This is a genomic window from Streptomyces sp. 1222.5, assembly GCF_900105245.1.
In the GTDB taxonomy this organism is placed as follows: Bacteria; Actinomycetota; Actinomycetes; order Streptomycetales; family Streptomycetaceae; genus Streptomyces; species Streptomyces albidocamelliae.
The window spans coordinates 1-56,318 of sequence record NZ_FNSZ01000002.1; the positions used below are offsets into that span (position 1 = coordinate 1).

Below are 56,318 nucleotides of genomic sequence, written 5' to 3' on the forward strand. Positions count from 1 at the left end.
CCTGGCGCCACTGCTTCTCGCTGCTGCCCATGCTGCCCACGAACAGCCGGATCTTGGGCCAGCTGTTCTGCTTGCCGGACCGTGATCAACGGCTTAGCGAGAACTACCGGGACCCCTCACCGAGTGGAGGATTCGACCACGGGTTCTCGCGTTCACCAGGTGCTGCCGCCGGCGGGGACCTCGCCCCCGGCGACCATCCACTCGTGCCACTTCAGGTGGACGTCGCCGAAGCGTTGGCCGTTGCTGCGGGAGACATACACGTCGGCCGTGTCGCCCCTGGTGAAGGCGGCGATGTCGTCCTTGCCGTCCCCGTTGAAGTCGCCGACACCCGGGATCTCGTTGAAGGCGGCGAAATCGTTGTTCCACACTGCCGCGGTGCCGAGGAACGATGAGCCGTTGCTCAGCGCCACGAACACATCGGCCTGGCCGCCCCGGGTCAAGGTGGCGATGTCGGCTTTGCGGTCGCCGTTGAAGTCGCCGACGGCTGGGATCTCGGAACCGAAGCAGAAGTCGCCGTGCCAGCGCTGCGGCGCCCCGAACCGCGTCGCGGTGCTCAGCGCCACCCACACGTCACCCTTGCTGCCGCGAGTGGAGTCGTTGCCGCGATTGAAGGTGATCACGTCAGCGCGGCCGTCGCCGTTGACGTCGGCGAGGGCCGGGATCTCGTTGGACTTAGCGATTCCGTTTCCCCAGAATGTTGCCGCGCCGAAGGCCGTACCGTTACTCAGTGCCACCCAGGCGTCGCCCGCGGATCCGCGAGGGAAGGCAACGATGTCGTCCTTGCCGTCGCCGTTGACGTCGCCGACAGCCGGGATCTCGTCGTTCGGGGTGAACCAGGTGTGCCAGACCCGTTGTGGCCCGAACCCGGTTCCGGTGCTCAGTGCGACGCTGGCGGTGCGTACGTTGCCGCGGGTGAAGACGGCGATGTCGTCCCGTCGATCGCCGTTGAAGTCTCCCACCAGTGGGAAGTCGCTGGTGTCGGCCAAGGATGACGCCCATTTCGTGGCCGCGCCGAACGGCCCGGCACCGGACGGGTTGCTCAACGCCACCCACGCCGAGTAGTTGTCGGGGCTGCCGGATTTCACGACGCCGCGGACGAAGGCGGCGATGTCGTCCTTGCCGTCGCCGTTGAAGTCACCACTGCGGCTCATCCAGCCGTCGTTGGCCAGCGTGGGGACCTGCTCGATGATCCAGCGGGACAGGGGCCCCTCGCCGACACGGGCGAAGCCGCTGCCGGTGACCGCCAGCCCGCACGGCTTCAGGATGAAGCTCGTGACTCCGATCAGCCTGGGGCTTCCCTGCACGAACGTGAGCAACGGCCCGCCGGAGTCGCCGTGGCAGGTGCCGCTGCCTGCCTCGGGCACGCCGGCGGTGAGCATCGTCTCGGCACGGTAGAAGGGATAGGTGCGCCGAGCGGCCGCGTCGTCGGCGATGTCGAGTCCGCGAACCTGCAGGTCGTCGGGGAAGCCGCCGGGGGAACCGGACACTGCGCCGCCGACCCAGGTGGTCGCACCCCAGCCGAGGGTCGTGACGCCGCTGCCGGGAAGCCAGGTGTTGCGGTTGCTCGTGAATGCCATGCGGACCGGGGTGATGGCCGACGGCGTCGACAGCTTGAGCAACGCGATGTCGTAGTCGGACGTGTTGTTCCAGGTGGGGGTGAACTGGGGATGGCGGACGATGCTCGTGACCCTGCGAACCTCCCCTGCGGAGCTGGTGAGGCGGGTCCGCCCGATGATCACGGTGATCTGCTGGGGTGTCAGATCTTTGGTGCAGTGCGCGGCGGTGAGGATCCAGCTACGTTCGATCAGCGATCCACCACAGAACTGGGTGTCATGGGCGTCACCGGCATGGTCCGCGCGCGTCAGCGCGGCCATGAACGGAAATTCTCCCTCGGCGGCCGGTAAGCCATTGAAGATCGCGTGGGCGGGAGCGGTCGGCATCAGGAGGGCCGCCGCCGCGACCAGGGCCAACGCCACCCGTCGCAGGATGGTGAGCATGGTCAATCCCTTCATCGAATTGCGGGGCGTATGAGGAACTCGTGCAGGGATGAGGCCGACTCGCCCGGGGAATGCGGTCGCGCGTCCCTTGGGCTCGCGGATGCCGGCGAGCTCAGGGAGCGGTTCTCGGCGCCCCGTCTGAGCAGCTTCAGAGCTGGCGCAGCACGTACTCGTAGCCGATCTGCGGTTCGGGTGACTTCCAGTGACGGTGGGCGCCTCCGGCGGGACAGGTGCCGTCGGAGCCGTTGCCGGTGAAGAAGAGACCGGAGCACCTGATGCACAGGAACCACCGCCGCTGGCCGCCGGGGCCGTTGATGCCGTCGGGCAGCGCCTCGATCTTGTACGTGCCCGAGCCGGACCAGTTATGCCACCGCAACGGCTGACTGCTGTTGGGGCAGTACGTGGTCGTGCGTCCGCTGTCCGACCACCCCTTCGACCACAGGGCCGCGCAGTCGCGGCACCACCGCCAGTGGCTGTCTCCGACGCCGGGGTCGGTGTCGTAGCGGAGCACGTAGTCGCCGCTGCCCGAGCTCTGGTGCCCATGGTCCCAGCCGAAGATGCCGCTCCCGACAGGGCAGTAGCCGCTGCCGTTGCCGGAGAACCAGAGTTGGCTGCACTGGTAACACCACGTCCAAAGGTGCTGCGCGGCCCGGGCGGGGGTGGCGGTTGCCAAGGTCGCGGTGGCGCTGGCGGCCATCGTGAGCCCGCTTCCGGCCGCTGCGGTGAGCAGGGTGCGACGGGAGATCGAGGGAGTGCGGGTAGTCGGCATAGAGTTCTGCCTCACTCTGTCCGGCCGATGGTGGGTGTCGCTGGCGGGGTCTAGCCTGCGTGGAAGGAGAGGGTGAAGTTGCTGTAGCCGCCGCTGTCGGTGACGCGGGGGAGGGGGCGTAGACGTCTACGATGATCTCGGCGCTCTCGGAGCGCGCCGCGGACGCCCTTTTCGTCAGGGTCCGGCGTTGTCCCGGCCAGGTGAGGATGTAGGCGGTGGGGTCGGCGGAGTTGCGATCCCCGGTCTGCACCTCCAGGAGGCCAGGTTCCTCTATCTGTGTGCGTTCGTGTACGGGGAATGAGTTGACCCCAGCTTGGCGGGGCGGGCCGGGACGTGTCGAAGTCCGCTTTCCTATCGGAGATAAGCGGGAATTATGAGCCGGTCGCCTGCACCGTCTGCTGCGCGGTGAGCCTCGCCAACGCGGCGAACCGCCGCGGCAGCTCCCGCCGGTCGTCACGCCGACGGGCTGCCACGGTCACCGCCGGCGGCAGATCGCACAGTTCCGTGATCCGGACCCCGGCCGGCAGCGGAAAGCTCCGGACGGCGTAGGGCCCTGGGCAGACCACCCGGTTCAACCTGACCGACAGCAGCACCTCCTGGGGCGTTCCAGCAGGCGCACCGACGAACGGTGGCGGAGTGTCGTTCCGGTGGGAGTACAACTGCCAGTACTCCCGCATGCGCTGCCACACCCCCGAATGGACCTGCGGCAACGACTCCTCGATCACGTGCGCGAGCCCTATCCGGTCGGCGTCCCACAGCGGATGGCCGGCCGGAACCGCGAGACCGGGCGGTTCCTCGACCAGTGGCTCCCAGACCAGCAGCTCCGGGTCGATGGGCAGCCGTATCAGTGCCACGTCGACTTCCCCCGTGATCAGCGGCTGCTCGCACTCGGCGAATCCGATCTCCCGCCAGGTCAGTCGTACATGCGGATACGCCTCGGCAAATGCGGTCAGTACGGGGACGTGGATCTCCATAGCCATGGGAAAGGCGAGCCCGACCCGCAGAGTGAGGTGGTCGCGTGCGGTGCGTCTGGCGGCGTGGGCGGCGGCGTCCACCTCCGTGAGCACCTTGCGGATGCGCTCGCAGAAGACCTCGCCCGCCGGAGTGAGCACCGAGCCGCCGGGGCCCCGGACCAGGAGCTCCACCCCGAGTTCGCGCTCCAGGTCACGGATCTGCTGACTGAGTGCCGGCTGCGACACATGCAGACGTGCGGCAGCTCTGGTGAAGCTGTGGTGTTCCGCGACGGCCACAAAATATCTGAAATGGCGTAGCTCCACGACCGCCCCCCTCTGCCGCGATGACGCCCCCCATCATTCCGGCCGGGGTGCCCCGCCACGCGGGAGATGAGGTGAATCGCGCACGGTCGCCGCCCTGCTATGTAGCGGTCGTCGTAGGGCGAGTACCAAGAGCCCCCGATCAGGGAGCAGCGGTTGATCTGCTCGGGCGCGATGACGGTCTCAGCCTTGAGGACCTCGCCACGGGTGTTGCAGCCGTCCTTGTCGGCATCCACCAGTGCTTGAACGCGGTGCGGACGTAGCCAGTGCGGTCCTCGAGGCGGACCGGGAGCTGGGCGAGGGCGTCCTGCGCGGACAGGGTCACAGTGTCCCCGGGCGCGACGGCCGGGGCGGCATGGGCCGGGGTGGCATGGGCGGTTGCCGGGGCGAGAAGAGTGGCGAGGGCGGCGGCCAGGACGGCGGTGCGGGCAAAGCGCACGAGCGGGGGTCTCCCGAAGATCACAAACACGGTCGTGATCTTCGTGGCGGCCCCAGCGCGCGACGCGCCAGGCAACCGGCACAGCACCACCCGATGGAGCGGCGGTACATGACGCGCGCAGGTGATGTCGGGAGCGGTCGCTCGCCGGAGTTACCCGCGTCGCGGCCGTGTCGGTATTCCTCCTCGGTGCGCCGGGAGAGGATCCTGCCGTGAATCAGCGCCTGCCGCAGTTGCCGAAGCCCGAGTTCGTCCTTCTTACTCTCGAGCCGCCCCATGAGGTGCCTACACAGATCGCTGTCGCTCTTAGCGAGACCGGCGTCCCTGGCGGGTCGATCGGATACGAGTACCGGCCCCTGAGCGAACCGGCGCTCTTCGGGGCGTTCGGTGAACGGGGGCCGGTCGCCATCGCGACGAGTGGCCTGTGCGCACGCATCGCCGTCGACGTGGCCAGTGGCCGCCTGGTGCAGCTTTCTGATGTCGCGTCATCGACGACCCATCATGTGAACCGCGACCTCGACTCGTTCATCAGTTGCGTCGCGGCTGTGGTCGCCCGCTTCCCGTTCTACGCGGAGGGCGACGAGGGGTGTGAGGAGGTGGCGGAAGAGCTGCGCCGGCTCATCTCCGAAATCGACGAGACCGCTCAGGCGGGCGACGGATTCTGGCAGACCTTCTGCGACGACGTAGCCATCGGAGACTACGCGGACGCAGATGCGTGAGACGGGGCCGGCCCCCGACGCTAGCCCCCGACGCCGGCCAACCGCCCAGGCCCGGAGCGGCCCCGCGGACAGGAGGAGCAGGGTTCCACTGCTGGGCCCGCGGGGCCGCTGTATGACTCACGTACCCTGCGGTGCGCCCGATACGCCCGATCCCTCCCAACCACCCGGGCAGGCGCCCTTTTCACGCCAGTGGGCCCGGCCATGTCGGCCGGGCCCACTCCCGCACACACGTGAAACGCTTCTCGCGCCGGCTTTTCGTCTACCAGCGGTACCAACGGCCCTTGCGGCCGCCGCTGTCCGCCGTACGGACGACGAAGCCCAGCAGCCACACGACGAGCACGATCACCGCGATCCACCACAGCGCCTTCAGCGCGAAACCCGCACCGAACAGGATCAGAGCCAGCAGAAGAACCAGAAGCAGGGGAACCATAGCTATCAACCTCCTGGCCACCAGGTGCCCTTACCTCACAACTACAAGCCCACAAAAGGTGAGTTACTTTCACAAAGTACGGGGCATATGCGCGCCGCCGCGCCACGCAGGGTTCCCCAGCCCAACCCCCTCACGCCTGATCGCGCTCTCGGCGGTTCAGGTGTCGGCGCCGGAGCGCCAGGCCTCGGCAAGGGGGACCACGTGGTCGATGGTGGCCTAGGCGACCTCGGTGACGGTCGGTGTCGTCGTAGACGGAGTACCAGGATCCGGTGCGTGTCTTTGCCTCCACGCTCACACCGACCACGTCTCCACGCACGCCAGCCGGCAGGCCGGGCACCCGAACGGGCCCCGACCGCCAGGGGGCGCCGTGACCTTCCTGCCGGCCCGGCGTTGCAGTAGGCGACGCGTACGCCGTCAAACCCCCCTTGGACGACGTACGCAGGCAAGGGGCCCAAACGGCGCGCCGGCCTCGGGCCCCGCCAACCCGGGCGGAACAGCGGTGCGCCGGAGCAGCGGCTGGTCCCGCACTGCGGGGGGCGGGCGGACCCCGCCCCCAGCGACCCCGGCTCCCCGGCACCGCCAGGCGGTGTAGCGGTGCCGCCTGCTCTCGGACGCGAGGCAGCGGGCCCGGGAGACTCGGGCGGGCCCGCTGCTTGGGTCCAGGGTGGGACTCCTGGACCGCTTTGGCGCACGGCGCCGCCGTCGGTCGTCGCCGTGCCCCGTCGTGGCACCCGTTCCACTGCCTCCCAGCGTCCCCCACACGGCCGAACCGTGCAGTACGACAGGCCTGCCATGACCACGCATCGCGCCGAGCCGGGCCTTCACCTCCCTCTCTCCCATGTGACCAGGCAAGACTTGGGGGAGGTATGTTCCGCGCAGCTACGACCGCTCACAAAGCCGCAGGGTGTGGGGATGCGGGGGTGTTGCGGCTGGGCGGGTCGCCGCGGTGAGCCTCGTCCTGGAGGAGCAGGGAGAGCAGGGAAGCCACTGTCAGGCCCAGATCGGCCTCGGTGGGATGGCGGAGCCCCCTCGTGGGTTCGATCCGGTAGGTGTTGCCGCGTCCCTCTCGCGTGTGGGAGAGGTAACCGTCCTGCTCGAGGTCGGCGATGATCTTCTGCACCGCGCGCTCGGTGAGCCGGCAGTGCGCGGCGATGTCTCGGATCCGCGCGCTCTGGTTCTCCGCGATGGCGGCAAGTACGCGGGCGTGGTTCGTCAAGAAGGTCCAACCGGTGTGGGACTCGGGCACTCCAACCATGCCCCGAGTTTATCCGACCCCTCTTTCACGCATCCAGACACACGTACTATCGTTCATGCATTGTGGTTGGCGTATCTCCGATCAGGGGAACGTTGCGACAGACGATCGGCAACCAGACGCGGGAGTGAACCATGCATGCCCCTGCCCACGGCGGCCAGCCCTCCACGGCGCCGGGCCCCCTCAGCCCGAACAGCAGAAACAACGCATCCCCGCTCGTGCCGCCAACCCTGGCGATGGCAGCGTACGAACGGCGTGGGAGCAGGATCCGCGTGACCGTTCGCGGCGAACTGGACCTCGACTCCGCCCACGCACTACGACCAGACCTGTTCCAGGCACTCGCCGACTCCACCACCGGTCTCGACCTGGACCTTGGCGGTGTCGACTTCTGCGACTGCGCCGGCCTCGGCGTCCTGCTGGAACTCCGGCCACGCGCCCTGAGCCAGGGCAAGACCCTCGCCCTCCACGCTGCCAGCCCGGCCGTCGACAGACTGCTCTTCCTCCTGGGCGTCCAGGATCTGTTCACCAGGCCGAATCCACGCCTTGTCGCAGCCCTGCCCCACCCAGCACCCGCCGCCTCAGCAACAAACGCGACCGCCACATGCGCGAGACGCCAACTCGCCACCCAGTAGAGTGTCTGGTCGGCGTGCGGTCGTCCGGCGGGATCCGCGCGTCAGGTGCTGTCGGTTCTCCGCTCACCGCCGCTCCAGGGGCGCCTGGGCTCTGGCCTCTACCGCGGTAGCGACGGTGACGAGCCCAGTCAGTCCTCTGGTTATCGTGGTGGGAAGCGGTCGGGGATCGATCTGTGGTGGGTCAGGGTCGCAAAGCGCCGCTCTCCGCTCGCCCACTGGTCGGTGATGCTGAGGGCGAGATCCTTGGCGATCGAGCCGAGCGCGCGGGGAGAAGACTGTTCGCCCCTGTAACCCGGCAGCTGCTACTGGATGGCGGAGACAAGCAGCGTCTGCCGGGGTTCCCGCAGGGGCGCGAAGGCGCTCCTCGATGCCGGCCGTGCGTTCGATGAGGTCTGTGCCTGGAGAGGACGGAGGTCGGGCGCGATGTCCTCCCGGCGGACGGCCAGGCGCACACTCCGTGAGGTCGCCCGCCGGGTGTGCGAACCGGGCGGCCTGTAGCCGCCATGCCCCCACAAGGGTCCCTGGCGCCGCACCGGCCGTAAGACCCGCGGTTTCCCACTGCCCGACAATCGACACGCAAACCGGGCATGGCCAGCGGTTGCGTGGCTGGCGTGTGCAGTGGGTCAGGTGTTGGAGCCGCCGCTGGTGCGCCGTTGCCCGGAGCAGCTGCTACGCCAGTCCAGCACCAGGGTGGTGGCGTCGTCCGCCAAAGATCCCCGACACGCGGTGAGGACCGCTGCCGTCAGGGCCCGAACCACTTCGCGCGGGTGCTCCTCGCGGGTCTCGCGGATCAGAGCCGGCAGGTCGACCGCGGCCGCGCCGCGCTCCCGCATCCCGTCGGTGAGCAGCACCAGACGGTCACCCGGCTCCAGACGCAGCCGCTGCACCTCGTAGGCAACCGGGGCGGGCACGCCGAACGGCAGGTTCACCTTCACCGGCAGTTCCTCCACCCGGCTACCTCGCACGCGCAGGGGCCAGGGATGGCCGGCGTTGACCAGCTCGCAGACACCGGTGTCCAGCTCGATGCGCAGCAGTTGCCCGGTGGTCATGCCCCGGGCGTGGCGGGTGAGCGCCCGGTGCGCGGCGTTGGCCTGATCGAGGATGCTGAGGCCGGCACGGCGGGCGCCGCGCAGGGCATTCACGGTCAGCGTGGCCAGCAACGCGGAGGCGGTGTCATGACCCATCGCGTCCGTGATCGACAGATGGAGGGTGTCCTCGTCGAGGGCGTAGTCGTAGGTGTCGCCGCCGATGTCGTCGGCCGGGGCCAGGCCGCCGGCCAGAGTGAAGTGCGCTCCCTCGCAGCAGGACGCCGAGGGCAGCAGCTGGTGCTGGATCTCCGCGGCCAGACTCATGGGGGTCGTGCGCCGGCCCCAGTGATAGAGATCGGTGAAGCGGCGGTCGGTCACCACTATGTAGGCCAGCGCGTGCGCGGCCTGCCCGACTGCCTTGCGCGCCGCATCGTCCGCGTACGGCACTATCAGTTCCAGGACGCCGATGCAGTCACCGCGGTTCGTCACCGGCACCACCAGCCGGCAACCGCCCTCGACGTCCTCCTGGTGCAGCCGCTGGGAGCGAAGCACCTGCTCGTAGACGCTGCCCGTCAGCGCGATCCGCTCCGCATCACCCCGCGCCTGCCCGGCCGTGCCGACTCGGGGCAGGCGGACGGCCTCACGCCCGAGCATGTCGACGAACCAGAACGACACCTCCGAAGCGGAGAACCGCTTCTCCAGGTTCCGTGCGACCACATCCACCGACTCCACCGGCGCGGCATCCTCCGCCGCACCCAACACCTCATCCAGGTCCAAGCCGACATCACCGGCCACAGCCACCTCCCAATCCACGCGGTCCACCCGATTCGCCTTCCCCGGCAGACGGGAAACCGGATGCACCGGATGCACGAGATTGCGAGAACCCCAGGGTGGACCGCGGTCATTCTTCTCCCGAGATGGGGGGCCGAAGACGGCTCCGGGGGCGTCGGCCAGCGCGACGCGGGCGGTGATCCACCTACCGACCGGCTCCCGTCACGCGTTCCCCACGATTCGGATGGCGCTGCGCGAGACCACCCCGGCCCGGCCGTCACCTCCGCAGCACGACGCCAGCCGACGCGCCAGCTGCGACAGGAAGCAGCGGGCCCGGGAGACTTGGGCGGGCCCGCTGCGGCTGGTCCAGGGTGGCCTCCTGGAAACTTGGGGCATGGCGCGTGCGCTTTCCCCCCAACGAGTTCCTGACCGCGATGGAGGGCTACAGGCAGCGTGACCCGGAATTGGCGCTCGTTTTGGGCGCCGTCAAGATGACCGTCAAGGGTGGCATCGGCAAGTTGCGGGAGAAGGCACGCGGTGGAGGCTGGCGGCCGGGACAGGGCTGGCCCGCCCCCGCCCGGCCGACATGGCGTCCGGACATCCGCGCGGTCGTGATCTCCCGGGCCCGGATCAGCATGCATCGCAAGATGCTCCGCCTGGCCGCGGCCACCGGCCGGTACCCGGTCGCGGTTCTGTCGGACTGCGCCGTGTACGCCGCCGACGGGCCCGGCCCGCTGGACGTCCTGCCCTACGACACCGACGGCAAGACCGTGCCCGGCAGTTTCCGGCTCGGCGTCTCCCTCGGCATGGTCAAGCACGAGGGCACCCAGACCGTGCTGTGGGGCGCCAACGTCCTCGAACCGGAGAAGCAGCCAACGCGGCCTGCGCGAGATAGACGACCAGGACCATTCCGTACAGCTGCACGCGTGACAGGGGGCCCTACGATGTCCGACCCTGCGATCGCCTGCCTTCAGCAGCCCGCCGACGTCGTCATGCGACGGATACGCGGGCGCTCGCCTATCCCAAGCGCGGCCGCATACGAACGATCCTTGCACCTGAACCCTGCGCAGCACAGATGCGACCTGATCGCCCCACCATCTGACTGACAAGACCCCAGGCCAGGCCCCTGATCAGCACACCGCCCACAACCACTGCGCACACGGTTGATCCCCCGCCCGCCTTTCAGCGGGTCCGAAGGGTGTAATGCGCTTCGATGACGCCGTTGGTGAATGTGCGGCTGGACGCCAGGGTCATGGGGATCTGGTCGCCGTCAGCGAGGGTGCGGCCGGTGCCGACGACGATGGGGTTGATCTGGAGGTAGAGCTCGTCCAGCAGACCGTTGCGCATGAGCCATTGGACCAGAGTGATGCTGCCGCCGACGTTGATGGTGCCGCCGGGCTGTTCCTTCAGCGCCCGGATCTGGCCGTCGACGTCATCGCCGGTAACCAGCCGGCTGTTCTTCCACTCCTCGACGCTGGTCAGTGACGACGAAACGACGTACTTGGGAGAGGAGTTCATCCACTCGGCGGTGGGCACCTGCTCGTTGGTGGCGTACGGGAAGAACGCGCTCCACTGCTCGTAGGTACCGCGGCCCAGCAAAGCGGTGTCGGCGTCCTCGAACAGCCGCAGCACGGCCGCGCCCGTCTCAGCAGTGCTGAAGGGCATGCTCCACGTCTCCGGAGCCTCCACGACACCGTCCAGAGACGAGAACAGCCCGGCGACGATCTTCCGCATGAGTTACTCCCGCGAGTTCAGGTGTCATCAGCAGCACCCGTCCAACGCAGCGCACGGCATGCACTCAGCGATGGCGGACGGGAAACAGCCAGGAGCCTCGCCGATCCAGGAAAGACTCGTCCAGCCCGTGCGGGCTTCGCAAAGCGACTTGACCAGGTCCGCCACGACGCACGTGTGTAACACACCCTCTCCCCTGCCGTCGGCACGCGATCGCCCAGGGCTGCAAGGGCGAGGTCGAAGGCATCGACTGGAAGGGCGAGGTCGAAGGCATCGAACTGACCCTGACGTGCCGGCCGACGGTAGCGGACACCTCACCAGGGCCGGAGGCGGGCTGGCAGTGATCCGGCTTGTCCTACGACGGTCGTGCGCATCAGCCAGGCAGGTTCACCAGGGAGTAGCTGAGCGCTGCCGGGTCCAGGCTGGCATGGTCTTGGGTGACCGTCGTGATCTGATGTGAGCACTGGGTGTCCGAATACAGTGCGAGGGCCTTGCCGTCCCCGAAGCCTCGGGCCGCTGAGCGAGCGGCGGAGATGCCCAGCGTGCTTATCGTGTGGCAGCCAAGGGCATTCGGAAGCACGGACTTGTTTCCGGTGAAGGATGTTTCGTCGAACACGCAATAGCCGCTTTGCTGGCAGTTGCCTGATGCGTCAGCCACGGCAGGCACCGTACCGCTCGTGGCTATAGCCGCAGTTAGGAAACTTCCTGCCAGCAGCTTCGCTGCGTTCCTCATCGCATACTCCTTGAAATCTGGCTCAGGCGCCTTTATCGATCCTCAGAACATCCAGAAGGGCCGAGCGAATGTTCCGGTATCGGTTCTCGACCTCGTCGAGGGCGTTGGGAACGTGACCTGCCCCCGCTTCGATGACCAGTGTCCAGGGCAGCTCTTGGCGTGCTGCCTCGTCGGCCGCTAGCTTGCTGTGCTGCCATTGCGTCACCTCGTCCTCACTGCCGTGGACGACGAAGACGCGTTGTCCGGGAGCCGTCGTGGACAGGTGCTTCGGGTCGAAGACCCGCTGTGCTGAAGTCGCTGACGCGGCGATTTCGAACCGCTCTCCGAACCACTCTCGGTAGGAGGAATCGCTCGCTGCTGCCTGCTCTGCATGGCGCCGGATGTCGATGAGCGGGGCACTGGCAACTGCGCCGGCGAGGTCCTCACGGAGGACACAGCCCAGCAGGGCGAGCGCGCCGCCGAAACTTCCGCCGAGAAGGGCGATGTCCGCTGGTGCGATTCCCCAAGCGGCGGCTGCCGCGATGCATGAGTCAACGTCCTCCTGGAACGCGGTGGTCCAACTCTTCCATGCGCGCTGGGTGTGGTCCGGACCGTATCCGGTAGAGCCGCAGTAGTTGAGCCCGATGACCGCGACCCCGGCGTCGAGGAGTTCGCGGTACAGCCCGTCCCAGCGGAGTTCGTCGCGTTCCAGGGACTCAGGTCCGCCGTGGAGGGAGACCACAGCTGCCACCGGAGGCCGCTTCGGTAGGTATTGGAGCACCGGCGTCCGGCCGTACCAGGCATGGGACAGTGCGGCTTGCCCCTCATACGGGGGCACTTCGCCCTTGGCCTGATGCAGGTTCACGTCGAGGTCCAGCCAGATCCACGAGGACCCTTGCAATGTCGAGACCCGGTACATCCCGATCCCCTGGGGGCCGGCTGCCCGGATGCGTATGCGGCCGGTCCCGTGCAGGGGCAGCGGTGCGCTCTCCTTGCTCTGCGGGTCCGTCACGTGAAGGGTGTCGGAACCGTCGTCGGTGACAACGATCAGGACACGCTCGCTGCCGTCACGCAAGAAGCGTGCGTCGTCGATGTGCCCGGCCGGCCCGGCGACCCGGATCGAAGAGGAAGACGTGAGGTCCCACACCCGAAGGCAGCTCTCAGCGCCTGACGGTGTCTCGATGAGGAGAGCGCGCCCCTCCCAGCCGTCTGCCCATCGAGCGACGACCGACTGTGGGGCGGACAGTGACAGCGGACGTTCAAGGTGAAGCTCGGAGTCCCATGGACCGCGGTCTTCGCGGATGACGGCCACGTCGTATCGAAGGTCCCAGTGCAGCAACTGCCCCGAGCTGGAAGGCCTGTGGGTCCATCCACGCTTGCCCGGGCCGATCTGCAGGAACGCGACGGTCCCTACGCTGTCCTCGACCGTGAGCACCAGGCAGGGGTCGCCGTCCTGGTCCCAGCCGTGCACAACATCCGTCAGGGTCCGGTGGCCGTGCTCCGAAGGTGGCAACGGCGCGGTCCAGCTTTCGCTCTCCCCGCGTAGGCCGGTTTCTACGACTACGACGCCTGTGTCGTTCATGTGCACGGCCACGAACGCTTCACGTGCTTCGACGAACAGGACGGCATCACCGTCGAGAGGAATGCGGGCGTTGGCCGGGGCGCCTTCCGCGCCAACGGGTCTTTCGATGTGCAGGGTGCCGTCTTCCTGAACCGAGCCCAGGATCGGGCCGGTGGCCCACGAGAGGAAGAACCTGCCGCGCTCGGTGAAGAAGACCTGTGCTACGTGGCGCTGGGGGATGGCGTCAGGAAGTCGCATGCGCACTCTGCCTTTCCGGATCGGCCTCGGCGACTTTGCGCAGACGGCCGTAGAAGGTGGGTACGAGCAGTGCGTTGGCCAGGGTGAGCCCTGTGGCGATCAGTACTGTGTGGGAACTGCCGAGTTGGTGATACAGCCAGCCGCCTACCGCGCCCCCCAAAGAGTCGCCGGCCAGGAAGGCACTCTGTACGAGCCCGAAGAGAACCCCGGCCAGGCCGCTGGGGAAAGCGCTCAGCTGCAGCAGTTCCTGGGAGATGGTTGCTCCAAGCAGGAAGGCACCGCGCACCGCCAGGGCGCAGGCCGCCAGCCAGGGACTCACAGACAGGGCCAGGATCAAGGTGGCTGCCGCACAGCAACTTTCCGACACCAGAAAGACCGCCATGGGGGAACGCTCGCGCAGATACTTCCCGGCGACGGCCGCTGCGGTCAGCCGGACGACGCTGGCTGCCGCGAGCACGACACCCACGAGAGCTACGGGCACGCCGCGCTCGGCAAGCAGCAGCGGCAGGTACGGGCTGAGGATGCTGACGTAGGAGCCCATCAGAAGCCCGAGGCCAGCAACGCCGAGCGCCAGCGCCTTGTGCTGTCGGAACACCGTGGCGAACCCCGCCTCACTGCTCTTTGCCTGGCCGGCGGGGACCGTACTGGTATGGGTCGGGGGGATGAGGAGCAGCCCGGACAGAACGCAGCCTGCGGCCATGAGCAGCACGAAAACGTATCCCCGGTCGCCCGTACCGATGAACGCGGCGAGCGCACCAGCGGTGCCCATGCCGAGAGCCGTCCCGGCCTGGTTCATGAACTCCCGGCGGGACACGATGCCCGCCCGTTGCACCTCGGTGGTGTTGTGCAGGGTCCAGGTGCGAAGGCCGATGAACACCGATGAGGCCCCGACCCCCGCCACCAGGCCGGAAGCCACCGCCACGAAGGAACTGTCGTGGACGATGCGCAGTGACATGCCGATCGAGTAGAGGACGGTGCCCGCGACGAGAACCAGTCGTGGTCCCACCCGGTCAGAGAGCCGGCCGATGAACACCGACGTGGTACCGGCGATGGCCATTGCGGTGTAGGAGAGACCGAAGTTCACAAGATCGTCGTGCGCGTTGAAGTACAGCGGGTGCACTGTCTTCGAGAGCCACATGCCGGTGAAGAACATGAAGGTGTAGGCCGCAACACGGCGGGCACCCGGGACTGGCAGGCCATGATCTACTGGCCTGCCGTCGGAGGAACGCGTAGACGTCTTCTGGGCTTTGGACACAAGATTCCTTGCTTCGAGCACGCCGGGTAGCGCGAATTGGCGGGCCTGGTCACGCCATGGCGGCCGCCACTTGTTCGAGGTTGGCACGGGCGTCGGGGTTGTTCGGAGTGAGTGCGAGGACTTCTTCCAGCGCCGACTGAGCCGCCGGCAGATCCCCGAGCTGGGCGTGCTGCTCGGCCGCCAGAGTCAGGAGCTTCACCGCCTGGTCCTGCGGAAGCAGAGCGTGATCCACGCTGCAGGCCAGCTGCAACGCCTTCTCCGGCTGCTCGGACTCGGCCAGTAGGTACGCGTAGTCATACAGCGCTTCGGTGTCTTGCGGTGCGCATTCGTGCGCGACGCGGTAGGCGTCGAGCGCCTCCGTGGTCTTTCCGAGCTGCAAATATGTGAAGCCCAGCAGAGAGTGCACCTCCTGGATGGAGGGACCCAGATCCCTTGCCTCCGTGAGACTGGCCAGTGCTTCGTCGAACCGCTCCGAGCTCAGATAGCAGTTGGCGAGCTCCATGTGGTACTCCGGCATTTTCCCATCGACAGCGAGCAGCTCGAGATAGGTATCGATGGCAGAATCAATTCTGCCGATTCGCCGGTAACACTGCGCCAGGTTGTAAATCAAAACCGTCTGGTGCATGCGATGGACCGCAGTGCCGTTACGGAGCTTCGATATCCCCGTTGTCAGGTGCTCTATCGCCTCGTCGATACGCCCGCGCCGAAATTCCACGAGGGCATAGCCGTTCCGGTTGAAGACCCGGTGGAAGGTGAGATCCCGCTCGTCGTCCTCGTCCACCTGGTCGAGGGCCGCGTATCCGTGTTCCAGGTACTCGGCGGTCCGGTCCAGGGAGCGTAGGTACGCAGGGTGATGGCGCGCGTAGAGCATGGACAGTGCGTAGTCCGCGCCGGCCACACCGACAGGGTCCGGGTCGCTGCGCCACCTGAGATAGCAGAACTCCGCTTCCAGGGTCCTGCCCTGCATGGTGTATGCCAGACCGAGGCGCCCCCAGACAGCCGGCACGTCGCGGCGGGGCTGGATGCCCCGCAGAATCCGCTCTGCCGTCCAACTGTCTCCGACGCTCAGGTACTCCACGGCCTGCTCGTACAAATGGTCGAGTTCGGCCTGCGACAGCGTCCCGACTTGGGTGAAGAGCCGGTTGATGGTCTCTTCCCGGGGGTTCTTCGGAGGATGGGCCGTGACGCTGGAACCGCCCGCGCCCACTCGCAGTCGCACCTCGACGTCCCGTTCCGGCAGAGTCGCCAGAGTCTCCAGGAACAGCCGACTGCCTTCGTCGAGTAGCTCTGCGTGGTTCACCTCAACGACGCACGGTCCGACAGCGGACAGCCACGCCCTGCCGACATCACGGAAGTTCCGGACGAGTCGGTCCTTGAGAAAGAACCGAATGCGGTCCTGGGCTTGAGCGGCGTCCGTGAGGCTCGCTTCAGTGCCGATGCCGGAGCAGGACGGGTCGTCCGGGGAGATCAGCTTGAGTCCGATCAGCGCCTCTCGCGGCCAGCCGGATCTGTCCGTCACGTCGATCAATGCCTTGACCGGCGAAAAGTTCACGACTCCACGATCGGCTGAAACGACGAAATGGCGCACCCCGGCCCCCGTATCCCTCACAAGTTAAATTCGTAATGAAATCGCGCCCGTGGGGGGCAGGCAGTCCCTGCCCCCCACGAATAGGTGGTGCCGCGGATCAGACCGGGGCGTTGTACATCACAGAAAACGTGACCTTCTTGACCGCGGGAGCAGCCTTGATGAGCTTCATCGCATTCTCCTTTCTCATTTCCCGAACGGTTGCCCGGGGATGAATCAAGGTTTAACTCACCTAACTTTCGAGAGGCAACTCATATTGTGCTAACCAAAGTCGTGACGTGGATCACAATCGCTTTGGAGTTTGCTGGAAAACGATGAAGTCCAGCCATCCATGGAGAGTTGGGGAACCTCGAGCGACTGTCGACTCTCGCCCAGTTCTCCCTTGCCGTCCGAGGAAGCCCTTGCAGACCAGACCGGATGATCCGCTACGTCGTAATCCAGCCATGAAAGGTGCGCGTCCGGTAACCGGCCCAGGCGGCTACCGGACCGTGGATGCCGGGTTCGCGCCCACCACAACGCAGCCCCGCCGTCGCGTCATTGACCTACTGCGTCGGCCGCCTCGGCCAAAGCGGCGGCTGGTCCTCTGGACCTGGCAGTGCCCCGAGGCGGCGCCGAGATCCTGATCTTCGAACCCAGGCCGGACGACCCTCCTTCCTTCACTGCGAGCTAGGTGCCGGCTACTACCCCAGCGGGGCCCGGCCCGATCTTCTGCGCCCGGCGCTGGAGGCCGCAGGGGTCATCGCTCCGGAAGACTCCCTCGACGATCTGCTCGCCGACGAGGAGCTGTCGCCCCTCGAAGCCAAGCGCAAAGACCCTCGAGGTCATCGGCGAGCACTTCGGACCGAGCTCCCACAGCAGATGATCGTGAGCGGGCACCGACGAGATGCTCGTGCAGGGCGACCGGACGAGATGCTCGTGTAGGGCGCGACGGTCGCCGGTCAGGACCCACCGCGCGATCCACTGAGCCTTTTCCATCATCGGCCTGAGCTGGTCAGACGCAGGACGGCGGAAACCCGCGTCTCGCCCTGAATCGCGGCGCGCCCCCGGCCTGACGACGGCCGGCCGGGGGCGACGCTGCCCGCCGGCCCCGGTCGGTCCTGTCACCTCTCGTCGAGCTGCGCCGCGGTCCGCGCATTGGGCGTTCCGTGGGCGTCCTTGATGGTGTTCCTTACTGGTTCGTCGGCGTCAACCACGCCGGTCGGAACGTCGATGGCGATCCGGCGGCAGCGTGCGGAGATAGGCTGCATCTGTCCCACAGATGGAACTGTCCGGATGCACTGCAACGCAGTCCTGGAGGGGGCGGCCGATGGAACTCCGACAGCTACGGCACTTTCTGGCGCTGGTCGATGAGCGCAGCGTCACCCGCGCCGCAAAGCGGGAGCTCATCGTGCAGTCGGGCCTGTCGAACTCGCTCCAGGCCCTCGAACGCGAACTCGGCACGCCCCTCTATGTCCGCGGGACTCGGCCGGTCCGGCTCACCGCGGCCGGCGAAGCCCTGGTCGGCCCGGCACGCCGGACCGTGATCAGCGCCGCGCAGGCGGAAGAGGCCGTGCACCACACCCGTGACGTGCTCATCGGCACCCTGCGTCTGGGCGTCGGGCTCTCCGCCCAGCATCTAGTGCCGTTCGCCTCCTACCTCGGCGAGTTCACCCGCGATCACCCCGGCATCGACCTGCGCCTCCAGTACGGGCCCGCGCTGACGATGATCTCGATGGTCGGGACCGGAGAGGTGGACTGTGTGATCGGACCCGCGGTCGGCCGGATCCCCGGCGTCCGGATGACCGGCCTCGCGCGGGAGCCGCTGCGCCTCGTCTGCCGTGCCGATCACCGCCTGGCGGAGCGGTCCGACGTCACCCTCGCGGAACTGGCCGACGAGCGGTTCGTCGAGGTGCCCCCGCGGTGGACGGCCCGCCTGCTCAGTGACGCCGCGTTCGCCACCGAGGGGATCCAGCGCCGGGTCGTCTGTGAGGTCGGCGACTGGGAACTGTTCCTCGCACTGGTCGGCGCGGGCGTCGGCATCGGCTTCGCTCCGACCGGCCTGCAATACCCGGTGCTGACCGCCCCGGACAGCGTCCTGCGGTTCGTCGAGGTCGAGGGCGTGCGTCTGGAGCGGCACATCCACCTGATGCTGCCCCCGGCGGGCGAGACCAGCCCAGCAGCGGCGCGGTTCGCCGATCAACTGCTGCGCGTCCGCTCGGCGGGCGGCTGACCCGCCGCCCGTCGGCGACCGCGGCCCTGCCGACCCGGGAGCGGCGCGGCTGCGGAGGCGCCCGCGCTGCCACCATCTGATCGTCAGATGGACTCCATCTGGGGCAAGCGCGACGCACGCGACATCAGCGGCGATGGAGGCGCGGTTGTAAGGGGGGTGAAGCTTTGACGCCGACCGCGGACACCGGCTGGACGGCGGCGAAGAAACGCCGCTCCGGACGATCCGCCACACGGTCTGCGCCTGCACAGCCCATGAGAAGAAGAAGGAGGTCACTGAGGTGAACCTCACTGACCACGCCGGAGTCCGGCTCACACACGGCAAGCCCAAGGTCAACGGTGTGGAGATCCACTACGCGATCGGCGGCACCGGCGAGCCGGTGTTCCTGGTGCACGGCGTGCCGAAGACCATGGCCCACTGGCGTCACGTTGTACCGCTGCTGACCCCGCACTACACCGTCATCGTGCTCGACAACCGGGGTGCCGGCGGCTCCCAGCGCCCCCTGTGCGGCTACGACACCTCCACGATGGCCGCCGACGTCGCCGCACTCGCCACCCACCTCGGCTTCGACCGGTTCCGCGTCGCCGGCGAAGACTGGGGCGCGGCCATCGCCTATGCCGTCGCCGCCTTCCACCGGCCCCGGGTGCGGCAACTGGTCTTCCAGGAAACGCTCCTGCCGGGACTTCCGGTCGGCCCGGGAATGCCGGGCGGCGGCCCCGACCCCTCGCTCGCCCCCGACGACGGCCGCACCGGCTGGCACTTCAGCTTCTTCAGCCTGCCGCACATCCCCGAACTACTGCTGGCCGGACGGGAACGGCCCTTCTGGACGTACTACGCCCGCCGCCAGATGTGGGACCCCAGCGCGCTGGCCGAGGAAGACGTCAACGAGATCGTGCACTCGGCCGAGCAGCCCGGTGGCACCAGGGCCATCCTGGAGATGTACCGCGCCCGGCAGACCGACGCCGAACAGAACCGCCCGCATTATGCCGACCCGCTCAGCTGCCCGGTCCTGGCCGTCGGAGCCGAGGAATACCTCGGGGACGCGGTAGCACAGCAGATGGCGCAAGTGGCCGACGACGTCCACGGCGTCGTCATTCCCGCGGCCGGTCACAACATCGCGCTGGAGAACCCGACCGCTCTGGCCCAGGCCTACCTCGACTTCTTCGCAGCCGGCTGAGGTCCGGCACCGTCCCGTGCCGCGACGTCCGGACATGAGCAGGCCGAAGGTGGCGTAACGAGAGGGCCGGGCGCGGCACCGCACGGACGTTCCCCGGCGTCACCGCGGCCTGCAGTGTCGCCGCACCCGGTGAGGCGGCCCGGTGTCACGGGGATTCGTGACTGGAGGCCGTGCTCCGCAGAACGTTAGACATGAGGCGTCCACTCAGTCAGCCTTCCCAACCTGCTTACGCCGTCTCGGAGTTGGCCTGACACAAGGGCGAAGCCCCTGGTAGACGGGTTGTCGACCAAGAGCAACCTGTCCGCCCGGAGCTTCACGTGCTTGTTTACCCGTCGGGGATCGATCTGTCCACCTCGACCCTGCGGTACTTCTCCCGCCTGCTGGCCACCCGACGCCGGGAGCGGGGCACGCGGTGGCGCCGGCTCCCCGCGCACCGGCAGGCCCTGCTGGTCCTGGCCCATCTGCGGTGCGGGCACACCTACGCCCAGCTCGCGGCCGGGTTCGGTGGCGGGATCGCCACCGTCTACCGCTACGTCACCGAGGCGGTGGAGGTCCTGGCCGCCGTCGCCCCCGACCTTGCCACCGGCCGCCCGCACCGCCGCACGCAAGGCGTTCGTCATCCTCGACGGCACCCTGCTGTCCATCGACCGCATCGCCGCCGACCGCCCGTACTACTCCGGGAAGCACAAGAAGCACGGCATGAACGTGCAGGTCATCACCGACCCGTTCGGGCGCCTGCGGTGGGCCTCACCCGCCTTGCCCGGCGCGGTCCACGACATCAAAGCCGCCCGCACCCACGGCGTCATCGACGCCCTGGCCGAGGCCGACGTCCGGTGCTGGGCGGACAAGGGGTACCAGGGCGCCGGCGGCACCGTGCGTGTCCCCTACCGCGGCCGTTGGGAGAAGCTCTCCGCAGGCCAAAAAAACGTCAACGTCACCCACGCCAAGATCCGCGCGGTCGGCGAGCAGGCGATGGCCACCCTGAAGTCCTGGCGACTGCTGCACAAGCTCCGCTGCAGCACCACCCGCGTCACTGACCTGGTCAAGGCCGTACTCGCCCTTCACCTGGCAACGTCAAGCTGAGGTCGGAAAAGCCTCACTGTCCCGACTTCCGAAAGCGGATCGCCATCCGGTTGGAGCAGGGCCGCAGAAGTGTCGTCCTCGTCGAAGGCGAACCGGGCGACGATCCGGGAGTCGAAGAGCCAGAAGTCGTAGTCCGGCAGGCGCAGCTGCACGGCCCGAGCGCGGGGGAGGTTGCGGATGACCTCGCCCGCGGCCAACCGGGCGCGCTCGCGAGAAGGAAACGCTGCCCGTCCGTGACTGGGTCGTCGACCAGCCGCACGCGCTCGAACCGCTTCCGGCGTACGAACGTCTCTGCTTCGGCGCTTGCCGGCGCCGTGTGGCCGTCGGGAGGCCGCCTCCCTGCGCTGCGCCCCACGCCGTCGACTGGCCGCAGATTCTCGCTCTTCATGACCTGTTGGCGGAGCTGGAGGGCGACAAGCGTCTGGGGCGCCATCACCGGCTTCTCGTCACCCGTGCCCACCTGCTGGAAGTGCTCGGCCGGTACGAGGCTGCCGCGCGTGCCTGTCGTGAGGCCACCCGTCGCACCGTCAGCGCCCACGAGCGCCGTCACCTCACTCGACGCGCCCTCCGCCTGCAGAGCCCGGTGTGAAGCGGACGGCACGCCATAGGGCGGTCGGTGGGGCCGTGGCGCTCAGCGGTAGGCGGCGAGGAACGTGCGGACGCCGGCGGTTGTGTAGTGGTCGAGGTCGGTCTCGGTGTGCTGGGGTGAGCCGGTGGCCGGCGAAGTGGTTGGCGGCCAGGAGCGGATCGTCCACGCGCAGCAGCCGCTGATCGGACAGACGCGCGAAGGTGGCCGCCAGGGTGTCCAGGACCCGTTGAACATTCTGGGTGTACCAGGCGGTGCCCAGTTCGGGGAAGGCTTCGGCGTTGGCGGTGATCAGCCGCCGCAGCTGCAGCACCTGGGGCTGGGTGAGGGTGCCCACGAAGCGGCGGGCGAGCCGGTTGTGGTTCTCGTCCAGTGAGGCGGCGTCGGTGGGGGCGTCCGCCGCCGGCTCGATCACGGCGTCGGTCTGGTCGGTGGTGGCCAGGACGATCTCTGCGAAGAGCTTCTTCTTGTTCGCGAAGTGCTTGTAGACGGTCTGTTTGGACACCGCGGCCGGCTTGGCGATGTCGTCCATGCTGGTGCCGGCGTAGCCCTTCTCCATGAACACCTGGGTCGCGGCCTCCATGATCGCCTGATGCTTGCGGCCGACCGCCCCTGCTCCCTGGTCTCCATGTCTCCTCCGGTCATCAGCAAGCGCCTCGCGTACTGGACAGTCAGGCCTATCCGTCCGTCGGTGTGACCGCCGAGTTCAGTCCTCGTGCTCCTGGTTCGTCGCGGTGTCCGAGGCCAGGGCGCTCCACTTCTCGGCGAGGTGTCTGCCGATGTGGTCGGGCACTGCGGGGACCGCGTCCCACACGCTGTCCTTGAGCGATCGGGAGTAGAAGCCGTAGGGATGGTCTGGTTCTTGGGGGTCGTCGCCCTCCGTGGTCTCCTCGGGTTCCTCGGGTTGGCTCCTGGAGATCACTTCTTCTCTCCTCTCTCCGGCCTGGCGGTTCTCTCCGCCGAAACCACGATGAGCCACTGGTCGGTGCGGCCCGAGAGGCCGCGGGCTCTCGGGCTCGACTTCGCCAGGTTCACGGAGCGTTGTCGCCGCGTGGCGGGGGACCGTGCGGGGGCGGGGGTCGGCCGGTGGACAGCACTCGATCGCCTGATCGACGCGGAGCCCGGCAGTCGTCCGTCCGCGCGTCCGCGCGGGGTGAAGCACGCTGCACGACGAGCCGCGGCCGGGTGGGACCTGGCTGAGTGTCGGTGGGGCTTGACCGCTGGGGCGGCTTGCGCAAGTCCGGATGGTCCCGGGCGGGTGGCCGCACGATTCTCGGGGGTAGCGCGGCCTGCGGGGCGACGAGAACGCGCGTCGAGATCAGATGGGGAGCACCGATGGGCTACATCCTGGGCGTCAACGCGCCGCCGACCCTGCGGCAGGCCGAGCAGTGTCCGTTCGGCGGGCACGATCCGAGTGCGTGCCTGTTGGACGAGTGGGGCCGCGTTGTGGCCATGGAGGAACAGGAACGTATCTCCCGTCAGCGGTACGGGATCTTCGAGGATCCTACGGACGCAATCGGCGCGTGCCTGGAGATCGCCGGTGTCTCGCTGGGCGACATCGATGTGGTCGCGGTTGGCTGGGACGTGCCGCGTGTTGCCGCGATCACGGGTGAGGGGTGGAGCTTCGGCTCGACCGACGCCTATCTGCGCCGGCTGGGGTTCGATCCGGCCGTGCACCGGCCGGAGCTCGTGTTCGTGGAGCACCACCGGGCGCATGCGGCGTCGGCGTTCTACGCCGCGGGCATACCGGAGGCGGCGGTGCTCGTGATGGACGGCAACGGGGAGGACGAGAGCATCAGCGTCTTCCACGGCAGGCCTTCCGGTGAACTTGTCCGCAGGGACCGTATGCCGCAGAGCCGTTCGTTGGGCGACATGTACGCCGCTGTGTCCCGTCATCTGAATCTCGGGCTGCTGAACGCGGGCAAGACGATGGGTCTGGCTTCCTACGGGCGGGGGGCGGGACTGGATCCGTTCCCGATGCTCGACGAGGAGGGGCGTCCGCTCTTCGCGCACCATGCGGACATGCAGCAGGAAGCGGTCATGCAGGCGTGGCGGGGCCATCTGGCGCGGCTGGCGCCCAAGCGTCTGACGCCCAGCCGGCTGCTGCACGAGGACACGCAGTCCGTGCGGCTGGCGTGGAGTGCGCAGGTAGCGGTCGAGCAGCAGCTGGTCCGGCTCGTGGAGTGGAGCCGCAAGATCACGGGTGCGGACGCGGTGTGCCTGTCCGGCGGGGTGGCGTTGAACTGCTCGGCGAACGGCCGGCTGGACGGTGCGGTGTTCTGTCCCCCGGTACCGCACGACGGCGGGGTCGCGCTGGGTGCGGCGTGGACGGTGCGGCGGCCGGCTCTGCCCGAGCGGATGGATCCGTTCCTGGGCAGTTCGCTGAGGGGGGAGGTGCCCGTGGACCTGAGAGCCGTCGACCTGGACCTGGACCGTGTGGTGGACCTTCTGGAGGGCGGGGCGGTGGGCGGTGTCGCGGTCGGGCGGGCCGAGGTCGGCCCGCGTGCGCTGGGCCACCGGTCGCTGATCGCGATGCCTTCTGTCGAGGGGGTCCGTGACCGGATCAACGTGGCCAAGAGCAGGGAGGCGTGGCGCCCGCTGGCTCCGGTGAGTCTCGCGTCGACGGCGGCCCGGTTCTGGGAGGTGAAGGACCCCTTGCAGCGGTACATGCTGGGGGCGACCGCCGTCACCGACCATGCCCGGGAGGTCATGCGGGAGGCGGTGCATGTCGACGGTACGGCGCGGGCGCAGATCGTCGCCGCCGACGACAGCCCGTTCGCCCGGATCCTGACGCGGATGGAGCGGGCGGGACTGCCTCCGGTGCTGATCAACACGTCGCTGAACGCATTGGGCGAGCCCATCGCGCACTCGGTCGATGACGTGCTGCGCACGTACGAGCAGTGTGCTCTGGACTTCCTGATCCTTGAGGACCGGTTGATCGTCCGCGGGTGAGGCGGTGTCTTCCGGCCGGACGGCGGAGCGACGTGGCGAAGTCGCCGTGAGTGGTGGTGCCGAGGGGGAACGGCGGCGAGTCGGAGTGCACGCTTGGGTGTGTGGGTCCGTCGTCGGCGCGGACGATTCGGGAAGCGAGGAGCACATGTCGTTTCAGGCGTACCTGGACAACATCGAGGACAAGACGGGCCTGACGCCCCGCCAGTTCATCGAGCTGGCGAAGGAGCGCGGTTTTGAGGGCCCGGAGCTGAAGGCGGGCCCGGTCCTGGAGTGGCTCAAGGAGGACTACGGGCTGGGCCGGGGTCATGGGATGGCTCTGGTGCACGTCTTCAAGAACGGCGCGCAGATCTCCGCCAAGCACGTCGGTTCGGAGGGCACGCACCGCGATGACTCCGACACGCTGTGGCTGGACGGGAAGGCCAACCGCCCCTGATTCGGCGCCGCCGCTTTGCCGCGGCACGCACGAGGCCGGCTCCCCCCTGCTGGGAGCCGGCCTCGTGCGTGTCAGCTGCCGGTGGTGGCCAGTGACGGTTCCTCGCGCTGGGTCCCGGTGGGCGGGGCGGTCTCGGCGGGGGCCGCCGTTGTGGCCGGTGCCAGCAGAGACGCGGGGACGGCAAGCAGGACGGCGGCCATCACGCCGGTGATGAACCAGGCGGAGGCGTCGTGCTCGGCGGCCCAGGTCGCGCCGGCGGGGGCGATGCCGCCGAGGACGGCGCTCATGACGGCGTTGGGCAGGCCGACGCCGAGGGCGCGGACCTTCGTGGGGAAGATGTCGGTGAGCAGCTTGGGCAGCACGGTGGTGGCGCAGACGAGGTAGACCACGCCGGAGCCGTAGGTGAACAGCAGGCTGGCGAAGGTGCCGGTCATCGTGAGGTACGAGACCGAGCCGGTGACCGCGAAGAAGGCGCTGGCGGCGACGAGCAGCCGGGTGGCGCCGATCCTGTCGGCGAGCAGACCGATGGGCACGTTGAGCAGCATCATCGTGGCGGTGGCGCTGACCACGACCCACATCATGGTGCCGGGCGTCGCGAGGCGGCCGCCGAGGGCGGGTACGACCGCGGTCCAGGTGCCGCCGACGGCGCCGGTGCCGGCCACGAACAGGGTGGCGGTCAGCACGCTGCGCCGGTGGGCGCGGAGCAGTTGGCGCAGGGAGCCGCGGTCGCGGCGGGAGTGGACCTCGCGCCGGTAGATCTCGGTCTCGGCGAGCCCGGTGCGCAGGACGAGCAGGACCAGGCCGAGGATGCCGCCGATCAGGAACGGCACGCGCCAGCCCCAGGAGGCCATGGGTCCGGGGCCGAGGGCGGTGGTCAGGGCGCCGCCGAGGAGGGAGGCGGTGAAGGCGCCCGCGCACGTGGAGAGGGAGAACAGGCTGCCGTAGGTGGCTTTGCGGTGGCGGGGGGCCACTTCCATCAGGTAGGCGGTGGCGGCGGGCCATTCGCCGCCGTGGGAGATGCCCTGTGCGGTGCGGGCGAGCAGCAGCAGGAGGGGGGCAAGGAGGCCGATGTGCGCGTAGGAGGGGGTGAGGGCGATCAGCAGGGAGCCGCCGGCCATCAGGGAGATGGCGAGGATGAGGGCGGGTCTTCGGCCGTGCCGGTCGGCGTGGCGGCCGAGGAGGATGCCGCCGATCGGCCGGACGAGGACGCCGATGCCGAGGACGGCGAAGGCGCCGAGGAGTGAGGTGAGGGAGTTGTGGGAGGGGAAGAAGCGGGTGGCGAACAGGGGGGCGAAGAGGCCGTAGCCGAGCCAGTCGAAGGACTCGATGAAGTTGCCGACGACGGTGGCGGCGACGGCGCGGCGGTGCGACGGCTGCGGGGTGGCGGTGGGCATGACGGGCCGTTGCTCCTTCAGACGGCGGCGTAGCCGTGTGCGGTGATGCGCCGGCCCGCTTCCTCGTAGTAGCCGGGCTCGGTGGGCAGGGTGGTGGCCAGGCAGCTGACGTAGCGGTTGTACATGCAGAAGGCGGCCGCGATGAGCACGGTGTCGTGCAGGTGGGTGTCGGTGGCGCCGGCGTTGCGGGCGGCGGCGATCGCCTCGTCGGAGACGGGGGCGGCTTGTTGCTGTACTTCGCCGGCGACGCGCAGCAGGGCGCGCAGGAGCGGGGTGACCGGGGCGGTGCCGGGGTCGCGGTGTACGGCTTCGACGACGGCTTTGCCGTCGTCGAGCTGGGCGGCGGCGGCCGCGCCGTGGGTGTCGGCGCAGAAGCGGGTGGCGTTGCGTTCGGAGACGTGGCTGGCGATCAGTTCGCGTTCGCCGCGGGTGAGGGGTGAGTCGCCGCGCAGGATCAGGTCGGCGAGGGCGTTGAGCGGGGCTGCCGTGTCGGGGCGGTCGCTCATCAGGCCTCTGATGCCGGGCAGGTCGCTGTCGAGGTGGATGTGCGGCACGGGTGAGGTTCCTTCGCTGCGGGAGGGGTGGCGGACCTCATCGTGAGGCACATATGGCAGCGGAGACCAACTTTATTTGTGCTGTGTGGAGTTGCTGGGTGTCGTCCGCTCTGGCGGACGGCCGGTGCGACGGCGTGGCCGCCGTCGCACGCGTGGCCGTGGTCGACGGTGAGGGGATGTCGGTGGTGACGTCGTCGGCACGGTGTCGGCCGTCGGTGGCCTCGGGGGCGCTGATGGGGGGATGCCCGGAGAGGCCGCACCGGTGTGTGGGCGGCGCGTGCTGGTGTGGCGGCCGTTCTTGCCCGGGCCGACTCACCTGTCCGCGTACCCCGCTGTGCCGCCGGGCGGCATTTCAGCGGGGTCCAGCGTCACATGGTTCTCTCCTTTCCGGTTGCCGGGGTTCGGATGGCTCGTTTCGCCGGGGGAAACGGATGTGGGAGCCGGGGTTCGCACGCCTTTTCCGGAGGGAATCGGTGTGACTTCAGGGAGCGTTGCTGGTGGAATGGAGCGGCCCTTTCAGCGGGGTTCCGTGTGCTTTCCGTGCCGTTCTCTGCAATGACTCTGACATGCCCTCAAGGGTGCTGTCAGCAGTTTCGCGCGGCACAGAAATGCCCTGGCACCGGTGTGTCACACCAGGCCGCTTCGGGCGGCCTGCAGGCCGAGTTGGAAACGGCTGCGGGCGCCGATCCGGTCGGAGAGGCTGGAGATCATCCGGCGTTCGCTGCGCAGGGAGATGCCGAGTTTCCGGGCCGCGGCTTCGTCGGTGAGTCCCTCGGCGAGGAAGCGGAGCAGGGCGCGTTCTCGTGGTGAGTACGCCTGCTCGGCGCCGTCACCGGTTCCGTCTGTCCCGTCTGTGCCGTCGCAGGGGGTGGCCGTGTCCCACAGGTGCGTGAACAGGGCGCGCAGTGCGGCGAGAGCGCCCGGTTCGCCCAGCAGGACGGCTCCGCCGTCGGGGTCGCCGGGGTCGAGGGGCAGGGCCGCGCTCGCGCCGTCGACGAGGCGCAGGTGCAGCGGCACGGCGGGCAGGGTGCGGATCTCGGCGCCGGCGCGGAGGAGCCGGTGTGCGGCCTCGCGGTTCCGGGCCGAGCCCGTGGTGCTGTCCATGTGGAGGATGTGGACGCGCACGCCCCGGTCCAGCAGGTGGAGGTGGAGGGGGACGTCGAGGTTCCAGGGGTCGTCGTCCGCCCCGGTGCAGGGGACGAGCGCGAGCAGTTCACTGCCGGCCTGCGCGGTCAGGTCGGCCTGCAGGCGGCTGACGGCTTCGGCGCCGGTGAAGCGTTCCACGCCGGCGCCGGTGGTGCGGCCGAGCGCGGTGTAGTCGGCGAGGAGGTCGGCGACGGCGGCGCGGCCGGCGTCGATCTCCAGTTGGGTGCGGTCGAGTTCGTCCTGGCGACGGTCCAGGAGGGCGCCGAGTCCTGCTCGGGGCGGCACGAGTAGCGGGGTGTTGCGGGTGTCCTCCTCGGCGGCCGCGTTGCGCAGGAGTGCGAGGTCGGCGAGTGTGTCCAGGGCGGTGGTGACGGCGGAGCGGTCCTGGCCGAGTTCCCGGACCAGGCGGTCCACGCCCCAGGAGGGGTGTTCCAGCATGAGCCGGTAGACGGCCTCCGTACCGGAGTCCAGTCCGAGTACGCGCAGCATCAGCGTCCCCCCGCGTCGTGTGGGCGCCGGGCACATGCGTGCCACGGCATGTTCATGGCCCCGTCAGGTCGGGGACGGGCCCGCCGGCGTACGGCACACTCGGCTGTGTGCACCTCGTCGAGTTCGCCTTCGCCAAGCCGCACGATGCGCCGGAGCTGCCTGGCGACGTCCTGCTCGCCGCCGTGTGGGCGGTGTGCGGCCCGGACGACGGCATGGAGCACATCCGGCTGCACGTGAGCCGTGCCGGCGCCCGGGGTGCCGCGTTCCTGCTGGCGCCGGACGGGCCGAGTGCCGTCCGTCAGTGCCGGGATGTGTGCCGACGGGCGCTGGCGGTGACCGGTGCCCTGAGTGCGTGGCGGCTGGTCTGTCCCGCCGAGGCATGACTGCAGACGGCCGGACGTGCCCGTACCGGCACGGCCATCTGCCGAAGTCCCGTTGTTCTGCCGGGTGTTGCTTGCCATGTCCCCATTCTTGGACTAGCAGGCGGCCGGGCGCTTCTCACTGAGTGCGCACCTGGCACGCCGGCCGCGCAGGGTCCGCAAATTGGGAGTTGACCGCCCGTCAGGGGTTTCGACGATGATGTCCTTTCGTCGGTATCGCGGCAGACAAAGGATGCGCATCGTGCCCCACATCGAGCTGACCAACGACCTCCCCGGCATCAGCGGGCTGTTCGCCCAGCGCCCGGACACCGCGGGCGTGCTGTCGCAGGTCGCGGAGACCCTTCTGCGCAGTGGTTCCTCTCCGCTGAGCCGCGGGGAGCGCGAGCTGATTGCCGCCTACGTATCGAACCTGAACTGCACCGAGTTCTGCGCCGGTTCGCACAGCGCGTTCGCGGCGGCGCAGTTGGACGGCGGCGCCGAGCTGGTCGCCGCGGTGCTCGCCGACCCCGGTACGGCCCCGATCTCCCCGCTGCTGCGGGCGCTGCTGGCGGTGGCCGCCGAGGTGCAGGAGAAGGCCGCTCCCGTGTCGGACAAGGCGGTCGCGGCCGCCCGGGCGGAGGGCGCCACCGACGCTCATATACACGACACGGTCCTGATCGCGGCCGCGTTCGCGATGTTCAACCGCTATGTCAACGGCCTGGCCACCGAGGTGCCGTCGGACCCCGCGTTCTACGACGTGGCGGCCGGGCTGATCGTCGAGCACGGCTATGGCGCCGCGCGCTGACCTGGCGTGCGTCCGGCGTCCGAGGAGGACGGCATGACGTGGTCCGCAGCAGATGTTCCCGACCTGAGCGGCAGGACCGCGCTGGTCACCGGCGCCTCGGGCGGCATCGGCCGGGAGACGGCCCGGGTGCTCGCGGCCCGCGGGGCGCATGTGGTCCTCGCCTGCCGCAGTACGCGGCGGGCGAGGGCGGTGGCCGCGTGGGTCGGCGGCAGCACCGAGGTGGTCGAACTCGACCTGGCGTCGCTGGACTCGGTGCACGAGGCCGCCGCGCGGGTGCGCGACCAGCACGGGCGCCTGGATCTGCTGGTCAACAACGCCGGGGTGATGTTCCCGTCGTACGGGCGTACGACGGACGGCTTCGAGGCCCATTTCGGGGTCAACCACCTCGGCCACTTCGCGCTGACGGGGCTGTTGCTCGGTCTGATGACTGGGGTGCCGGGTTCGCGAGTCGTCACGGTCGGGAGCCTTGCGCACCGTGCGGGCCTCGGCGGTGTCGACGCGGACCGCGCACGGTCCGGCTCCGGGCGGCGGTCCGTGACGGCGTACGGGCGTTCCAAGCTGGCGAACCTGCTGTTCGCACGGGAGTTGCAGCGCCGTCTCGGCGCGGCCGGTGCCGCCACCGTCTCACTCGCCGCGCATCCGGGGCTGTCGCCGACCGGGCTGTGGCACGGCGACGCTCCCGCCGTGCTGCGGCCGGTGGTCGCGGCAGGGATGCGCTGGCTGGCCCAGCCGCCGCAGGCGGCGGCGCTGCCGTCGCTGCGGGCGGCGACGGATCCGAAGGTGCCCGGGGGTGCCTATCTGGGGCCTGCCCGGCGGTTCGGGAGCCGTGGGGCGCCGGTGCCCGCGCGGTCGAGCCGGGCGGCGCGCGATGCCGCGGCGCAGGGCCGGCTGTGGGAGCTGTCGGAGGAACTGACCGGGGTGCGGTACGCGTTCGTGCCGGCGCCGGTTCTCGCTGAGCCGGCCGTGGGCGTGTGTCCGGTCACAGGAGCCCGGGGCTGATCGCCGTGGCCGGGGAGAACATCGCGGCCGGTGTGGGTGCGGGCATCGCGGATCGGTCCCGGATCCGGCCGGTGGCGGCCTGGGCGTGGATGTGGCGGAACTTCGACGCGGTGCTGCCGGACGGCGACGTGCCTCCGACGGACGCGGCGGACCGGCCGCTCCGGCTATGGCCGGGGACCGTGCCAGAGGCGGGCGGCGTCGAGGACGAGGGGCTGCTGCTGCGGTGACGGCGGGCCCCGATGGGCCCTGCGAGGGTGAGGGCGACTTCACGAAGTGGGTGCGGGTTTTTCTTCTGCCGTGCTCGCCACGGGCCCGGACCGTCAACTGCGTGTGTGGGCGGCCCTAGCGTGGCGTGCGTTCTCCCACCCCCCATCCGAAAGGCGACATGTCATGGCGCAGACAGCGCAGCGGCCTGCCGCGTCCCCCGTCCGAGCGGGGCGGGCCGCGGACAGCGGTGCGGCCTCGTCCTCGTTCTTCTTCAACGGCCACGCGCCGCGCCGCCGTGCGCTGGTCGGCGCGGTCGCCGCTCTCTTCGGTTTCGCCCTGACGGTGGTGTGGTCCGCGCAGTTCGTGGACCGGACCATCGGCGACAACGTCGCAGACAGTCTGCTCGGCCACGCGGCCAAAGGCACGCCGATCGCGGGCGTGCTGGCGGGCCTGGCGTTCGCGCTGGCCACCGGCGTCGCGGGCACGTTCACCGCGTGCAACGTGGCCGTCTTCAGCGCGCTGGCGCCATTGGCCGGCGCTCCCGCCGCCTCCCGGCGGGGCCGGATGGCCGCCGCGCTGCGTCCGCTGAGCCGGCTCGCGCTCGGTGCGGTCGTAGTGTCCGCCGTGTACGGGGCGGTGGTGTCCCTCGTCGGCACGGGCATGCCGCAGTTTGACGACAGCCAGGGCGTCGGTTTCTCCGGGCGTCTGGTGCAGGCGATGGTGGTCTACGGGCTGATCGGTCTGCTGATGACGTATCTGGGCCTGGCGGCGCTCGGTGTGGTGCGTGATCCGCTGGCGCGGCTGTCGCGGCGCTTCCCGGGCGCGCCGATGCTGGTGATGGGCGCTTTGATCGGGGCGTTCCTGATCGGGCGCCCCTTCCCTTTGTTCCGCCAGTTGTTCCGGGACGCTGCCGAGAGCCACAACCCGCTGTACGGGGCGGTCGCGTTCGGTCTTCAGTCGATCGGCAACATCACCGTCATGTCGGTGCTGTTCCTGCTGGTGGCCGGGCTGTTCGGGGAGCGGCTGCACCGGTGGACGGCGCGGCGCCCGAGCCGCGCGTCGGCGCTGATGGCGGCGGGTTTCCTGGCGGCGGGCGTGTTCCTGGTCCTGTACTGGGACGTGCGGATCCTGGCCGTGCGCGAGCTCATCTGGTACCCGATGGCGCCCTGGGCGAAGTGAGTGCCCCGCATCACCTGGTACGGCCCGGCCGGAGTGGTCTCCGGCCGGGCCGTACGTCGTGCAGGGCGTGGTTCACCTGCCGGCGGCGGCCACGGCGGCCACCAGTTCGCCCGCTGCTTCGGGGATTCCGGGGGCGGTGAGCTGCGGGTCGTCCAGGACGGGGACCAGACCGGCCAAGGTTCGCGCGAACCGGCCGCCGTTGTCCTGGACCATGGTGACGGCGCCCTCCCACAGGGCGCCCCGAACGCGGCGCGAGGTGAGCAGGCCGTCGCCGGCGACAGAGACCAGCAGCAGTTCGGCGACACGGACTTCGAGCGGTGTGGGGCGCCAGCCGCCCGACTGCAGGTCCGACAGGAGGTCGTCGACGCTGTCGCGCACGCGTGCCGTGGCGGCGGGCTCGGGGGGCAGGCCGGTGCCGGGACGGGTGGTGATCGTGGACACGGTGGTTTCCTCTCACGGGGTGCGGCCGCTGGACCGCTTCTTCGGTCTGCTTCGGTGCTCCGGGCCGCTGAGCAGGCCCTGTTGCGAACGCCACGGCCGGGGAGCCACCGGCAGGGCCGGTACGCGGATCCCGTCAGCGGACGACGTCGAAGACCTGCTTCTGCAGGCCGTTGGCGTACGCCTCGTGCTCGACGAGCTTCAGCTTCTGCGTGTCCTTGTCCGTGGTGCTGAACAGGCGCTTGCCGGCGCCGAGGAGGAGCGGGAAGACGAGCAGGTGGTAGCGGTCGATGAGGCCGGCGTCGCAGAGGGCGTGGTTCAGGGTGGCGCTGCCGTGCACGATGATCGGCCCGCCTTCGGTCTCCTTCAGCGCGGCGACCCCCTCGACGCTGCGCAGGATCGTCGTCTCACCCCAGTCGGACACGAGGTCGTCGTCGGTGAGGGTGGTGGAGACGACGTACTTCGGCATGACCTTGTAGTCGGCGAAGTCCGCCATGTCCGGCCACACGGGGCTGAACGCCTCGTAACTGGTGCGGCCCAGCAGCATGGCGGTGGCCTCCTTCTGCTCCCGGCCCTTGATCTCGAACGCCTCGGGGAGGAACTCGGTGTGCTTGAAGGTCCAGCCGGAGTTGCGGTGACCGGGCTCGCCGCCGGGAGCCTCCACGACGCCGTCGAGCGAGATGAAAGCGGTGCTGATCAGGGTGCGCATCGTGGTTCTTCGGTGTCTCGTGTGGATTCTGGATAGGCCGGTCGGCCTCATCAAGGCATGGCGATTCGACCTCGATGACGCCGACCGAGGGGCTCAGTCCAGGCCGGTGGCGGCGCGCAGGGCGGTGGCGCGGTCGGTGCGCTCCCAGGTGAAGTCGGGCAGCTCGCGGCCGAAGTGGCCGTAGGCAGCCGTCTGGGAGTAGATCGGGCGGAGCAGGTCGAGGTCGCGGATGATGGCGGCGGGGCGGAGGTCGAAGACGTCGCGGATGGCCTGTTCGATGAGGTGGAGGGGGATCTCCTCGGTGCCGAAGGTCTCGACGAAGAGGCCGACGGGCTCGGCCTTGCCGATCGCGTAGGCGACCTGGACCTCGCAGCGGGAGGCCAGACCCGCCGCCACGACGTTCTTGGCGACCCAGCGCATCGCGTAGGCGGCCGAGCGGTCCACCTTCGACGGGTCCTTGCCGGAGAAGGCACCGCCGCCGTGACGGGCCATGCCGCCGTAGGTGTCGATGATGATCTTGCGGCCGGTCAGACCCGCGTCGCCCATCGGGCCGCCGATCTCGAAGCGGCCGGTCGGGTTGACCAGGAGGCGGTAGCCCTCGGTGTCGAGCTTGATGCCCTCGTCCAGGAGCGCCTTCAGCTCCGGCTCCACCACGAACTCGCGGATGTCGGGCGCCAGCAGCGACTCCAGGTCGATGTCGGACGCGTGCTGGGAGGAGACCACCACCGTGTCCAGACGGACCGCCTTGTCACCGTCGTACTCGATGGTGACCTGCGTCTTGCCGTCGGGGCGCAGGTAGGGGATCGTGCCGTTCTTGCGGACCTCGGAAAGGCGCTTGGACAGGCGGTGCGCCAGGAAGATCGGCAGCGGCATCAGCGTCGGCGTCTCGTCCGAGGCGTAGCCGAACATCAGACCCTGGTCGCCCGCGCCCTGCCGGTCCAGCTCGTCGGATCCCCCGCCCGCGGCGGCGCTCTCGACCCGGGACTCGTAGGCGGTGTCGACGCCCTGCGCGATGTCCGGAGACTGCGCGCCGATGGACACCGACACACCGCAGGAGGCGCCGTCGAACCCTTTCTTCGAGGAGTCGTAGCCGATCTCGAGGATCTTGCCGCGGACCAGCTCGGCGATCGGTACGTACGCGGTGGTCGTCACCTCGCCGGCCACATGGACCTGACCGGTGGTGATCAGGGTCTCCACGGCCACCCGTGCGTCCGGATCCTGGCCGATCAGCGCGTCGAGCAGGGCGTCGCTGATCTGGTCGGCGATCTTGTCGGGATGGCCCTCGGTGACCGACTCCGAGGTGAACAGCCGTTTCGTCATGGCCGCATGAGATCCGTGGCCGTGGGCCGCCCGCAACCGAACCTGCCCGAGTCACGGCCGGCACCGCGGACGCGTGACGCTTGGGCAGGTCAGGCGGCGGCCGGGACCTTGTTCTCGTCCGCGGCACGGGCGGCCCGCACGCCGAGCACGGACCGGTACAGCAGCATCGCCGCGCAGCCGGCGGTCCCATACAGCAGGCTCATGCCGAGGGCGGGGACGAACGCGCCGAGGGTGACGCACAGGGCGGCGACGAGGAGCCCGATCCGGGCGTTGAGGGCGTAGGCGGCCATGTACTTGGTGCGGGCGTCGGGGTCGATCAGGTCGGCCAGCAGCGCCTGGCGCACGGGCACGCTGGCGATCTCACCGAAGGTCAGCAGGACGGCCGCCGCGATGAGCACCCAGCCGACGTCGCTGACGGCCCAGACCATGTAGCCGGCGGTGAAGACGGCGATCCCGCCGTACAGCCGGACTCGCTCGGGGACCCGCGCCAGCAGCGTCTTGGCGGCCAGGACGAGGGCGACGACCAGGGCGGCGTTGACCGCCCGCAGAATGCCGAGGACGGCGACGCCGTCGATGTCCAGCCGCCGGCCGCCGACCGCGAGCAGGGTCTGCTGGGGGAAGTGCCGGGACAGGCGTACGGCGATGTAGTAGCCGATCTGCATCTCCACCGCGGCGATCAGCGCGGCCGCGGCCAGCTGGCGCAGGAAGACGCGGTCGCGGGCCACGGTGAGGTAGCCGCGCAGCATGGCGGCCGGTCCGGCCGGCGCCCTGCCGTCGCGCGGTGCGGTCTCGCTGATCCACCGCCACATCACCGAGGTGGTCAGCAGGCACAGCCCGGCGGCACCGGTCAGCAGCTGCAGGAAGTGGCCGTCGTAGAGGAAGCCGCCGATCAGCGCGCCCACCGTGAACGCCAGGTTGATCGACCAGTAGTTGATCGTGTAGACGAGGGGGCGGTTCTCGGGGGTGGAGACGTCGACCATCATCGCGTCGGCCGCCGGCGTGGCCACCTGCGAGCAGCAGGTGTTGAGCAGGAACAGGCCGAACGTGACGGGCCCGGAGGTCCACCAGGGCGAGTTGGCCAGGGCGAGCAGGCCGAAGGTGAGGGTGGCGCCGAGCTCGCCGGCGACCATCACGGGACGCCGGCCGTGGACGTCGGCGAGGTGTCCGCCGAGGAAGTTGGCGGTGATGCCCGCCGCCGCCACGCAGACGGTGAGGACACCGGCGACGGCGGGGCCGTAGAGAGCCGCCAGGTGGATGACGAGCAACGGCATCATCATGACCGACAGCAGCCGCTGGACGAAGCCGACCGCGATCCGCAGCCGGATGTTGGGGTGCAGGGAACTCAGGGTCATCGCTGGCCTCGCCGGGAGCGGGATTCGTCGGCGAGGTGACCGCCCCTGCCCCAGTGATCCGGGTCCACGTCCCGCACGATGACGGTGACGGCGTCGTCCGGGCAGCCGGACACGCGCGTGACGACGTCGGTGATGCCCGCCACCAGCTCCTTTCGCGCGTGCCGGTCGTTGCCCTGCCACCAGTTGACGGTGATCACTGGCATGTCAGAGGTCCTTTGCTCCGGAGGACGATTCAAGGCGCGGCGGCTAGAGAATCTCCGTGACCCCGCGACGCTGACAAGCCAATGCCGTACATGGAACACGACTTGAACAAGTCGGCCCTTTTTCCCGGGCTTTCCGCATGCGCTCAGGGGCAAGTTGGTGAAGTCGTCGTGCCTTTTCGGCTTCCGTTGCCGCCGGATTGAGCCACGTGTTGTGATCGACGCCGGGAAGGACTTGCGGTGCCGTGCCCGCGCTCCCCGCGGGCACGGCACCGCAAGTCCCTGACACATTCGGAGGGAATGCTGGTGTCCCTGTTCGACATACGCCGGATCGGCGGCAAGATCGGCGCGGAGGTCACGGGTGTCGATCTGTCCACCGAGCTGTCGGATTCCGTTTTCCGGCAGGTCCACGAGGCATTCCTGGAGTACAAGGTCCTCTTCTTCCGGGATCAGGACATCACCGACGAGCACCAGCTCGCCTTCGCCGGCCGCTTCGGCCCGCTGACCCAGCCGCACCCGATGATGCGCACCGTCGACGGCACCCCGCAGGTGATCCCCGTCGACGGGGAGGACCAGCGTGCCGACCACTGGCACACCGACATCAGCTTCACCACCACCCCCTCGCTGGGCACGACCCTGCGTAGCGTGGTGCTGCCCCCGTACGGCGGGGACACCCTGGTCGCGAACGCGGCCGCGGGCTACAAGGACCTGCCGGCCGAACTGCGCGCCGTCGCCGACCGGTTGTGGGCCGTGCACACCAACCACGCCGAGCAGCCGCGGCTGGGCACCGAGCGCGGCGACGAGGTGCGCGCGGCGTTCCTGGCCCGCCGGTTCGAGGCCGCCCACCCGGTGGTGCGCGTGCACCCGGAGTCCGGTGAGCCGAGTCTGTTCCTCGGCGGTTTCGCCCAGTGGCTGCTCGGTGTGGCACCGCGTGAGTCCCGGCCGATTCTCGACGTGCTCCAGGGCTATGTGCGCCGGCCCGAGAACGTCGCGCGCTGGCGCTGGCGCCCGGGCGACGTACTGATCTTCGACAACCGCAGCACGCAGCACTTCGCGGTCAACGACTACGGGCGCCACCAGCGGGTGCTGCACCGGGTGTCCATCACCGGCGACGTGCCCGTCGGCCTCGACGGCAAGCAGAGCTACGCACTGAAGGAAGGGGAATGACCATGGCGTCCGACTCCCATCCGGACCCGGGGTTCGCGGCACGGCTGCGCCGCCGGGAGCCCCTTGTGGGCTACTGGATATCCCTGGACAGTCCGGTCGCGACCGAGCGGATCGCCGGGCTCGGCTACGACTACATCGGCGTGGACGGCCAGCACGGTGTCACGCACCAGCCCGGCTGGCAGACCGCGATGCTGGCCGTGGACGCCCGCGGCCGCTCCGCCGGGGTGATCCGGGTGCCGTCTCCGGACCCGGTCGCCATCGGGGTCGCGCTCGACACCGGGGCTCGCGGCGTCATCGTGCCGATGGTGGAGAGCGCCCGGCAGGCGCGGGACGCCGTACGGGCGTGCCGGCACCATCCCGTGGGGACGCGCAGTCTGGCCGGTCCGGTCCGGGCGGAGCTGCGGCTGGGATCCGTACCCGCCGAGATCGACGACCGCGTCGCGTGCGTCGTGATGATCGAGACCGCGTCCGCGCTGGACGACCTGGACGCCATCTGCGCCACGGAGGGCCTCGACGCGGTGTACGTGGGGCCGGCCGATCTGTCGGCGGCGCTCGGTGCGCGCTGGTTCGGCGACCCGGCGGCCGCCGACGCGCTGGAAGCCGCACTGCGGAGGATCACGGAGACCGCCCGCCTGCACGGCATCGCCTGCGGCATCCACGTGCCGGACGGCGAGAGCGCCGCGAAGCGGCTCGCCGAGGGCTTCACCTTCGCCACCGTCTCCAGCGACATCACCCACCTTCAGCAGGCGGCCACCGCCCACCTGCGCGCGGCGCGCGGCCTGAACCCGGCCTGAGCACGGCGGACAGGGGAAGAACGTGACGACCGAGGTGAAGCACACCGCCGCTGGGCCGGCCCGATCCATGGAGGACCTGGTCGGGAACACACCCCTGCTGGACGTCCCGCTGCCGGGACTGGCCGGTTCGGTGCGGCTGCTGGCCAAGCTGGAGATGGCCAACCCTTTCTCCAGCGTGAAGGACCGGCCCGCGCTGTTCATGATGCGGGCCGCCGAGGAGGCGGGGCTGCTGCCCGCGAGCGGGGGCACCGTCGTCGAGTGCTCCTCCGGCAGCACCGGCATCTCGCTGGCCGCGCTGTGTGCCCGCCGCGGCCACCGGTGCATCATCGTGATGCCCGACAACTCCACCCAGGAACGCCGTATGATCCTGCGCCGGCTGGGCGCCGAGGTGCACCTCGTGCCGCACGGGGACGGTCTGCAGGCCGCCTGGGCGTACACCGAGGAACTGCAGCGCGGCCTGCCCGGCTCATGGGTGCCGCACCAGGACCGCAACCCCGCCAACGTGCGGGCGCACTACGAGACGACAGGCCCCGAGATCTGGCAGGCCGCACGGGGCCGGATCGACGTGCTGGTGTGCGGGGTCGGCACCGGCGGAACACTGACGGGCACCGCCCGCTATCTGAAGGAGCGCACCGCACTGCATGTCGTCGCGGTCGAACCCGCCCGCAGCGCCGTGCTCTCCGGGGGCGAGGCCGGCCCGCACGGCATTCCCGGCATCGGCGCCGGCTACGTCTCCCCGATCACCGACCTCACCCTGGTGGACGAGGTGGTCGCCGTCACGGACGAGGCGGCCGCGTCCACCACGGACGAAGTGACCCGCGCGACCGGTCTGCCGGTCGGTATCTCGTCGGGCGCCGCCGCCTGGGCGAGTCGTGCCGTGGCGGCCCAGCCCCGCTGGGCGGGCGCCACGGTCGTCACCGTGTTCCCCGACAGCGGGGAGCGCTATCTGTCGACGGCCCGCTGATCCGCCGTCCCCGAGGAAAGACAGGCAACAGAGATGTGCCGGATCTTCGGCTACTTCAACGCGGCGGCGACGCCGCACGCGATGCGGACCGTGGCCGCCCTCCAGCGGCACGGCGGCCCGGACGCGACGGGCGTCGCGCAGGGGGCGGGGTGGGGCCTGGGCAGCAACCGGCTCGCCGTCGTCGGCCTGGACGGCGGCCGCCAGCCGTACGGGCGGGGCGGGCCGGTGCAGGTGGTCTTCAACGGGGAGATCTACAACCACGAGGAACTGCGCCGCCGCCTGGAGGGCCTCGGCCATGTGATCCCCGACCGCTGTGACGGATCGGTGCTGCCCGCGCTGTACCTGGAGTACGGCGAGGAGTTCACCGAGCACCTCGACGGCATGTACGCGCTGGCGCTGGTGGACACGCGGGGCGCGCTGCCGCGGCTGCTGCTGGCCACCGACCACATCGGGATGAAGCCTCTGTACCACCGCTGGGACCCGGCGGACCGGTCCCTGTACTTCGCCTCGGAGCTGCCCGCGCTGCTCGGGTTCGGCGGGATCGGCGAACGAGTGCGCGAGTCGGCACTGGACGCCCTGCTGACGACCCGTACGCCGTTCGGCACGCGGACGATGTACGAGGACGTGGAGGTGCTGGAGCCCGGCACGACCTGGGTGTGCGAGCTGGGCGGCCCGCCGCGGGTGCGGCGGCGCGCCGCGCACGTGCCGGACGGCGCAGCGGATCCCGGGGACGGGTTCACCACGGCCCGGCAGGTGCGGCGCACTCTGCGCCACGAGGTGGGCCGGCTGCTCGAGGCGGACGTGCCGGTCGCCGTGGTCACCTCCGGCGGCCTGGACTCCTCCCTGGTGACGGCGCTCGCGGCCGAGCACGGGCCGCAGCACACCTTCACCCTCGCCTACCGGGGCACCTGGCCGTTCGACGAACGGCACTTCGCACGCGAGGTGGCCGACCGGGCCCGTACGGTCCACCACGAGGTGGAGATCGACCCGGCCGGTTTCCCCGCTCTGCTGGAGGACACCGTCTGGCACCTCGGGCAGCCCAACGCCGATCCGATCGCGCTGAGCACGTACGCGTTGTTCCGGGCGATCCGGGAGGCCGGCTTCACCGTGGCGCTCACCGGTGACGGCGCGGACGAGGTGTTCGGCGGGTACGAGCGGATGCGGCTGGCCACCGAGCGTGCGGCGGCGGGCGCCGACTGGGCGCCGGCCTACCTGGACGCGCTGTCCGCCGTGCCGGCCGCGCTGCGCGGCCGGCTGTACACCGACGCCTACCGGGCCCATGTCGCCGCCGACCCGGCGCTGCCCGGGGCCGCCCGTCAGGACCTGCTGCACGGCCCCGGCACCGTCCTGGACCGCATCACCCGGTTCGAGCTGGAGCAGCGGCTGCCCGCCTACCATCTGCGCCGGGTCGACCACCTCAGCATGGCCTCCTCGGTGGAGGCACGGCTGCCGTTCTGCCAGCGCTCGGTCCTCTCCCTCGGCCGGCCGCTGCCCGACCACCGGCGCATCCAGGGCGGCCAGGTCAAGCGCACCCTGTACGCGGCGGCGGCCGGGCTGCTGCCCGACCGGGTGCTGTCCCGGCCGAAGCAGCCGTTCACCCTGCCGGTGACGGCGATGCTGCGGCCGGGCACCACGCTGTGGGAGTACGCGCGGGACCTGCTGGCGCCGGACCGGACCGCCGCGGCGGGACGCCTGGACGGCCGGGCGGTCGACGCTCTCTTCACCGCGCAGGCCGAACGGCCCGACGACACCGCGGCGCTGGCGCTGTGGACGCTGCTGGTGCACGAGGTGTGGGACGGGCAGTTCCGGCGTTCCCTGCACGGGCGGGGTACGGCCACGCAGGCGCCCGGGGGCACGAGACCGCTGGCGGTGGCAGCGTGATCGGGCACCTGGCGTACGCGGCGGGCAGCCCCTGCCCCACGTTCGTGCTGGACGCCAGCCGGCTGCCGCGCGAGGACGGCGCGCTGCTGGCCCATCTCACGCAGGCCCGCAGCTATCTGGCGTCGGCGGGCGGCGCGCACGTACTGAAGATCGCTCTCATCGAGCCGTCCGCGCATCCCATGTTCGACCTGGACTACCGGTTCGTGCAGGCGCTGCCCGGCGCCCCGGACCGGTTCGACCTGCGCGGTTCGTGCGGTCACTCGGTGCTGGCGTCGGTGCTGGCGGCTTCCCGCTCGGGGATGCTGCCGCGGCTGGTGCCGGGCGCCCGGATCCGGGTGCGGGTGCGCAACAACGGCGACAGCGTGGTGTGCGAGGCCGAGCGCGTCGAGCGGGACATGGCCGGTTTCACGGTCACCTTCGTCCAGCCGTCGCCGGTGCCCTTCGCGGACCTGCTGCCGGACGGGCGGCCGCGCACCGTGCTGGCCGACGGCGGGGAGCAGGTGGAGGTCTCCCTCGTCGCCAGCTCCAACACCTACGCGTTCGTCGACGCCCGCACGCTCGGCGTTGCGGACCAGGCGGCGCTCTTCGACGCCGGTGGACGGCTGCTCGAGCGGCTGGAGTCGCTGCGGGGCGCGGCGGCCGATCTGCTCGGCTGGCCGCGCGGCGGGGCCTTCCCCAAGATCGCGGCGGTGCTGCCGGGCGCGGACGGCGGTGTCGCGGCCCGGGCGGTGACGGTGCCGGGCTGGCACCCGTCGATCGCCCTGACCGGCGCGGTCTGTCTGGGGACGGCGATGCGGATCCCCGGCACGCTGCCCTGGCGGATCGCCCGCGAACACGGCACGGACGACGGCCTGGTGGACATCACCACGCCGGGCGGCCGTACGGCGGTCACGGCGGTCACCTCGGCCGCGGGGACGGCCCGCGACGAGGGCGCCCTGCTGTGGGCGACCGTCGCGCACAAGCACGTCAGCTTCCAGGGCTCGTTCGCCCTGACACCCCTGAATCATCTTCAGTTCGAGGAGGTCGCCCAATGCCTGGCGCTGTCCGGAGCGGTGTGAGACCGCTGCTGACGGCCGAGCTGCGCGCCCGGTTGTCGCAGTCCGCCGCACGCAGCGGTCCGGCCGGTGTGCCCGGCCGGGAGGCGCTGGCGGCGCTGCGCGCCGGCGGGCTGCTGGGCACGGCCGTCGCGTCCCGCTACGGCGGCGCGGGCGGGGACGCGGCCGCGGTCAACCATGTCGTCGAGGAGATCGCCGCCGTCGATCCGTCGCTGGCCATCATCGCGTTCCAGCACTTCGCCGTGTCGGCCCGGATCGCCGAGTGGGGCACGCAGGAGCAGCAGCGGCGGTGGCTTCCGCTGCTGGCCGACGGCACCTGGCTGGCCGCGTCGGCGTGGAGCGAGACGGGTGCCGGGGCGGCCAAGCGGAACCTGGCCAGCAGCGGCGAGCGGCTCGCGGACGGCGGCTGGCGGCTGGACGGCGCGAAGACGTTCACGACCGGTGCCGGGGTCGCCGACGTGTATCTGGTGCTGGTACAGACCGGACCGCCGGGCGGCACCGCACACGGGTACGGGTCGGACGGGCAGACGTTCTTCCTGGTGGAGGCGGGCACCGAGGGGCTGGTCGCGGACCTCGGCCTGGACCTGGCGGGGATGCGCGGCTCGGCGACCGGGCTCCTCTCCCTCGGGGGCTGTGTCGTGGCGGACACCGAACGGCTGGGGCCGGAGGGCGGGGCCGCGTCGATCATCGCGGGCGTGCGCGAGTCGGGCGCCAGCCTGGGAGCGGTGTCCGTGGGCATCGCGCGGGCCGCGTTCGACCTGGCCGTGCGGCACGCGCAGAAGCAGGGGCTGCTGGAGCTGCCGACCGTGCGGCACCGGCTGGTGGATCTGGCGACCCGCCTGGAGGCGGCGCGGGCCGTGGTGGCCCGGGCCGGTGCCCGCAGTTCGGCGCAGCCGGGGATGACCACGCTGCACAGCAAGCTGCACGCGTCCGTGGCCGCCGAGGAGATCTGCCTCGACGTCGCCCGGATGCTGGGCTCGGCCGGCTACCGCGAGGACGCGCCGATCGGCCGGCTGCTCGCCGACGCGCGCGGCATCGCCTTCATGGGTCCGACGAACGACCTGTGCCGGGATCTGGTGGCGGCGGCATGGACCGGCTGAGCCCCGTGCCCGAACTCGTCGTCAGCGGCCGCCGGCTGGTGACGCCGCACGGTGTGCGGTCCGGGCACGTCCTGATCAGCGGCGGCCGGATCACCGACGTCACCGGCCCGGGCCCGGCGCCCGCCGCGGCGGGGCACCTCGACGCCGGCGACCACTACGTGCTGCCCGGGCTGATCGACTCCCATGTGCACTTCCGGACGCCCGGGCTGACGTACAAGGAGGACTGGGAGCACGGCAGCCGGGCGGCGGTGCGCGGCGGCGTGACCACGGTGATGGACATGCCGAACACGGTGCCGCCCACGCTGGACCCGCAGGCGCTGTTCGACAAGGCCGGCCTGGTGCGGGGCAGTTCGCTGGTGGACTTCCGCTTCCACATCGGGGTCGATCCGGCGCGCCCGCGGCTGCTGGCGGACCTCGACCCGGCGGTGGCGACCAGTGCGAAGGTGTTCATGGCGGGCCACCACACGGCTCCGACGGTGGTCCGGGACCCGGTGGTGCTGGAGCAGACGTTCGCGGCGGCGGCCGAGGCGGGCGTCCAGCTCGTCCTGCACGCCGAGGACGACGGGCTGTTCGCGCTGCTCGACGCCTGGTGGGGGGAGCCGTCCGGGTATCTCGACTACGAGCGGCACCGGCCGCGCACCGGTGGCATCGTCGCCGTCGCCAAGGTCGTCGAGCTGGCGCGGCGCCACGGCACCCGGGCCCACATCCTGCACCTGTCGAGCGCCGAGGAGGCCGATCTGGTGTGCGCGGCGCAGGCCGCCGGGCATCCGGTCACCTTCGAGGTCACCGGCCACCATCTGTCGTTCACCGACGAGGACACGCGGCGCCTGGGCGCGCGGACGCGGCTGTCACCGTCGATCCGCTCCCGGGCGGACCAGGACCGGTTGTGGCGGGCCCTGGTGGAAGGTCAGCTCGCCACCCTGGGCAGCGACCACGCCCCGCACACCGTCGCGGAGAAGACCCGGTCGGCGGCGGCCTCGCCGCCGGGGCTGCCCGGTGTGCAGGAGCTGGCCGTCGCCGTGTGGACGGGGATGCGCCGCAGACGGCCCGAGGAGGACCCGGACGTCGCGGTGACGCGTCTGGTGCGGCACCTGTCGCAGCGGCCCGCCGAGCTGTTCCGGCTGCCCGGCAAGGGGCGGATCGCCCCGGGCGCCGACGCCGACCTGGTCCTCTTCGCGCCGGACACGCCCTGGATGTTCTCGGCGCACGACGTGGAGAGCAAGTGCGGCTGGTCGGCCTACGAGGGCTGGACGTTCACCGGGCGCGTCGAACGCACCCTGCGGGCGGGCCGCACCGTCTGGGACGCCTCCTCGGGCACCTTCGGCGCGTACGACGGCCGCCTGCTGGCGGCGGCCGGGGACGGATCGCAGCGGGCGGCGCTCGCCGCCGGGAGGGAATGACATGGCGAGGAAACGGTCGGTGGTGGTCGCGGGGGGCGGTATCGGGGGGCTCGCGGCGGCCGCCGGCATGGCCGCACGGGGCCTGGACGTGACCGTCCTGGAACGGGCGGAGCGGATCGGCACCGGCGGCTCGGGGCTCGTGCTCCAGCCCAACGGGGTGCGGGCCGCCGACGCCCTGGGCGCGCGGATCGGAGCCCGGATCCGGGCGTCGGGCCGGCCCGGCCTGCCCGACGAGGTGCGGATCCTGATGGACGCGCGGGGCACGGTGCTCGCCGAGGAGCCCGTCGGTGCGGGTTCCGGCGGACTTCCGCAGATTCCGGTGCTGCGTTCGGCGCTGCACCGCGCCCTGCTCGACGAAGCGCTCGCCGCGGGCGCGGCCGTGCTCCTGGCGACCGGCGTCACCGGCTACACCGTGCGCCCCGGCGAGGTCGCCGTGCACCTGTCGGACGGCAGCGTCACCACCTGCGACGCGCTCGTCGGCGCCGACGGCATCCACTCGGCGGTACGTGCCCGGATGCTCGACGACGGCCCGCCGGCGTACCGGGGTTACACCTCGGTACGCGGCCGGACGACCGGTTCGGCGCTGGGGCAGCGCGGCCATGTCGTCAACGGACGCGGCATCCAGCTGTTCGTCGCCCCGGTGGGTGACGACACCCTGTACTGGACCGCCAAGATCACCGCGCCGCCCGGCGCGTGGCCCGCCCTGGGGCCGGCCGGGGCCCGGCTGGCTCTGCTGGACGCCCTGGAGGGCTGGTACGCCCCCGTCGTGGACCTGGTGCGGGCCGCCGACCCGGAGGACGTCGTCGTCACCGACATCCACGACCGCGATCCCGCCCCGCGCTGGGTGGACGACCGGGTGGCGCTGCTGGGCGACGCCGCGCATCCGATGGTCCCGGCCCTCGGCCAGGGGGCCAACCTGGCGCTGGAGGACGCCGCCGTGCTCGCCGAGGCGCTCGCCTCGTCCGCCCCGGTGGCGGACGCGCTCGCCGGGTACGCCCGCGAGCGCATGGAGCGTGCCGCGGCCGTCGTCCTCGCCTCCCGCCGGCAGGGCGCACTCGACCAGGGCGCGGACCGGGCGGGCGAGGAGAGGCGCAACGCGCACATGAGGTCCGCCGGCCGCAAGGACGCGGACCTCGCCGACGTCGTCGGCTGGCGGCCCCGGCCCCGCCGTCCGGAACCGGGCCACGCGCCGGCCGCGACGACCACCGTCCGTCCGAGGAAAGGGGCCACCGCCATGGGGGCACCGCACATCGTCCTGATCAGCGGATCGCTGCGCCCGGGTTCGACCTGCGACCGGGTGGCCGAGTGGTGCGCCCTGCGGTGCGCCGAACAGGGCGCGTCCGCCCGCGTGTTCACCGGCACGGAGATCGACTTCCCGGCGTACCGGCCCGGGCTGGCCGGCAGGCACGCGGCCGTCACCGGCTTCCTGGAGGAACTGCGCGCCGCCGACGGCGTGGTCCTGGTGTCGCCGACGTACCACGCGACCGTGTCCGGGCTGCTGAAGAACGCCCTGGACTACGTCAACGACATCGGCGGCCCGGTGCCGTACCTCCAGGGGCGGGCGATCGGAACGGTCGCGGTGGGCTCGGCCGCGCAGGGCGCGGTGTCGACGCTGACCACACTGCGCACCATCGGGCACGCGCTGCGCGGCTGGCCGACGCCGGTGGGTGTGGCCGTGTCGCAGGCGCCGGAGCAGCCGGCCGCGGACGGCGGGGAGCCCGCGCCGGACGTGGAGCGCCTGACACAGATGGTGTCCCAGGTGGTGTGGCTGGGCGGCAAGCGGGCCGAGGACGCCCAGCCGCCCGTGCTCGGCGCCGTCGCCTGACCGAAGACCCGTCCCGCGCAACCCATGGCCGCGTGCGACGGGCACGCGGCGGAAGGAGACAACCATGTCCGTGACCTCCGGCGGCACCCACGTCCTGCGGGCCCGGCTCGGACCCGTGTGGCGTGACGCCAACATCCGGTCCGGGCCCTCCCTGGACAGCCCGGTGCTCCGGGTGGTGCTGCCCGACCCGGCGGTCGTCCACGCCTGCGAGGGCTGGTCGGAGGGCGACGAGGTGGTGGAGGACCAGCACCCGGACGGTGTGATCACCAGCTCCGTCTGGTTCCGGCTGGCGGACGGCGGCTGGTCCAGTGCCGTCAACTTCGAACCCGTCACGGTGACCGGGCTGCTGGCGCACGCCGTCAGCGTCGCCGCCCCCGGCCAACCCTCCGGCCGGTCATAGCAGTTCAGAAGATGCGCCGTGGCACGGCGCGCTGAAAGCATCCAGGGAGCCGGGGCCGTACGGTCCCCGTCTTCTTCTCCAGCGGGCTGCTGCCCGCCCGACAGAGAGGTGTGCGTACATGGCCACCGCACTGAGCACCGAGATCCAGCAGCGCATCGTCGAGGAGACCGGCGACGCCGCTCCGAGCACCGACGACGCCGCCGCGTTCGAGGCGTGGCTCGACGGCATCAAGGACTCCCACGAGGAGCTCTACGCGGGCATCGCCGCCGAGATCGAGACCGCTGTGATGACCAAGGCCGCCTGACCAGGCCGGCGCGCACAGTGATCCGGCCGGCCGGTACCGCGGCGTCCCGCCGCGGGACACCGGCCGGCGGATCGCGTGGGGCGGTGTCCGTCCCGCGCGGGCATCACGGGACGAGAGGAAGGACGCCGGCGCGTGCGCTGGACGACGCTGCTGTTCGACGAGGCCGATCTGGACGAGCTGTCCCGGCTCGACGCCGAGGCTCTGCTGGGCGGCGCCGGGGACACTCTGGAGCGGCGTTTCGACCCGCGCGACCTCTACCGTCGCTGGGAGCGCCAGCAGTGGCTCGCGTCCGACATCGACCTGGAGCGGGACCGCCATCACTGGCACCACCTGCTCGGTCCCGGCGCCCGTGACTCCCTCACGTCCTTCGTCACCAGTTTCCTGGTCGGCGAGTACACGGGCCTGGACCTGATGAGCCCGATCCTCGCCGGCTGCCCGGACGAGGAGTACCTGCTGTTCCTGGGCACACAGGCCGCCGACGAGGCCCGGCACACCCTCTTCGTCAGCCGCCTCGCCGAGGAACTGCTCGGCCTCGACGACTCCCTGCGCGACCAGCTGATCGCCTCCTGGGCGACGCTCAGCCCCGCGAACCGCGCCGTGCACACCCTGGAGAACACCGTCCTGCGCGAGCTGTACGACGCGCCGCGCGACCACGAGCGGTGGCTGCGGGCCGTCACCTTCTTCCACCTCGTCACCGAGGGCGTCCTCGCCCTGCACGGCCAGCGCGGTCTGGTGCGCGGCCTGCAGCGCATCCCCCTGCTGCCCGGTATGCGGGCCGGGTTCACGGCGATGACCCGGGACGAGTCCCGGCACGTCAGCTTCGGCCTGCACGCGCTGCGCCGCGGGGCGCTGGAGGGCCATGCCGAGGCGATCCACGAGATGATCGAGACGGGGATGCCGCTGGCCGCCGTCGTCGGCATCTCCCCCGGCGGGACGCCCGCGCACGCGGCGGCGGCCGCCGCCTCGGCACGCGACCTGCTCGCGACGATCGCCGTACGGCTGCGCCAGCTCGACGTTCCCCATGACTTCGCCGAGCACGTGCTCGGCAGATGCCGGGCGGCCCAGAACGCCGCCCTGCGCACTCCGGTGACCACCACCGCGAACAGGTGAGGGACATGACAGACGACACGCAGACGTCCACCACGAAGGGCGGCGGCTTCGCCCGGGTGCTGCGCAGCCCCGGCGCGCTGCGCCTGGTCGGTTCGCTGTTCGTGCTGGAGACCGGGTCCGCCATGACGACGGTCGGCCTGCCGCTGCTGGTCATGCAGCGGTACGGCCTGGGCCTGGAGGTCGGGTTCACCCTCGCCGCCCGGTTCCTGCCCAACATCCTGCTCGGCGCGCTCGCCGGGCAGGTCGTCGACCGGCACGACCCGCGCCGCGTGGCGACCCTCGCCGCGCTCGGCAGCGGCCTGGCCGCCGCCCTGTTCCCGTTCACCACGGCGATGTGGCAGATCCAGCTGCTGGCCCTGGCCATCGGCATCGGCTACATGTTCGGCTTCCCGGCGACCATGGCGCTGCGCCCGCAGGTGATTCCCGAGGGCAGCGAGCTGGAGGGCAACGGGCTCATCGTGACGGCGGAGCGGGTGCCCAAGCTCCTCGGACCGGCGGTGGCCGGGCCGATCGCCGCCGTCGCGGGCGTCGACTGGCTGTTCACCGCCGAGGCCGCGACCGCACTGGTGGCGGCCGCGCTGCTGACGCGCCTGCCCCGGACGGCCGGCGCCGGATCGGCGGCCGCGGCCGGTGCCGCCGCAGGGGCACCGGCCGCGTCCGGCGCGCGGACGGCCTCCGCCGTGGGCGGCCAGCTCGCCGGCTGGGCCCGGGCGGTGGCGGGCGGTGCGCGCGAGCTGGTGCGCATGGTGCGCGGGGACGGGCGGCTGTCCTCGCTGACGGCCACGGCGTTCACGTACATGGTGGCGCTGGGCCTGGGCCGCACCTTCCTCGCCGCGTACTCGCTGCACGGCTTCGGGCACGTCCCCGGGATGCTCGGGTATCTGCTGGCGGCCATGGGGCTGGGCGGCGCGCTCGGCGGGATGGCGGCGGCGGTCTTCCGTTCCTGGAACCAGGGCTGGGTCTACGTCCTCGGCAACGTGCTGGAAGGCGTGTGCTGGGTGGCGCTGATCGCGACGGGTGACTGGTACCTGGCACTCGCCCTGCTGCTGTTCGCAGGTGTCTTCGAGTCCATCGCCTCCGTCGTCTACTTCGCCGAGGTCCAAAAGCGCCTGCCCGCCGGTCTGCAGGGCCGTTACTACGCCACCCTGGTGCCGCTCTCGGACGTCTTCCTCGTCGCGGGCACCGTCGCGGGTGGTGTCCTCGTCGACCGGGCGGGCGTCTCCGCCGGCGCCGTCCTGGTGGGCCTCGCGATGGCCCTGCCGGTCCTGGTGCTGGTGACCCGGCTCGTACCGGACCGGCCGGCGCCGGTGGTGGAGCAGGCGGCCGCGGAGACGGAGGAGTCCGCCACGGCGACGGAGAAGTGCGTCGTGGAGACGGGCCGGTCCGCGCCGGTGGCCGGGAGCGCGGCGGCATGAGCGGGGACCTCCCGGACGCCTTCCCCTACTTGGGTGCCTCGCTGGACGACGTCGAGGATCTCGCGCACTCCCGGATCTCCTGCTGGGTGCACTGCCTGCGCGACAGCCTGTACGCCACCGGGTTCCGGGACACCGCCCGGGCGCTGGCCCAGCCGCTCAACTTCGCCGTGGAGCGTACCGCCGACGGTGAACTCCTCACCCTGTACGGCGGTCTGGACACCGACTACCACGCGCCCCGCTTCCAGCGCGGCGTCCGCGCCCACTGGGAGACCAGCCCGGACGACGCGGACCACGCGTTCGACGTCGTCGAGCGGGAGCTGGCCCGCGGGCATGCCGTGCCGGTCTCGCCGGACCTGCGGGGCATGCGCCACTCCGAGTTCTACCGCGTGCCGTTCTCCGGCTATCCGCACACCTTCCTGGTGCACCGCCTGGACGGGGACACGGTCTGGGCCGCCGACCGCAACACCCGCCGCGGCAGCGGCTTCACGGACAACCGCGGCACCGTGCCCGCCGACGAACTGCGCCGGGGCCTGGCCGGGCGGCCGGTGCTGGTCTGGGACACCGGTGCCCCCGCCGGGGACTGGGCGGAGGAACGCCGCCTGCTGCTGGCGCGCTCCGTGCGGAACCTGACCGAGCCGGACTCGCCGCACGAGGGCCTCGCCGGGCTGCGCACGCTGCCGGACGTGCTGGCCGGGCTGGAGGAGCACCCCGGCCGCTCGTCGGTGCTGCGCATGCGCGTGTCGGGGCCGCTGCAGCGGCAGGTCGCCGGCGACCGCCAGCTGCTGGCCGCCGCCCTGCTCCGGGACGTCCCGGAGCAGGGCGGCGGCGCGCGCGGGGCGGCCGTCGTGGCGGCGGCCGGGCTGCTGCGCGCCTCGTCCGCCGCCTTCGTCGACCTGGCCCGGCTGGTGTTTCTGCTCAGCCGCTCCTGGTCCGCCGAGGCGCTCGACCTGTGCCGCCGCCGCGTGGACCGCATCCACGACCTCGACGCCCGGGCCGTGGAGCGGCTGGCCGCCCTCGGCTGAGCGCCGGGCGTCAGACGAGGGCGGCGGCGTTGGAGAAACCGCCCATGTAGTAGTCGACGGTGTCCTGTTCGCTGCACACGGCGACGACGCCGGCCCGCAGCAGCCGCTCGCACAGCGCCATGTCCTCCGTCGTCTCGAGGATGCGGTGCCAGACGGTGAAGTCGGTGGGGAACGGGACGAGTTCGTGGGTCTCGCGGCGCAGCAGCAGCTCGTTGGTGTCGACCCGGTTCAGCATGCCGTCGCCGGTCATCCGCATCATGTCGCGGACGACGGGCGAGCCCGGGACGAAGACGCCGTGGCGGGCCAGTGTCCGGTAGGAGGCGGCCCGCTGACGCGGTATCGGGTGCCAGGGGTCCTCGCCGTCCGGCACGAACTCGGCGCCGTCCTCGGTGAGCAGACGGCGCCAGCTGTGGGCGACGCCGGCCTGCGGGTTGCGCTCCAGCAGGTCCACCAGGGAGCGCAGGTGGCCGGGGGCGTAGGCGTTGTCGTCGTCGAGGTGGGCGACGTAGGGGGTGCGGGCGAGGCCGATCCCGAGGTTGCGCAGGTAGGACAGCCGGGCCGGCAGGTAGTCGCGTGGCATGTCCGGATGGTCGCCGGGGGCGACGTTGACGAACCGGGCGTGCGGGAACTCCTCTTCCAGCGCCCGGCGTCGGTCCTCGTCGCGGAGGTGGGGGCAGTCGTCGCCGACGACCACGTGCGCGGCGCTCAGCCCCTCCTGCGCGGCGACCGAGCGCAGCGCCCGCCTCAGCGAACGGGGCCGCCCCTTGGTCGGGGTGACGACGGTGACGGTCATGCGGTCTCCTCGTACGGGCTCGTGGGCCGGCCGCCGGCGGCGGACAGCACCAGGGAGGCGTTGTTGCCGCCGAAGCCGAAGCTGTTGACCAGGACGTGTCCGGCGGTGGCGGCGCGGCGCGGGCGGTCCAGGGCGAGCACGCCGTCGGGCAGGGACGCCGGACGGCGCAGCCCCGGCGTGCCGGGGACACGTGCCTCACGCAGGAAGCCGGCCGCGGCCACGAGACCGGGGAAGGCGGAGGCGTGCAGGAGGTGGCCGATCGCGCCCTTGTGGGAACTCACCGGCAGCGGGCCGTGGCCGAGGGCGCCGGCGAGTCCGGCGACGGCCTCGGCCTCGGCGGCGTCTCCCTGCACCGTGCCGGTGGCGTGCGCGTGGACGTAGTCGACACGGCGGGTGCCGGCGTCGTCGAGTGCGGCCCGCATGCAGTCGAGGACCGCGGCGGGTGCGGAGGCGACGGACTCGGAGGTGTCGACCACGCAGGCGGCTCCGGTGAGCCAGGCCTCGGGCCGGTGCCCGCGGGCGCGGGCGGACCCGGCCGTCTCCAGCACGGCCGCGCCTCCGCCCTCTCCGACGGTGATGCCGTCGCGGTCGGCGTCGAAGGGCCGCGCGCCGTGCGGGCTGAGCGTCCTGACGACGTCCATGCTGGCGTACTCGTACCGGTTGAGCGCGCTGGCTCCGACGATCAGGGCGGTGCTGCCGAGACCGGACAGCAGCCAGTCGCGGGCGAAGGCGGCGGCGTACGCGGCGGACGCGCACGCGTGCGAGAGGTGGACGACGTGCGTGCGGCGGGCGTCGGCGAGGCATGCGGTGAGCAGCGCCTCGGGGTGCGGGCCCGCGAAGTCGCCGTCCTGCTCACCGGCGGTGGTGCCGAGCGTGGGTGCCTGGGAGACGACGACGAGCAGCGAGCCGTCCGGCAGACCGGTGAGCCCGGCGGCGGCGAGGGCCTGGCGGGCGGCGGCCGTCGCGAGGGCCTCCTTGCGCCGTCCGGCCGGGGCGGTGCAGTCACCGGGGGGTACGGCGGCGACGACGCGGCTGCGGAAGTCGCCCTGCGGACAACCGTGTTCGCCGAAGGCCCGCCGTCCGTGCAGCAGTCCGCGCCAGAACGCGCCGGGGGTGGGGCCCAGCGGGCTGATCAGGCCGAGCCCGGCCAGGGCCACGGCGGTCATGCGGCCACCGCTGTCGTGGCCGAGGCCCATGCCCGCAGGCGTGTCCGGTCGTGCTTACCGCTGCCCGTGCGGGGCAGTGCGTCCAGGACGCGGACGGTGCGGGGGCGGGCGTGCGGGGGCAGGTGACGCCGGCACGCTTCGGCGACCCGGCCGGCCACGGCCGCGTGGTCGGCGTCGGAGCTCTCGACGAACGCCCAGACGGCGTCGCCGCGGTCGCCGCGCCGGACGCCGACGACGGCGGCGTCCACGACGCCGGCCGCGGCCCGCACCGCGTCCTCGACGACGGTGGGGGCGACGGTCTCGCCGTGCACCACGAGGATCTCCTTGATCCGGCCTCCCACCGTCAGCCAGCCGTCGGCCGTGACCGTGCCGGTGTCGCCGGTGCGCAGCCAGCCGTCGGCGGTGAACGCGCCTCGGTCGAGGCCGCCGGTGGCCGGGTCGAGGTAGCCCAGCATCAGGCCGGGGCTCGCGATCTCGATCTCGCGCCGCGGCCCCGCGACGCGGGCCCGGACTCCGTCGAGGAGGCGGCCCACGGTGCCGGGCCGCAGGTCGCCCGGGGCGTTGAGGGCGACGTTGGGACCGGCCTCACTGAGTCCGTACCCGTCGTGCAGCGGTGCCCCGGTGACCGCCAGGAAGTCGTCGTACAGGCCGGGGGTCAGCACGTCGCCCCCGCAGCCGCGGATCCGCAGGCCGGCCAGCAGCCGGGCGGACTCGCCGTCCCGGGCGGCCTCGGCGGCGAGCATCCGGTACATGGTGGGGACGCCGTCCAGGGAGGTGATGCCGTCGGTGGCGAGCCGGGTCAGCGTGCCGCGCAGGTGGAAACCCGACTCGGCGTACAGATGGGCGCCGGTGGTGCGCCACACCCGCAGCACACTGTGCCCGTAGGCGTGCCGCAGCGGCAGCGGGAGCAGCAGCCGGTCCTGTGCCGTGATGCCCATCCGGGCGGCGGTGGCGCGGCCCTGGTGGGCGAGGGCGCCGGCCGGGAGGGCGACCGCCTTGGGGTCGCCCGAGCTGCCGGAGGTCCAGAAGACGGCCGCGGTCTCCTCGGGCAGAGCCAGCGGGCGGGTGCGCGCCACGACGAGGGGTTCGCCCGAGGCGGTGGCGTGGACGGCCGCGGCCGCGGCGATCCGCCGGGCGGGGGCCGCCCCGTCGAGGAGCAGCGGCGCGCCGGCGGCGTCGGCGGCGAGTGCGGTGACGACGGCGGTGAGCGGGTGGTCGGAGGCGAGGGCGGCGGCGCGGCCGGGCCCCGCTCCCGCCGCGGTGAGGCGGCGGGCGGTGCGGTCGACGAGCCGGGCCAGGTGTGCGGCCGGGACGTGCTGCCCGTCGACGGTCAGGCGCGGGGCCGCGGCCCCGCCGGGGCGGGCGGTCACGCGGCGGCTCCGGCGGGCGGGCCGGCGTCGAACACCCGGCGGACGCCGACGGGGACGTCGTCGTCGCGGACCGGGACGGTGATGACGGTCGTCCGGCCCTCGGCGTGGGCCTTGGCCGCGTCGTCGAGGGCGGCGGCGAGTTCGGCGGTGGTGGTGCAGCGCGCGGTGAGACCGCCGAGGGCGCGGACGGTGGCGTCGGTGTACGCGGGTGCGGTGAACCGGGTGAGGGTGTCGGGTGCGCCTTCCTCGGCGCGTACGAAGCGGGGCCAGCCGTAGCCGCGGTTGTCGAGCACCAGGACGGTCAGGCCCAGGTTCAGTTCGGTGGCCGTCGGCAGGGCGGCGAGGCCCATCTCGAAGGCGCCGTCGCCGCAGACCAGGACCGTGCGCCGGGTGCGGTCGGCGAGGGCGGCGCCGACGGCGGCCGGCAGGCCGAAGCCGACCATCGTCTGCTCGCCGGGGGTGATGACCCGGGCGCCGTCGCCGACGGACACCACGGGGTGGTGGTAGCCCCACATGTCGTGCAGTCCGTTCTCCTGCACGAGGGTCGCCCCGCGGGTCACGGACTCCTGGAGCAGCCGCAGCGCCGTGGGCACGGTCAGGTCGGGACCGTCCACGGCGGTGTGGCGGGCGCGCATCCCGGCGCGTACGGCCGCGGTGTCGGCACGGCGGGCGGCGCCGGCGGCGGTCACCGCGGGCGCCTCGGCCACGACGGCGTCGGCGAGCTGGCCGGCCACCAGGGCGGCGTCGCCGAGCAGGGCCACCTCGGGTTCGGCCGCGGTGTGGAAGACGGCCGGGTCGACGTCGACGTGGATGAGCGTCTTGTCCTCGAGGCCGTCCCAGCCCATGCGGGCGGTCTCCTCCAGGCGGGAGCCGATCGCGAGGACGACGTCGGCCTCGCGGAGCAGCCGGTCCGCGGGGGGTGTGGTGTACAGGCCCACCAGGCCGCAGGCCAGCGGGTGTTCCTCGTCGACGAGGCCGCGTCCGGCGGCGGTGGTGAACAGCGGCGCGGCCAGCAGTTCCGCCAGCCGCCGTACGGCGGGACCCGCACCGGCGGGTTTGCAGCCGCCGCCGGCGACGACGACGGGCAGCCGGGCCCCGGTGAGCAGCCGGGCGGCGCGGCGTACCTCCTCGGCGTCGGCGGCGAAGCGCAGGCGGCGTACCGGCGGGGCGGGCCGCCGCTCGGGGGCGGGGGCGCGCAGCACCTCGTCGGCGATCTCCACCAGGACCACGCCGGGGCCGCCGTTGACGGCGAGGTGGACGGCCCGGCGCAGCGCCCAGGTCAGCTGCCGCGGGTCCTCGACGAGGAAGTCCCACTTCGTCAGCGGCCGGGCCATGGCCGCCTGGTCGGTGTGCTGGAAGCCGCCGCGGCCGATGCCGAGGGCGGGTACGCGGGTGGTGACGACGACGACGGGGGCGCCCAGCGAGGAGGCCTCCAGCAGGCCGGTGAGGGCGTTGGCGAAGCTGGGTCCGGAGTTGACGGCGAGGACGGCGGGCCGGCCGGAGACGGCCGCGTGGCCGATGGCGGCGCAGGCGCCGGCCCGCTGGTCGCGCACGCCCAGGACGCGCAGTCCGGGGGTGGTGCGCGCAGCGTCCATCAGTCCGGGTTCGTCGGAGGGCAGCCCGACGACGATGTCGCATCCGGCGTCCGCGAGAGTGCCGGCGACGACGTGCCAGGGGTGGTGGTCGGGGGTCGCGCTCACTGCTGATGCTCCTCGGCTGGGTCGTGGGGGCACGGACGGAGGTGGGCGCGCAGGACGGCGCTGCGGCGGCGGGTCTCGGCATCGAGCCCGGCGGCGGCGTCCGCAGGTGCGGGAGTTCCGAAGGGCGACGGCGGCGCACCGTCGGGTCGCGGGGGTCGTGTGGTGGCGCGGCGGACGCGGGCGGCCACGGCCCAGAAGGCGCCCGTGTCGGGGCGCCGCAGGACCTCGCAGAGGTAGACGGCGGGGGCCCGGCCGGCGGCCAGGGCTCGGGCGAAGCGGAGGGCGGCGGTGCCGTCGCCGGCGGGTTCGGCGATGACGTAGCCGGGTCCGCGCCAGCCGGTCATTTCTGTGAACCGGCGCAGCAGGCCGGACGGTTCGAGTCCGACGGAGTCGGCGGGGCGCAGGCGGCGGGCGGGGTCGTCGCAGTGGGCAGCGAAGGAGCCGGCGGCGTGGACGCTGTAGTCCCCGGCGGAGAGGACGACCGGCACCCGCGTCCCCGGGGCCGCGCCCTGGTGCAGCGCGGCGAGCGCCTCGCCGACCGCGTCGACGGCCTCCGGATCGGCGGCCAGCCGCCGGGCCCCGGTGGCGCGTGGCGGAGGTGGATCTCCGACGCCCCGCCCGCGGACGACCGGGGGGTCCACGACGACATGTGCCGGGGCGGCCGGCGGGAACGGTACGGCGCTGCCCCGGGTCACAGACGCGGTGGGCGCGGCAGGCTCCCGGACCGCGGCCGGTACGACGCGTTCCCGGGCCGCCGGCGGGGCCGGGGCCGCGCTCACCGCCGGGTCCCGGCGGCGGCCTCGGCGGACAGCAGCAGGGGGCGCCCGGTGGCCGTGCCGTTGCGGTGCACGCTG

Annotated in this window: 52 protein-coding genes and 3 pseudogenes (1 of these 55 running past the window's edge); 26 read left to right on the forward strand and 29 right to left on the reverse strand. The window is 71.5% G+C overall.

All coding sequences use genetic code 11. The annotated features are described in order from the left end of the window. Positions 1–152 precede the first annotated feature (152 nt). From BLW57_RS39515 to BLW57_RS39520, 3 genes are all read right to left on the reverse strand, one after another. The gene (locus BLW57_RS39515; RefSeq protein ID WP_176985998.1) at positions 153–1,997 is read right to left on the reverse strand and encodes a trypsin-like serine protease; all 1,845 of its coding nucleotides are present in this window, start codon (positions 1,995–1,997) and stop codon (positions 153–155) included. 148 nt (positions 1,998–2,145) lie between these two features. Next, complete coding sequence (locus BLW57_RS41735; RefSeq protein ID WP_176985999.1) at positions 2,146–2,766, reverse strand: hypothetical protein; 621 nt, start codon at positions 2,764–2,766, stop codon at positions 2,146–2,148. A gap of 371 nt (positions 2,767–3,137) precedes the next feature. Beyond that, the gene (locus BLW57_RS39520; RefSeq protein WP_093481155.1) at positions 3,138–4,043 is read right to left on the reverse strand and encodes a LysR family transcriptional regulator; all 906 of its coding nucleotides are present in this window, start codon (positions 4,041–4,043) and stop codon (positions 3,138–3,140) included. A gap of 645 nt (positions 4,044–4,688) precedes the next feature. Here BLW57_RS39520 and BLW57_RS39530 point away from each other — a divergent pair. After that, a complete protein-coding gene (locus tag BLW57_RS39530) occupies positions 4,689–5,195 on the forward strand; it encodes an SUKH-4 family immunity protein (protein ID WP_093481156.1) in 507 nt (168 codons plus the stop codon). A gap of 259 nt (positions 5,196–5,454) precedes the next feature. On the opposite strand, the gene BLW57_RS39535 is transcribed toward BLW57_RS39530, so the two are convergent. Together BLW57_RS39535 and BLW57_RS39545 are read right to left on the reverse strand one after the other, a co-directional pair. Then, on the reverse strand, positions 5,455–5,625 hold the full coding sequence (locus tag BLW57_RS39535; RefSeq protein ID WP_011113206.1) for a DUF5670 family protein: 171 nt from the start codon (positions 5,623–5,625) through the stop codon (positions 5,455–5,457). An 889-nt stretch (positions 5,626–6,514) separates the two neighbouring features. Next, on the reverse strand, positions 6,515–6,880 hold the full coding sequence (locus BLW57_RS39545) for a helix-turn-helix transcriptional regulator (RefSeq protein ID WP_093481157.1): 366 nt from the start codon (positions 6,878–6,880) through the stop codon (positions 6,515–6,517). 233 nt (positions 6,881–7,113) lie between these two features. On the opposite strand from BLW57_RS39545, the gene BLW57_RS39550 reads away from it, so the two are divergent. Continuing rightward, positions 7,114–7,509 carry an STAS domain-containing protein gene (locus BLW57_RS39550; RefSeq protein ID WP_256339884.1) on the forward strand — a complete coding sequence of 132 codons (396 nt, stop codon included), beginning with the start codon at positions 7,114–7,116 and terminating at the stop codon, positions 7,507–7,509. Between the two features lie 623 nt (positions 7,510–8,132). On the opposite strand, the gene BLW57_RS39555 is transcribed toward BLW57_RS39550, so the two are convergent. Next, positions 8,133–9,332 carry a PP2C family protein-serine/threonine phosphatase gene (locus BLW57_RS39555; RefSeq protein ID WP_093481159.1) on the reverse strand — a complete coding sequence of 400 codons (1,200 nt, stop codon included), beginning with the start codon at positions 9,330–9,332 and terminating at the stop codon, positions 8,133–8,135. 389 nt (positions 9,333–9,721) lie between these two features. Between BLW57_RS39555 and BLW57_RS39560 the strand changes: the two are divergent. After that, positions 9,722–10,201: pseudogene (locus BLW57_RS39560) on the forward strand (transcriptional regulator); the annotation flags it as partial. Positions 10,202–10,490: 289 nt separating this feature from the next. On the opposite strand, the gene BLW57_RS39565 reads toward BLW57_RS39560, so the two are convergent. The 6 genes from BLW57_RS39565 to BLW57_RS41740 all read right to left on the reverse strand — a co-directional run bounded on the left by BLW57_RS39565 (position 10,491) and on the right by BLW57_RS41740 (position 17,666). Beyond that, the gene (locus BLW57_RS39565; protein WP_093481160.1) at positions 10,491–11,042 is read right to left on the reverse strand and encodes a dihydrofolate reductase family protein; all 552 of its coding nucleotides are present in this window, start codon (positions 11,040–11,042) and stop codon (positions 10,491–10,493) included. 370 nt (positions 11,043–11,412) lie between these two features. Further along, positions 11,413–11,697, reverse strand: a complete 285-nt coding sequence (locus BLW57_RS39570; RefSeq protein ID WP_143051666.1) for a hypothetical protein — start codon at positions 11,695–11,697, stop codon at positions 11,413–11,415. A gap of 97 nt (positions 11,698–11,794) precedes the next feature. Beyond that, positions 11,795–13,570, reverse strand: a complete 1,776-nt coding sequence (locus BLW57_RS39575) for an alpha/beta hydrolase family protein (protein WP_143051667.1) — start codon at positions 13,568–13,570, stop codon at positions 11,795–11,797. Next, positions 13,557–14,723 carry an MFS transporter gene (locus tag BLW57_RS39580; RefSeq protein WP_093481163.1) on the reverse strand — a complete coding sequence of 389 codons (1,167 nt, stop codon included), beginning with the start codon at positions 14,721–14,723 and terminating at the stop codon, positions 13,557–13,559. The genes BLW57_RS39575 and BLW57_RS39580 overlap by 14 nt, the downstream gene beginning before the upstream one ends. Positions 14,724–14,874: 151 nt before the next feature. After that, a complete protein-coding gene (locus BLW57_RS39585) occupies positions 14,875–16,377 on the reverse strand; it encodes a tetratricopeptide repeat protein (protein ID WP_093481164.1) in 1,503 nt (500 codons plus the stop codon). A gap of 1,133 nt (positions 16,378–17,510) precedes the next feature. Then, on the reverse strand, positions 17,511–17,666 hold the full coding sequence (locus BLW57_RS41740; protein WP_176986001.1) for a hypothetical protein: 156 nt from the start codon (positions 17,664–17,666) through the stop codon (positions 17,511–17,513). Between the two features lie 50 nt (positions 17,667–17,716). Between BLW57_RS41740 and BLW57_RS39595 the strand changes: the two genes are divergently transcribed. The 3 genes and pseudogenes from BLW57_RS39595 (at position 17,717) to BLW57_RS39605 (ending at position 20,876) form a co-directional block, all read left to right on the forward strand. Further along, a complete protein-coding gene (locus tag BLW57_RS39595) occupies positions 17,717–18,619 on the forward strand; it encodes a LysR family transcriptional regulator (RefSeq protein ID WP_176986002.1) in 903 nt (300 codons plus the stop codon). A gap of 277 nt (positions 18,620–18,896) precedes the next feature. After that, complete coding sequence (locus BLW57_RS39600; protein WP_093481167.1) at positions 18,897–19,793, forward strand: alpha/beta fold hydrolase; 897 nt, start codon at positions 18,897–18,899, stop codon at positions 19,791–19,793. Positions 19,794–20,110: 317 nt separating this feature from the next. Then, a pseudogene (locus tag BLW57_RS39605) lies at positions 20,111–20,876 on the forward strand (transposase family protein). Between the two features lie 65 nt (positions 20,877–20,941). Here BLW57_RS39605 and BLW57_RS41865 read toward each other — a convergent pair. From BLW57_RS41865 to BLW57_RS39625, 3 genes and pseudogenes are all read right to left on the reverse strand, one after another. Continuing rightward, positions 20,942–21,150 (reverse strand): annotated as a pseudogene (locus BLW57_RS41865) (DUF6879 family protein); the annotation flags it as partial. Between the two features lie 277 nt (positions 21,151–21,427). Beyond that, positions 21,428–22,045 (reverse strand): TetR/AcrR family transcriptional regulator, encoded by a 618-nt coding sequence (locus tag BLW57_RS39620; protein WP_256339885.1) that lies wholly within the window; start codon positions 22,043–22,045, stop codon positions 21,428–21,430. Between the two features lie 123 nt (positions 22,046–22,168). Then, complete coding sequence (locus BLW57_RS39625; protein WP_093481168.1) at positions 22,169–22,384, reverse strand: hypothetical protein; 216 nt, start codon at positions 22,382–22,384, stop codon at positions 22,169–22,171. 284 nt (positions 22,385–22,668) lie between these two features. Between BLW57_RS39625 and BLW57_RS39630 the strand changes: the two genes are divergently transcribed. Together BLW57_RS39630 and BLW57_RS39635 are read left to right on the forward strand one after the other, a co-directional pair. Further along, positions 22,669–24,414 carry a carbamoyltransferase C-terminal domain-containing protein gene (locus BLW57_RS39630; protein ID WP_143051668.1) on the forward strand — a complete coding sequence of 582 codons (1,746 nt, stop codon included), beginning with the start codon at positions 22,669–22,671 and terminating at the stop codon, positions 24,412–24,414. Positions 24,415–24,559: 145 nt separating this feature from the next. Then, entirely contained in the window at positions 24,560–24,847 is a 288-nt protein-coding gene (locus BLW57_RS39635) for a DUF4287 domain-containing protein (RefSeq protein ID WP_073901732.1), read from the forward strand. A 71-nt stretch (positions 24,848–24,918) separates the two neighbouring features. On the opposite strand, the gene BLW57_RS39640 is transcribed toward BLW57_RS39635, so the two are convergent. The 3 genes from BLW57_RS39640 to BLW57_RS39650 all read right to left on the reverse strand — a co-directional run bounded on the left by BLW57_RS39640 (position 24,919) and on the right by BLW57_RS39650 (position 28,430). Continuing rightward, positions 24,919–26,241: an MFS transporter gene (locus BLW57_RS39640; RefSeq protein WP_093481170.1), complete on the reverse strand. Its 1,323-nt coding sequence runs from the start codon at positions 26,239–26,241 to the stop codon at positions 24,919–24,921. Between the two features lie 17 nt (positions 26,242–26,258). Continuing rightward, positions 26,259–26,795 (reverse strand): carboxymuconolactone decarboxylase family protein, encoded by a 537-nt coding sequence (locus BLW57_RS39645; protein WP_093481171.1) that lies wholly within the window; start codon positions 26,793–26,795, stop codon positions 26,259–26,261. Between the two features lie 627 nt (positions 26,796–27,422). Beyond that, a complete protein-coding gene (locus BLW57_RS39650; RefSeq protein ID WP_093481172.1) occupies positions 27,423–28,430 on the reverse strand; it encodes a helix-turn-helix domain-containing protein in 1,008 nt (335 codons plus the stop codon). 107 nt (positions 28,431–28,537) lie between these two features. Here BLW57_RS39650 and BLW57_RS39655 point away from each other — a divergent pair, with 107 nt between their 5' ends. The 5 genes from BLW57_RS39655 to BLW57_RS39675 all read left to right on the forward strand — a co-directional run bounded on the left by BLW57_RS39655 (position 28,538) and on the right by BLW57_RS39675 (position 31,979). Further along, on the forward strand, positions 28,538–28,813 hold the full coding sequence (locus tag BLW57_RS39655) for a hypothetical protein (protein WP_093481173.1): 276 nt from the start codon (positions 28,538–28,540) through the stop codon (positions 28,811–28,813). Between the two features lie 238 nt (positions 28,814–29,051). Then, positions 29,052–29,594, forward strand: coding sequence for a carboxymuconolactone decarboxylase family protein (locus BLW57_RS39660; protein WP_073901779.1), 543 nt, complete (start codon positions 29,052–29,054; stop codon positions 29,592–29,594). 33 nt (positions 29,595–29,627) lie between these two features. Beyond that, positions 29,628–30,593, forward strand: a complete 966-nt coding sequence (locus BLW57_RS39665) for an oxidoreductase (RefSeq protein ID WP_093481174.1) — start codon at positions 29,628–29,630, stop codon at positions 30,591–30,593. After that, positions 30,566–30,820 carry a hypothetical protein gene (locus tag BLW57_RS39670; protein WP_143051669.1) on the forward strand — a complete coding sequence of 85 codons (255 nt, stop codon included), beginning with the start codon at positions 30,566–30,568 and terminating at the stop codon, positions 30,818–30,820. The genes BLW57_RS39665 and BLW57_RS39670 overlap by 28 nt, the downstream gene beginning before the upstream one ends. A gap of 163 nt (positions 30,821–30,983) precedes the next feature. Further along, entirely contained in the window at positions 30,984–31,979 is a 996-nt protein-coding gene (locus BLW57_RS39675; protein WP_093481176.1) for a hypothetical protein, read from the forward strand. Positions 31,980–32,051: 72 nt separating this feature from the next. Here BLW57_RS39675 and BLW57_RS39680 read toward each other — a convergent pair whose 3' ends face one another. The 5 genes from BLW57_RS39680 to BLW57_RS39700 all read right to left on the reverse strand — a co-directional run bounded on the left by BLW57_RS39680 (position 32,052) and on the right by BLW57_RS39700 (position 36,001). Continuing rightward, on the reverse strand, positions 32,052–32,420 hold the full coding sequence (locus BLW57_RS39680) for a hypothetical protein (protein WP_093481177.1): 369 nt from the start codon (positions 32,418–32,420) through the stop codon (positions 32,052–32,054). Positions 32,421–32,553: 133 nt separating this feature from the next. Beyond that, complete coding sequence (locus tag BLW57_RS39685) at positions 32,554–33,126, reverse strand: dihydrofolate reductase family protein (protein ID WP_093481178.1); 573 nt, start codon at positions 33,124–33,126, stop codon at positions 32,554–32,556. A gap of 93 nt (positions 33,127–33,219) precedes the next feature. Further along, positions 33,220–34,446 (reverse strand): methionine adenosyltransferase, encoded by a 1,227-nt coding sequence (gene metK, locus BLW57_RS39690; RefSeq protein ID WP_093481179.1) that lies wholly within the window; start codon positions 34,444–34,446, stop codon positions 33,220–33,222. An 89-nt stretch (positions 34,447–34,535) separates the two neighbouring features. Further along, on the reverse strand, positions 34,536–35,798 hold the full coding sequence (locus BLW57_RS39695; RefSeq protein ID WP_093481180.1) for an MFS transporter: 1,263 nt from the start codon (positions 35,796–35,798) through the stop codon (positions 34,536–34,538). Continuing rightward, complete coding sequence (locus tag BLW57_RS39700) at positions 35,795–36,001, reverse strand: tautomerase family protein (protein ID WP_073901715.1); 207 nt, start codon at positions 35,999–36,001, stop codon at positions 35,795–35,797. Before BLW57_RS39700 ends, BLW57_RS39695 begins: the two co-directional genes overlap by 4 nt. Before the next feature lie 303 nt (positions 36,002–36,304). On the opposite strand from BLW57_RS39700, the gene BLW57_RS39705 reads away from it, so the two are divergent. The 13 genes from BLW57_RS39705 to BLW57_RS39765 all read left to right on the forward strand — a co-directional run bounded on the left by BLW57_RS39705 (position 36,305) and on the right by BLW57_RS39765 (position 50,435). Further along, positions 36,305–37,165: a TauD/TfdA dioxygenase family protein gene (locus BLW57_RS39705; protein WP_093481278.1), complete on the forward strand. Its 861-nt coding sequence runs from the start codon at positions 36,305–36,307 to the stop codon at positions 37,163–37,165. Further along, positions 37,162–37,959, forward strand: coding sequence for an HpcH/HpaI aldolase family protein (locus tag BLW57_RS39710; RefSeq protein WP_093481181.1), 798 nt, complete (start codon positions 37,162–37,164; stop codon positions 37,957–37,959). The genes BLW57_RS39705 and BLW57_RS39710 overlap by 4 nt, the downstream gene beginning before the upstream one ends. Before the next feature lie 67 nt (positions 37,960–38,026). Next, the gene (locus BLW57_RS39715) at positions 38,027–38,923 is read left to right on the forward strand and encodes a PLP-dependent cysteine synthase family protein (protein ID WP_093481182.1); all 897 of its coding nucleotides are present in this window, start codon (positions 38,027–38,029) and stop codon (positions 38,921–38,923) included. A gap of 33 nt (positions 38,924–38,956) precedes the next feature. Next, complete coding sequence (asnB, locus tag BLW57_RS39720) at positions 38,957–40,804, forward strand: asparagine synthase (glutamine-hydrolyzing) (protein ID WP_093481183.1); 1,848 nt, start codon at positions 38,957–38,959, stop codon at positions 40,802–40,804. Continuing rightward, entirely contained in the window at positions 40,801–41,862 is a 1,062-nt protein-coding gene (locus BLW57_RS39725; protein ID WP_093481184.1) for a PrpF domain-containing protein, read from the forward strand. Before asnB ends, BLW57_RS39725 begins: the two co-directional genes overlap by 4 nt. Further along, the gene (locus BLW57_RS39730; RefSeq protein ID WP_093481185.1) at positions 41,859–42,959 is read left to right on the forward strand and encodes an acyl-CoA dehydrogenase family protein; all 1,101 of its coding nucleotides are present in this window, start codon (positions 41,859–41,861) and stop codon (positions 42,957–42,959) included. Before BLW57_RS39725 ends, BLW57_RS39730 begins: the two co-directional genes overlap by 4 nt. After that, on the forward strand, positions 42,947–44,359 hold the full coding sequence (locus BLW57_RS39735) for a dihydroorotase (RefSeq protein ID WP_093481186.1): 1,413 nt from the start codon (positions 42,947–42,949) through the stop codon (positions 44,357–44,359). Before BLW57_RS39730 ends, BLW57_RS39735 begins: the two co-directional genes overlap by 13 nt. 1 nt (position 44,360) lies before the next feature. Beyond that, on the forward strand, positions 44,361–46,184 hold the full coding sequence (locus BLW57_RS39740; protein WP_093481187.1) for an NAD(P)H-dependent oxidoreductase: 1,824 nt from the start codon (positions 44,361–44,363) through the stop codon (positions 46,182–46,184). Between the two features lie 64 nt (positions 46,185–46,248). Continuing rightward, on the forward strand, positions 46,249–46,584 hold the full coding sequence (locus BLW57_RS39745; RefSeq protein WP_093481188.1) for a hypothetical protein: 336 nt from the start codon (positions 46,249–46,251) through the stop codon (positions 46,582–46,584). A gap of 118 nt (positions 46,585–46,702) precedes the next feature. Next, positions 46,703–46,888 carry a hypothetical protein gene (locus BLW57_RS39750; protein ID WP_073901700.1) on the forward strand — a complete coding sequence of 62 codons (186 nt, stop codon included), beginning with the start codon at positions 46,703–46,705 and terminating at the stop codon, positions 46,886–46,888. Positions 46,889–47,020: 132 nt separating this feature from the next. Continuing rightward, a complete protein-coding gene (locus BLW57_RS39755; protein WP_176986003.1) occupies positions 47,021–47,998 on the forward strand; it encodes a ribonucleotide-diphosphate reductase subunit beta in 978 nt (325 codons plus the stop codon). Positions 47,999–48,003: 5 nt separating this feature from the next. Further along, positions 48,004–49,413, forward strand: a complete 1,410-nt coding sequence (locus tag BLW57_RS39760; RefSeq protein WP_176986004.1) for an MFS transporter — start codon at positions 48,004–48,006, stop codon at positions 49,411–49,413. Next, positions 49,410–50,435 (forward strand): hypothetical protein, encoded by a 1,026-nt coding sequence (locus BLW57_RS39765; RefSeq protein WP_143051670.1) that lies wholly within the window; start codon positions 49,410–49,412, stop codon positions 50,433–50,435. The genes BLW57_RS39760 and BLW57_RS39765 overlap by 4 nt, the downstream gene beginning before the upstream one ends. A gap of 10 nt (positions 50,436–50,445) precedes the next feature. Here the strand turns inward: BLW57_RS39765 and BLW57_RS39770 are convergent, their stop codons facing one another. The 6 genes in view from BLW57_RS39770 to BLW57_RS39795 are tightly spaced (each overlapping or abutting the next) and all read right to left on the reverse strand, a layout consistent with a single transcriptional unit that may run on beyond the window. Then, complete coding sequence (locus tag BLW57_RS39770; RefSeq protein ID WP_093481192.1) at positions 50,446–51,228, reverse strand: glycosyltransferase family 2 protein; 783 nt, start codon at positions 51,226–51,228, stop codon at positions 50,446–50,448. Continuing rightward, positions 51,225–52,394: a beta-ketoacyl synthase N-terminal-like domain-containing protein gene (locus tag BLW57_RS39775; protein ID WP_256339886.1), complete on the reverse strand. Its 1,170-nt coding sequence runs from the start codon at positions 52,392–52,394 to the stop codon at positions 51,225–51,227. Before BLW57_RS39775 ends, BLW57_RS39770 begins: the two co-directional genes overlap by 4 nt. Beyond that, on the reverse strand, positions 52,391–53,764 hold the full coding sequence (locus BLW57_RS39780) for a class I adenylate-forming enzyme family protein (RefSeq protein ID WP_093481194.1): 1,374 nt from the start codon (positions 53,762–53,764) through the stop codon (positions 52,391–52,393). The genes BLW57_RS39775 and BLW57_RS39780 overlap by 4 nt, the downstream gene beginning before the upstream one ends. Beyond that, on the reverse strand, positions 53,761–55,464 hold the full coding sequence (locus BLW57_RS39785; protein ID WP_093481195.1) for a thiamine pyrophosphate-binding protein: 1,704 nt from the start codon (positions 55,462–55,464) through the stop codon (positions 53,761–53,763). The genes BLW57_RS39780 and BLW57_RS39785 overlap by 4 nt, the downstream gene beginning before the upstream one ends. After that, the gene (locus BLW57_RS39790; RefSeq protein ID WP_093481196.1) at positions 55,461–56,243 is read right to left on the reverse strand and encodes a hypothetical protein; all 783 of its coding nucleotides are present in this window, start codon (positions 56,241–56,243) and stop codon (positions 55,461–55,463) included. The genes BLW57_RS39785 and BLW57_RS39790 overlap by 4 nt, the downstream gene beginning before the upstream one ends. Beyond that, a protein-coding gene (locus tag BLW57_RS39795; RefSeq protein ID WP_256339887.1) for an aldehyde dehydrogenase family protein crosses the window boundary here: on the reverse strand, positions 56,240–56,318 show its 3' portion. It continues 1,193 nt past the right edge of the window; the window shows 79 of its 1,272 coding nt (coding positions 1,194–1,272); its start codon lies off the right edge, out of view; its stop codon occupies positions 56,240–56,242. Before BLW57_RS39795 ends, BLW57_RS39790 begins: the two co-directional genes overlap by 4 nt.

Excerpts from the sequence above, each read along its gene's own strand:
- BLW57_RS39640 (WP_093481170.1), bottom strand. The coding sequence starts at position 26,241 with ATGCCCACCGCCACCCCGCAGCCGTCGCACCGCCGCGCCGTCGCCGCC.
- BLW57_RS39595 (WP_176986002.1), top strand. The coding sequence starts at position 17,717 with ATGGAACTCCGACAGCTACGGCACTTTCTGGCGCTGGTCGATGAGCGC.
- BLW57_RS39635 (WP_073901732.1), top strand. The coding sequence starts at position 24,560 with ATGTCGTTTCAGGCGTACCTGGACAACATCGAGGACAAGACGGGCCTG.
- BLW57_RS39750 (WP_073901700.1), top strand. The coding sequence starts at position 46,703 with ATGGCCACCGCACTGAGCACCGAGATCCAGCAGCGCATCGTCGAGGAG.
- BLW57_RS39770 (WP_093481192.1), bottom strand. The coding sequence starts at position 51,228 with ATGACCGTCACCGTCGTCACCCCGACCAAGGGGCGGCCCCGTTCGCTG.
- BLW57_RS39515 (WP_176985998.1), bottom strand. The coding sequence starts at position 1,997 with ATGCTCACCATCCTGCGACGGGTGGCGTTGGCCCTGGTCGCGGCGGCG.
- BLW57_RS39545 (WP_093481157.1), bottom strand. The coding sequence starts at position 6,880 with ATGGTTGGAGTGCCCGAGTCCCACACCGGTTGGACCTTCTTGACGAAC.
- BLW57_RS39575 (WP_143051667.1), bottom strand. The coding sequence starts at position 13,570 with ATGCGACTTCCTGACGCCATCCCCCAGCGCCACGTAGCACAGGTCTTC.
- BLW57_RS39685 (WP_093481178.1), bottom strand. The coding sequence starts at position 33,126 with ATGCGCACCCTGATCAGCACCGCTTTCATCTCGCTCGACGGCGTCGTG.
- BLW57_RS39715 (WP_093481182.1), top strand. The coding sequence starts at position 38,027 with ATGGAGGACCTGGTCGGGAACACACCCCTGCTGGACGTCCCGCTGCCG.
- metK (WP_093481179.1), bottom strand. The coding sequence starts at position 34,446 with ATGACGAAACGGCTGTTCACCTCGGAGTCGGTCACCGAGGGCCATCCC.
- BLW57_RS39735 (WP_093481186.1), top strand. The coding sequence starts at position 42,947 with ATGGACCGGCTGAGCCCCGTGCCCGAACTCGTCGTCAGCGGCCGCCGG.
- asnB (WP_093481183.1), top strand. The coding sequence starts at position 38,957 with ATGTGCCGGATCTTCGGCTACTTCAACGCGGCGGCGACGCCGCACGCG.
- BLW57_RS39760 (WP_176986004.1), top strand. The coding sequence starts at position 48,004 with ATGACAGACGACACGCAGACGTCCACCACGAAGGGCGGCGGCTTCGCC.
- BLW57_RS39765 (WP_143051670.1), top strand. The coding sequence starts at position 49,410 with ATGAGCGGGGACCTCCCGGACGCCTTCCCCTACTTGGGTGCCTCGCTG.
- BLW57_RS39565 (WP_093481160.1), bottom strand. The coding sequence starts at position 11,042 with ATGCGGAAGATCGTCGCCGGGCTGTTCTCGTCTCTGGACGGTGTCGTG.
- BLW57_RS39700 (WP_073901715.1), bottom strand. The coding sequence starts at position 36,001 with ATGCCAGTGATCACCGTCAACTGGTGGCAGGGCAACGACCGGCACGCG.
- BLW57_RS39620 (WP_256339885.1), bottom strand. The coding sequence starts at position 22,045 with ATGGAGGCCGCGACCCAGGTGTTCATGGAGAAGGGCTACGCCGGCACC.
- BLW57_RS39665 (WP_093481174.1), top strand. The coding sequence starts at position 29,628 with ATGACGTGGTCCGCAGCAGATGTTCCCGACCTGAGCGGCAGGACCGCG.
- BLW57_RS39775 (WP_256339886.1), bottom strand. The coding sequence starts at position 52,394 with ATGACCGCCGTGGCCCTGGCCGGGCTCGGCCTGATCAGCCCGCTGGGC.
- BLW57_RS41735 (WP_176985999.1), bottom strand. The coding sequence starts at position 2,766 with ATGCCGACTACCCGCACTCCCTCGATCTCCCGTCGCACCCTGCTCACC.
- BLW57_RS39695 (WP_093481180.1), bottom strand. The coding sequence starts at position 35,798 with ATGACCCTGAGTTCCCTGCACCCCAACATCCGGCTGCGGATCGCGGTC.
- BLW57_RS39740 (WP_093481187.1), top strand. The coding sequence starts at position 44,361 with ATGGCGAGGAAACGGTCGGTGGTGGTCGCGGGGGGCGGTATCGGGGGG.
- BLW57_RS39535 (WP_011113206.1), bottom strand. The coding sequence starts at position 5,625 with ATGGTTCCCCTGCTTCTGGTTCTTCTGCTGGCTCTGATCCTGTTCGGT.
- BLW57_RS39745 (WP_093481188.1), top strand. The coding sequence starts at position 46,249 with ATGTCCGTGACCTCCGGCGGCACCCACGTCCTGCGGGCCCGGCTCGGA.
- BLW57_RS39710 (WP_093481181.1), top strand. The coding sequence starts at position 37,162 with ATGACCATGGCGTCCGACTCCCATCCGGACCCGGGGTTCGCGGCACGG.
- BLW57_RS39675 (WP_093481176.1), top strand. The coding sequence starts at position 30,984 with ATGGCGCAGACAGCGCAGCGGCCTGCCGCGTCCCCCGTCCGAGCGGGG.
- BLW57_RS39650 (WP_093481172.1), bottom strand. The coding sequence starts at position 28,430 with ATGCTGCGCGTACTCGGACTGGACTCCGGTACGGAGGCCGTCTACCGG.
- BLW57_RS39550 (WP_256339884.1), top strand. The coding sequence starts at position 7,114 with ATGGCAGCGTACGAACGGCGTGGGAGCAGGATCCGCGTGACCGTTCGC.
- BLW57_RS39580 (WP_093481163.1), bottom strand. The coding sequence starts at position 14,723 with ATGTTCTTCACCGGCATGTGGCTCTCGAAGACAGTGCACCCGCTGTAC.